Genomic DNA, 56,656 nt, shown 5'->3' on the forward strand with positions numbered 1-56,656 from the left:
CGGCTGACCCACCTTGACCTTCTGCCCGGACTCGAATTGCACCGCCTTGACGGTACCGGCCACTTCCAGGCTGAGGTCGACCCCCTGCAGCGCCTTGAGGCTGCCCACCGCTGGCAGGCGGACCTGCCAGTCGCGTTGTTCCGCCGTGACCGCGGCCACGCTGATGGGTGGCTTCGGCACGGAGAATTGCTGGATTTGCTGGTAGATCGAGAAGGCTTTATAGCTCCCCAATACCAGCATAATCAGCAACACAACCCCTAACATGATCAACATGCGGCGGCGCAGCATATTCCAGTTCCTTGGAAAAAAGACGTTGAGAGCAGGCGCGCACATTATTCGCGCAAACGAAGTAACGCCAATGTGCAATATTGCGAAATATTACGCGTTTGCTGCCGTCTGAGAAGTCCGTTTCTCGACGTTTGCTTCAGATCAGGTGCAGGTGGTTGTCCCAGAGCCCTGCCGGCAATGGCAGCGGAGTACCCATGAGCTGCGCCTTGCGGCAGTCGTAAAAACGGCAGCGGCCTTGGCCTGAGGTCACCACAAAACCGTCCTTGACCGCGCCGACCCCGGCGCAGTCGGGGAGCGGTGCATCCAGGCGCACGGCTGCGGTATCCAGGTCCCAGATGAAAAAGCGATTGGCCCGTGGAGCGGTCAACGCCACCAGTCGCAATTCGCTGTGAATGGCGACGCTGGCGGTGTAATGCGCCATCGACTGCAGCTGCTCCTCACCCACCGCGAAGGCTTTGAACGGCTCGCCCGGGCGCTTGATCGCCAGCAGTTCCGCGGTTTCATGGGACGGGCCCATGAACTGCTGCCCGGCGACGATTGTGCCGTCGGCGGCGATGGCCAGGTGTCGCACGCTGTTCATCTGCTGGCTGAGCACTTCCTTGCTGAGCAAAGTGCCGTCGCGCTGCATCAGCACCAGGCTCGGCTCCATGGCGTCGAGGTTCATCTCTACGCGGCTTTCGGCTTCGGTGCGGATACCGCCGTTGGCCACCACCAGGGTCTCGCCGTCCGGCAGCCAGGACACCTGATGCGGGCCAATGCCGTGGGTCGGGATTTCGCCGCTGTAGACCAGCCGGTCCTGCTCGAAACGGTAAATGCCGAGTACGCCACGGCCGGGCTCGGTGGTGTCGTTTTCGGTGGCGTACAGCCAGTCACCGCTGCGGTGGATGACCGCATGACCGTAGAAGTGTCGGTTCGGCTGGGAGACCACGGTTTGCAGCAGCTTACCGTCGCGCAGGTCGACCAGGTAGCTTTCGGTACCGGGCCGGCGTGCCACGAACAGCGCAATCGGCAGTTCCGGGTGGTTGATGATGTCGTGGCAACGCTGGCCAACCTGGGTGGCGAACACCTGGCTGCCGTCCAGTCGATAGCCGACGGCATAGTGCTTGCCGTCGCTGTCGTCCCTTGCCGATAGCAACAGGGGTTGCTTGTCCTTTTGCTGGAACAGTTTCCAGCCACCCAGCGTCACAGCGCTGAGCAGCAGGCTACCGACCGCGAGGACCTGACGTCGCAACATGATCAGTCACCGTCGTTGGCATTGAAGCCGAGTTGGATGCCCAGTGCCTTGGCCAGCTCGCCTTCGTGCAGGCGGTGGACGGTATTGAGGCTGTCGTAGAGGCCGTTCAGTTGCTGGCGGCCAGCCTCGCTGTCGAGCAATTCGGTCAGGCTGCCCTTGATGTCGGCAAAGCGCTTGAGCGAATCGGCATAAGCGGCGTCGATCTTGTCGGCCAGGGCCTTTTGGTCATTGGGCAACAGGCCTCGCAGGCCTTTGTTATCGACCCCGAGCCAGACGGTCTGAGCAGCAGTCAGGCTGGCTTCCAGGCTCTTGATCGACGACTGGCTGCGCCAGGCTTCGGCCTGCAACGGCTGGGGGATACCTTTGCTCAGGCGGCCCATCGGGGTGCCCAGCTTTTTCTTCAGGGTGTCGAGGGCGGTGACCTGGGCGCGGAGCAGATCGGCGATGGCTTCGTGCGAATCGGCATAGCGCTGGTTGGGGAACTTGGTCATCTGCGCCAGCATGCCGTCATTGGTGTTCCAGCGTGCCAGAATCTCTTCGGCCAACACCTTCTGGCGCTCGCCAATGGCCACCAGCAGCGGGCAGTAGCGGGCTTTCTGAGCGGCATCGGCCACGTCCGGCTTGCTGTCGAAAAGGATGTATTCGTAAGCCGACAGGCCCTGGACCACAACACTGGACTTGGCCAGGGCGGCGGCGTCGGGCGGCGTTTCGGTGTTCACCATTTGTTCGACCTGACGGCCGACCAGGTTCTTTTTGTCTGGCCAGAACTGTACTTGCCAGGCGCGGTTGCCTTCAGCCAGTGGCCCGATCAGCAGGGGCTGCAGTTCAGCCCAGGCTTTTTGTGCGTGGAGGAAGTCGGCGCGGGCGGTCTCAAGGCTGGATTTACCTTCGCAATACGCCAGGGCACTGACGGCCAGCTGGCGGTCGGCTTCGACCCAGCGGCTGTAGGTCGGCAGGATCACCTGCTTGGCGATCGCGGCGGAGGTCACGGCCTGCGGGTCTTGCGGCGAGCAGGCGCCCAGGGCAAGGGCGGCGAGGCTGGTGAATAACAGCTTGGGGCGGAACATGTCCGGCTCCTTTCTCTAGAGTGAGTTCAAGAACGCCAGCAGCGCGCTGCGCTGCTCGGCATTGAAGGTCAAAACGTGTTGCCGGGCCGCCTCGGCTTCGCCGCCGTGCCAGAGCACCGCCTCCAAAAGATTGCGGGCTCGGCCGTCATGCAGGAAGCGGGTGTGGCCGCTGACCGTTTCGGTCAGCCCGATGCCCCACAACGGCGCGGTGCGCCAGTCGCGGCCACCGGCCTTGAATTCGGTGCGGTTGTCGGCCAGGCCCGGGCCCATGTCGTGCAGCAGCAGATCGCTGTACGGACGGATCAGCTGATTGGCCTGTTCCGGCTCGGCGGCAGTGGCCGAGCTGGTGAAAGAGGGGGTATGGCAGCCCTGGCAACCGGCCTGGAAGAACAGGGTCTTGCCGGCCAGTGCCTGAGCGGAGTCGACGTCGCGTCGAATCGGTACGGCGAGGTTACGGGTGTAAAACAGCACCAGCCGCTGGATGTTCTCGCTGACCTCCGGTTCACCGTTGGGGCCATTGCCGTTGGGCGCGGCCAGGCAATCGGTTTGTGCGGGGGTGCAATCATCGACGGGTCTGAGGTGGGTGGTCAGGCCCATATCACCTGAAAAGGCGTGAACATTTTGTTGATCCAGCGTGGGCTGACCGGCCTTCCAGCCGAAGCGCCCGAGTACGGTCTTGCCCAAGGCATCGTCCCAGACCCGATTGGGGCGGCCCTTGATGCCATCGCCGTTGCGGTCGTCGGGGTCGGCATTGGCGAGAATCGCTTCCTCCGGGATCGCTTCAAGCAGACCCAGGCCAATCATCGGCGGGGCAATGCGCGCCGAGAGGCGGGCGTCGGGGTGCATCGGGCCGTAGCCCAGCTGAGTGATATTCAGCGTCGGGCGCTGCAGTTCGACCTGGGTGCCGTCCTTGAAGGTGACGGCGACCGGGCTGTAGTCGACCCGCACCTTGCCTTCCGGGGCGACGCCCGGCACCGCCATGTCTTGCAACTGCCCGCCGTAGACCGGCTCGGGGACGATGCCCAATTGTTCGATTTCCCTGGCATAGGCCGGGGCATCGGGGATCGACAGGCGCACCAGCATCGACACCGCGTTGTGGTCATCGGGACCGGGCGGGTGACCGCGACCGTCCTTGATATGGCAGTTCTGGCAGGCGTTGGTATTGAACAACGGACCCAGGCCATCCCGTGCAGTGGTGGTCGACGGGGCGATCACCCAGGGGCTTTTGAAAAAACTGTTGCCGACACTGAAGTCCAGCCGCCGCATCGGCGTCAGGTTGGCCGACGGCATGGAAAAGGCATTCTGGTCACGCTTGTTGACCGTCGAACTGCCACCGGCCAGCGCCTCGCCAGGTTCTGCCTGGGTAAAGCGCGGGGCATCGTCACAGCTGGCCAGCGTCACGGCCAGCAGCAGGATGGGCAGACGGGAAAGCGACAAGGACATCAATAATCCTGGGCAAGCGGGTTAAAAACGGGCGTGCAAGCTTAGCAGGCTAAGGGGATTTGAATAAGAGGGATTTGCGTTTGCTTAGCGTTGGCGGATGAAGATTAATTCACCGCCAGGTAAACGTTCCAAGGAGCGGCTAACAAAAAAGGCGACCCGAAGGCCGCCTCTCTTGAACCGCAGTGCCAATCAGAACTCGTGATCAGCGCTGTCCGGGTTCAGGTCGTTGATGCCCAGCTTGCCGGCAGCCTGTTCGATCGAACCGGTCTGCTTGACCAGGGACGCGATGGCGTCGCGGACGATCTGGTTGCCAGCGGTGTTACCCGCGGCGATCAGTTGGTCGTAGTGCTCGCCCTTGTTGGCGTGGTCAACCATGACCTGGATCTTGGCTTCGGTCGCTTGCAGGTCCGCTTTCAGGGTGGCGTCAGCGGCCGGGTCGATTTTGGCCACCAGCGACGACAGGCTGGCGCCGGTCAGCTTGGTGCCATCAACACGGGTGTACTCGCCCAGGTAGACGTTGCGGATGCCCTTGGCGTCATAGAAGTGCGAGTTGTGGGTGTTGTCGCTGAAGCAATCCTGCTCGTCTTCCGGCGAGTTGGCTTCCAGCGAGACTTTCATCCGCTCGCCCGCCAGTTCGCCCAGCGACAGGCTGCCCATGCCAAACAGCATTTTGCGCAGGCCGCTTTCAGCCGGCTCTGCCTGCAAGGTGGCGCGGTAGTTGCCGGCAACGTTCGGTTTCCAGTTGCCGACCATTTCTTCCAGGTCGTTGACCAGCAGTTGAGTCACGGCCTTCAGGTAGGCACGACGACGCTCGTTGTGGCCGCCGGTTGCGCCGGCACCTTGGAGGAAGTCGCTGGCAGGACGTGCGCCGGCGCCCGGGCCGGTGCCGTTCAGGTCCTGGCCCCAGAGCAGGAATTCAATGGCGTGGTAACCAGTGGCGACGTTCGCCTCGGAACCGCCCAGCTCGTTGAGGCTGGCCAGTTTCTCAGGGGTGATGTCTTTCACGTCGACCTTGTCTTCGCCGACCTGGACCTTGGTGTTGGCGATGATGTTGGCGGTGGCACCCGGGTTGCCCAGCGCGTGCTCGTAGCGCTTGTCGACGTAGTCGATCAGGCCTTCGTCCAGCGGCCAGGCGTTCAGCTGACCTTCCCAGTCGTCGATGATGGTGTTGCCGAAGCGGAACACTTCGCTCTGCAGGTACGGTACGCGCGCCGCGACCCAGGCAGCCTTGGCGGCCTTCAAGGTTTCATCGTTGGGCTTGGCCAGGAAGGCGTCGACAGCGGTTTGCAGGGTTTTCGCGGTGGATTCTGCGTCGCTGTAAACGGCGAAGACCATTTCAGCGTAGTGCGCGACGACAGCCTTGGCGGCTGCTTCGTCGATCGCGCCGGTCGCAGCGGTAGTAGCGGTGCTGGCAGCAGGGGTTGGCGCTTGTGGAGCGGCAGCCTTGTTGTCCTTGCTGTCGCCGCAGCCGGCGAGAGAAATGGCAATGGCCAGCAAACTGGCGGTGGCCAGAGGCATACGAATCATGGCGAAATCCTGCGTCGAGAGGTTGAACAGGTGTGCATGCGCACGAAAATCTGCGACATAATGCGAAAGATTTGCATTTTATGTAAAGAGGTCAGGGCGTATTTCTTCTGGGATTTACCAAGTATTGATGGGCCTTGAGGCCCGTAGCAGGGGTAAGCAGAGGGATCTGGCTCAGAGCACCGACGCGTGATTGCGTTGTGCCTGCTTGAGAAAGGCGGTCAGTTCACGGGCTGGCATCGGCTTGCTATAGAGGTAGCCCTGACCTTCGTGGCAGCCCTCGGCAATGATATAGGCCTCTTGCGCCACGCTTTCCACGCCTTCGGCGATCACCTGCATGTTCAGGCTCTTGCCCAACTGAATGATGGCGCGAACGATGGTGGCATCGTCGTCATCGTCGAGCACATCCTGAACAAAGCTCTTGTCGATCTTGATCTTGTCCAGTGGCAAGGACTTCAAGTAGCTCAGCGATGAGTAGCCCGTGCCGAAGTCATCGATCGCGATCAGTGCCCCGGAGCGACGCAGGCTCAGCAAGTGTTGGGCCGCCGTGCTGATGTCTTCCATCAGGCCGGTTTCGGTGACTTCCAGTTCCAGGCTGCGGGGTGGCAGGCGGTAGATCTGCAGCAGGTTATTGACCACCCGCGGCAGCTCATTGTGGTGCAGTTGCACGGTCGACAGGTTGACCGCCATGCGCAGTTGGGTGAAGCCCTGGTCATGCCATTCGCGCAGTTGGCGGCAGGCCTGGTCCAGCACCCATTCCCCCAGGGTGATGATGTAGCCGTTCTGCTCGGCCAGGGGAATGAACTGGTCCGGCGGCACCAGCCCCAGCTGTGGATGCTGCCAGCGCAGCAGGGCTTCGACGCCGACCACGCTGTGGTCCACGTAACTGACCTGGGGTTGATAGACCAGATACAGCTGATCGCGCTGCAGGGCTTCGCGCAGGTCCTTTTCCATTTCCCGGCGGCGGCGCATCTCGCTGTCGACGCTGGCGATATAGAACTGGTAGCGGTTGCGTGATCGGGCCTTGGCCAGGGTCATGGTCTGTTCGGCCTTTTGCAGCAGCTTTTCAGTGCTGGCGCCGTCTTCCGGGAACAGGGTGATGCCGATGGTGGCGCGCAGGCGGATTTCCTGGTGGTCGAGGGCGAAGGGGGCCTCCAGGTCATCCAGGATGCTCTGGGCCAGTTCGGCCGCTTCATAGGGCTGCTCGATGTCGGCCTGGACCAGCGCGAACTGGTCGCCACCCAGCCGTGCCAGCGCACCCAGGCGGCCACTGTGGGCGCGCAGGCGGTCGGCCAGGGCCAGCAGCAGCTGGTCACCCGTCTGGTAGCTGAATTGCTCGTTGATGCCCTTGAAGTCATCCAGGCCCACGCACAGCACGGCGACCCGGCGCTGCAGGCGGCCGGCATCGATCAGAATCTTGTCCAGTTGCTGTTGCAACTGCTGGCGGTTGGGCAGGCCGGTCAAAAAGTCATATTGGGCCATGCGCAGCAGGCTGTTTTCGGCCTCGTGGCGCAGGTGAGTATTGCGTTCGATCGAGGCCAGCAGCTGATTGGCGGTATTGATCCAGATGCCCAGTTCGTTTTTTTCGTGGCCCTTGAGCAGCGGCAGCTTGTGCTCGCTGGGGCGGTCCGGGTTGATCTGTGTGAGGTTCTCGAGGATTTTCGATAGCGGCTTGGTCAGCAGCCAGTGGTAAACCAGGTACAGCACCAGGCTCATCGCCAGTGCACGCAGCACCCCGGAAATGAAAATGATCACCGAGCTGATAATGAAATCCGTGCCGTAGGTGGCGGTGTCGAGGGTGATGCGCAGGTCGCCATAGTATTCGCTGTAGGGGCCGCGCCCCACCAGGGGTATGGTGAAATCACGCTGCTGGCCGAGAATGAGGTCGGTTAACCAGCGGTTGGGGGAGGCCTGCAGGTCGCGGGTTTTTTCAGCCAGCATGGTTTCGTTGGGGTGGCCGATGGACGCTTTGCGCACGGCCTTGTCCTGAAACAGGCCTTCGATGACCTGCATGGCCATCTCTCGGTCCAGGCTGTAGACGGCCTGGGTGGAGGGGTCGCGAAACATATCGAGGATACGCTGGGCGTCGTTGGCAACGGCCTGACGGGTCTTGTAGGTATCGAACACAATCTGTGCGCAGCTGAGTACCACGCCCACAATCAATGCCGAAAGCAGCACGACCCTGAGCAACTTCACCGACAAGCTGTTTTTGAGCTCCAGCTTCAAAGGGCTATTCCTTTATCCATTCCCACAGTGTCAAGTTGCCAAGTGTTGTTGGCTTTCCTTGTTTACCCGCCCAGGCAGACGACTTTCTGGCGCTGGAACACGGTTTGACTCCCATCCTGTATCGGCCGCGACAGGCTTGAGCTTGAATGCGACGCGGTTCTTTTTCCAGAGTATTGATGTTAGCGCGCTCTGGCTATGCGGCAAGAGGGGGAGTGCGGCCCAGAAACGAAAAAACCCGGCAAATGCCGGGTTTTTTGTGCTCAAGAAGACTTAAGCGGTGAAGGTCTTGCCTTCGAACTGCTCGGCAACGAACTTCCAGTTGACCAGGTTCCAGAACGCCTCGACGTACTTGGGACGCAGGTTACGGTAGTCGATGTAGTAAGCGTGTTCCCAGACGTCGCAAGTCAGCAGCGGGGTGTCGCCGTTGGTCAGCGGGTTACCGGCGCCGATGGTGCTGGCCAGGGCCAGGGAACCGTCAGCCTTTTTCACCAACCAGCCCCAGCCGGAACCGAAGGTGCCAACGGAGGTCTTGGTGAACTCTTCCTTGAACTTGTCGAAAGAGCCGAATGCAGCGTTGATGGCTTCAGCCAGCGAACCGGTTGGTTGACCGCCAGCGTTTGGCGCCAGGCAGTTCCAGTAGAAAGTGTGGTTCCAGACCTGAGCGGCGTTGTTGAAGATACCGCCCGAAGAAGTCTTGACGATTTCTTCCAGGGTCTTGCCTTCGAACTCGGTGCCTGGCACCAGGTTGTTCAGGTTCACGACATAGGTGTTGTGGTGCTTGTCGTGGTGATACTCCAGAGTTTCCTTGGAGATGTGCGGCTGCAGGGCATCGTGAGCGTAAGGCAGCGGCGGCAATTCAAAAGCCATGGTTATTCTCCTAATCAGGTCTGTTGCGGTAGGCGCAAGGCCGATCACGGGCGGCCAGACAATGCGCCGGCGAGTTTGTACTCAATTTCGGCGCAGGGGCTGGATCATAGCACCGGGGCGGGGCCTTAACCACGCAACAACTGTGTGGGAAAGAGGTTCCAGAGCCTTTGCCCGGGCGGACCGGCGGCAGCTCAGCTGAACATGAGTTGCGCCGCGACACCGAACATCATCGCGGCCACCATCAGATCAAGCAGCCGCCAGGTGCTCGGGCGTGCCAGCCAAGGAGCGAGCCAGGCCGCGCCGAGGGCCAGGGTGAAAAACCACATCAACGAGGCGCTGGCGGCACCGGCAACATAGGCGCCGGGTACGGTCTGCTGGGCACCGAGCGAGCCGATCAGCAACACGGTGTCCAGATACACGTGGGGGTTGAGCAGAGTGACCGCCAGGGCACTGAGCAGCACCGCCTTGCGTGAGCGCAAGCCCTGGCCTTCGCCGTATTCCAGGCTCTGTTTCGAGAAGGCTCGGCGCAGCGCCTTGCTGCCGTACCAGATCAGGAACACTGCACCGCCCCAGCGCGCCACGGCGAGTAATGTCGGGTTCTGGGCCAGTACTGTGGCCAGGCCGAAGACCCCGAGCGCGACCAGGATTGCATCACACAATACGCACAGAGCTGCCACTGGCAGGTGATGTTCACGACGCAGGCTTTGCGCCAGGACAAAGGCGTTCTGGGTGCCGATGGCCATAATCAGGCCAAAGGCGACCAACAAACCGTTCAAATAGCTTTGCCACATGGAAATGACTCCGGTTGATAGAACCGAGGCGGCGAAAGCGGCAGCGGTTGTGTAAAGGTATGGGGGCATTTTCCGGAGTTTGGCTGTATAAGAAAAACCAATATTGCTGATCGCTCATTAGGGAAATTTATGTTCGATTACAAATTGCTTTCTGCCTTGGCCGCCGTGGTAGAGCAGGCCGGGTTCGAGCGTGCAGCTCAGGTGCTGGGGTTATCCCAGTCGGCTGTTTCGCAGCGGATCAAGTTGCTTGAGGCGCGGGTCGGCCAACCGGTGCTGGTACGCGCCACGCCGCCCAGCCCCACCGAAATCGGTCGGCGCCTGCTCAACCATGTCCAGCAGGTGCGGCTGCTTGAGCGTGATTTGCAGGGCCAGGTGCCGGCGCTGGACGAAGAGGGCTTGCCCGAGCGTCTGCGGGTGGCGTTGAACGCCGACAGCCTGGCGACCTGGTGGGCAGTGGCGGTCAGTGACTTCTGCGCCGAGCAGCATTTATTGCTCGACCATGTGGTGGAGGATCAGGAGGTCGGCCTCAAGCGCATGCGCGCCGGCGAAGTGGCCGCCTGCCTGTGTGCCAGCGAGCGCCCGGTGGCCGGTGCGCGCAGCGTGGCGCTGGGCGCCATGCGCTACCGGGCGCTGGCCAGCCCGGCTTTTCTGGCGCGGCACTTTCCGGACGGCTTCGAGGCGGCGCGGCTGGCGCGGGTGCCGGCGCTGGTGTTCGGCCCGGACGATTTTCTGCAGCACCGCTATCTGGCATCGCTGGGTATCGAAGGCGGTTTTCTGCACCACTTGTGCCCTTCGTCCGAAGGTTTTATCCGTCTGACCGAAGCAGGTCTGGGTTGGGGGCTGGTGCCGGAACTGCAAGTGCGCGAGCAGTTGGCGGCCGGGACGCTGGTTGAGATATTGGCCGATAGACCGATTGATGTGCCTTTGTACTGGCATCATTGGCGCAATGGTGGACAATTGCTCGCCCGCTTCACCGAGCACCTGAGCCGCACGGCGAGCCAATGGCTGGTGCCCTTGGCGGGATGAAAAGCGTCAAGCCTTTATAGATAGATTGGAGCGGTACATGAAGATTCTGGTCACTGGCGCAAGCGGCTTCATTGGCGGGCGCTTTGCGCGCTTTGCCCTGGAGCAGGGCCTTGATGTCCGGGTCAATGGACGCCGCGCCGAGGGTGTCGAGCATCTGGTTCGGCGCGGGGCGCAGTTTGTCCAGGGTGACCTCACCGACCCCGATCTGGTCCGGCGCCTGTGCCAGAGCGTCGATGCGGTGGTGCATTGTGCCGGCGCGGTCGGCAACTGGGGCCGCTACCAGGATTTTTATCAGGGCAATGTGGGGGTGACCGAGAATGTGGTCGAAGCCTGCCTGAAAACCGGGGTACGGCGCCTGGTGCACCTGTCGTCCCCGTCGATTTACTTCGACGGCCGTTCAAGGCTCAATATCCGCGAAGAGCAGGTGCCCAAACGCTTCCATGACGCTTATGCGAGCACCAAGCACCAGGCCGAGCAGAAGGTCTTTGGCGCGGCGGAGTTCGGCCTTGAAGTGATTGCCTTGCGGCCGCGCTTCGTGACCGGAGCCGGTGATGTCAGCATTTTCCCGCGCTTGCTGAAGATGCAGGAAAAGAACCGCCTGGCGATCATCGGCAATGGCCTCAACAAGGTTGATTTCACCAGCGTGCACAACCTTAATGACGCCTTGCTCAGCGCCTTGCAGGCGGGTGAATCGGCGCTGGGTCGGGCGTATAACATCAGTAACGGAAACCCGGTGCCATTGTGGGATGTGGTCAATTACGTGATGCGACAGATGCACCTGCCCCAAGTGACCCGGTATCGCTCTTTTGGCCTGGCCTACAGTGTCGCGGCGCTGAACGAAGGCTGTTGCCTGCTCTGGCCGGGCCGGCCGCAGCCGACCTTGTCGCGCCTGGGTATGCAGGTCATGAACAAGGACTTCACCCTCGACATCAGTCGCGCCCGGCAATGGCTGGATTATCAGCCCAAAGTCAGCCTGTGGTCGGCACTGGATGAATTCTGCGGCTGGTGGCAGGCGCAGAGGCCGATTCGGCGCTGAACAAGGAACCGGGTTTACACTGTGTGGTCGATTCTGGCGCGATTTTCGCTGTTGAGTTTGGGTATTATTTTGCCACTACGGCAGTTCACGAAGGTTTCCCATGCGTAAAGACGATGAGTTTGACTTGCCCAGCTTGAGCGCCGGTAACCGCGATGATGACGACGACTTCTCCGGCACTGCCGCTGCCCGGGAGCGCACCACGGTCTATTCGCGTACCACGCCAGTGGTCAAGGTAAAGGCCCCGAGCACAGGTCCCTTGTGGGCGATCATTGGTGCGCTGCTGATCGCCGTGGTCGGCCTGGGCTGGTGGAGCTTCCAGCAGATCTCGTTGATGGAGCAGCAACTGGTTGCCACCCAGGAGAGCTTTGCCCGTATCAGCGAGGAAGCGGCGGGGCGCCTGCAAGCGATTACTGGCAAAGTGGTGGCCACCGAGTCCACCGCCACCAGCGGTAGCGAAGCTTTGAAGCTGGAAATTCGCCAGCTGCAAAACAAACTGCTGGAGCAAAGCAAGCAGCAGCAAGGCGTGGTCGGGCAGCAAAGTGGCCTGGACAAGCGTCTGAGTGATGCATTGGCCCAGGTTGGCGAGCAAAAGGCGGTCAACGATCAGTTGCAGGCCCAGCTCAGGAGCCTGAGCGGCGAACTGGCGGCACTTAAATCCGCGCAGCCTGATCAGAGCAAGGTCGATGCCGAACTCAAAAGGCTGGCTGGCGACATCGCCGCCCTGAAAAAGCAGGGTAACCAGAGCGCCGCCATCGACCGTCTGGAACAGGATGTGCTGGTCCTCAAGAGCCAGCAGGACAACCGCCCGGCAGCCAGCCAGGGCGGTGGCGCCAGCACGGCCGAGTTCGACGCCTTCCGTGGCCAGACCACGCGCAGCATCAATACTCTGCAGAGCCAGATCCAGAACCTGCAGCAACAAATCAACGCCCGTCCTTGAACCGCAGCAGCGGCGTCGGTCTCGACGCCGCTGTGAACGCCCTGAAACCGGCGCCCGACCGGCTATCGGCAGGCAAGAATTTCTTTTTAAAACCCCCTTCTCAAGCGCTTGGCGAAGCATAGAATGGCGGCGCTGTTCAGCGCCCCATAACGACAACATTTCGACTTTCCCTCATCATGTCCGAACCGAACCCTTGCTTGAGTTGCGGCGCTTGCTGCGCGCATTTCCGTGTGTCTTTCTATTGGGGGGAATGTGCCTCGGCGGGCGGCCCGGTGCCCGATGAGCTGGTGGTCCAGGTGGCGCCCAACCGGGTCGCCATGATCGGCACCGAAAGCAAGCCTTGCCGCTGCGTGGGCCTGCAAGGCGAGGTGGGCAAGGCGGTGAGCTGCGGCATGTATGAGCAACGCTCCAGTACCTGCCGCGAGTTTGATGCGTCCTGGTACGACGGCCAGCACAATGGTCATTGCGACACCGCGCGAGCAGCCTATGGTTTGCCACCGTTGGTGCCGGCGTCGGGGTTGATTGCGGCGGTGCAAATCGAGTCTGTGAGTGCCATCGCGTAACGAAGTTACAAGGCCAAACCCATGAAACCGTTGTTCACCTTTCTCTCCGTGCTCGCGATTGCAACGAGCCTTTGCGGTTGTATCGGGCCGCCGATGGCCTTGACGCCACAGACTGCGCAACAGTTGCAGGCGCAGCCGCCGATCCGTTTCCTGCTGACCTTTGACGACGGCCCCAGTGCTTCCGGATTCTACAATCCGACCCTTTCGGTGCTCGATGACCTGGCCCAAAACCCGGTGCAGCCGGGTATCAAGGCGGTCTTTTTCGTACAGACTCGTGCACCCAGGGCCGGGGGGAGCGAGTTGGGACGGAAAATCATGCGCCGTGAGCATGACGAAGGCCACATCCTGGGCTTCCACACGGCCACGCCGTGGCACACCAATCACCGTTCTCTGAGCGCGCAGGAGCTGGAACAGTCACTCACCGACGGACGCGCCGACATCGCCGCCATCACCGCGGCGCCACCGGTCCTGCTGCGTCCGCCGTTCTGGAACTACGACAAACGTACCTTTGCCGCCTATCAACGGCATGGCCTGCATGTGTTGTTGACCGATCTGAGTGCCAATGACGGCAAGGTCTGGGGTATCACCGCCAGCCCACAAAGGCGGGCCAACCTGCTCAAGCATCTCGCCGAGGTGCGCGAGCGAATCGCTGCTGGAGAACAGCCAGTGGTCGATGGGGTTATTCCGGTGGTGGTGACCTTTCACGATCTTAATCGCTACACCGCCCGGCATATGCAGGAGTACCTGCAGATCCTGATGGACAGCGCGCGCGAGACCGGGGTGAGAACGGCGGACAAGCCGTTCTACGACGATCGATCAGCCTTGCTGCGAGCGGCCATGGCCCGCACGGTGCGTGACAGCTCCCAAGCCGTCCAGTTGCCGGGGTTCTGGAACTGGTGGTGGGGGGGCAATGCGCGTTAGGTCGGAGCGGGGCACAAACCTCCTGTAGGAGCGGACCTGGCCGCGATGGGCTGCGAAGCGGCCCCGGCGATTCTGAAACCACCTGCACTTAAGCTGAGTCGCAGATGTCACTGGCCTAAGGGGCCGCTGCGCGGCCCATCGCGGCCAGGTCCGCTCCTACACCGAGCGCACGCCAACTCATCAACGATCAGTAAACCATCGGTACCCGTCGGAGGCCTTGTCGGCTGGGCTATCTCCGTCCGGGTAGAATCCCTCTGGCTCAGTACCGAGCAGAATCTCAGACACAAAAAAACCGGCTCATCTGGCCGGTCTCTTTGATTCTGCAAGCCGGTAGGGACTCACAGCTACTGCTGTTTGGTGCCCCCGGGGGGACCAGAAAGGTCTATATAAAACGGGGCTTATAGCTGAAATATTTGATTAGGGATACACGTAGGGATACAGATTTTTATGGCCTGATGTAAAGAACGAGCCTCGTGAGATCCCTACGTCTGAATTCCGCTGAAAAAGTCTAAACCCTCAGTCTTCTGGTCGGTTGGCGCCGGCAGGTAGGGGGGCTCGGGTTTCATAACCGATGTCCCTACGATGTACCGGATCAATGCTTGGAGCGTTTGAGCAGCTCCTGGGGCATCTGCCAAACTGCTAGTCATTGCGGCGACGATCATAAGAGAACCTATGATGTTTTGCCACTTTGGAGCCTTCGACTGCGCTTCGGCTTTTATTTCTGCTAAATATTCATTGATCAAGACTCTTGTTTCATAATTCAGTGAGCGTGAGTTTTCAACCTGTTGCGCTGCGCTGTCTATCATTTCAATGACAACGCTTTCTTTTACTCGTGAAGGTTTAAACACATCGTTATCAAGTGTCGCTTTATGACGAACTATTTCTTCGGCTATTTTTAGTGTGGAAATTAATTTGTCGCAGTTAACGATAGTTCGCTCAATTGAAATGCTTTCCTCGCCGAATAAACGTTTTGTTTCGATGGTGGAGAAGATCCGAACGTACATGACTGATTTTGCGAGCCCTTTTAGGAATGATGTCGGTGTAGGCGGCCGAGACATCTGCAGTTTTAAATTGATCAATGAAATTTGCTCAATTAATAGTGCGTCTTTTTCTAAGTGCTCTAGTGTGAGATAAGTTTCTTTATCAATGTGTGCAATGTTTCGTTTGATAGAGCTAAATGTCTCAGGAAATGCGTCCATCACCTCTATGGCATTTTCAAACGATTCAAGTTTTCTAGTGATATATAAACCGGTAAAAGAAATGTCAGTTTCCATCGAGGCAATGTCAATCAGGAACTTTCTAATCAGTCTTGTGCTGTTGCCCAGGCTGTAGATATCCAACCAGTCCATGTGTTTTTACCTTGGTTCCATTGGGGTTGTTGTTCGATAAAAAATATGTTCAAGGCATGGCTCAAGCTCGTGCACGTGCATCGAAAAGCAGAAGCTACCCGCGTAATCTACCGATGTCCATGGCCGGCCGCTCGCGAAATTAGCGGGGGCCCCTGGAGAATGCGCAGTCTTACGGGGTCGGAAACCCGCGGGATCTCGTTAGCCGCAAACGCCCCTGCTTACTGAAATTTCAGCGTTGAAATTGGAAGGATCTTGAAGAAAAAAGGGCATCGTTACCATCTCGGTAAAGGTGGCCAGGGATTAGCCGTTTCGTAGGGCAAATGCACGGGTGAACCAGCAGTTCACCCGGTTCACCTGTTCACTAAGCTGGGAGTGCTCCCACTAACAAGGTCCGGCGGGTTTCCGACCCCGTACCCACCGAACATCCCCAGGGTCCCAGGCGAGTCGGTGTCCCGGTCGATGCATCTCCCTGTTCCTTGTTGGCAGACGGCACCTCAAGCGTCCTGGCGTTCGGTGACCCAGCGCTCGAATTCTCCATTAGTCGATACCAAGCCAGTATTGCTTTCGCTGGCGGAGCTATCACTGATGGGGTGTGGGGCTCGAAAAGACGTGTTACAGGTGTTGCGGGTGTTACAAGCTATTCTAACTAATTGAATTTATTAGACTTTATTAGTGTTACACACCATGCATCTTTCGCGTGCATTGGGTGTTACAAACCAAATAGGTGTTACAGCAGCGTTTACAAATTTGGGTAAATCGTAGGCCGCAATCGGCCCAGGCTGTGTAAAAACTCCAGCTGAAATTCAACGTGCGCGTTGCTACGCGAAATCCTTAGAATCTGGCCGGGCTGGAATGCTCAGAATTCATTCGGAGACGCCGAAATTGATCATCAAACGATCAGTGCTCGGGGCTCAAAACGTTTTTACACAGCCTCGGCCATAAGCGGACTTTCGAATGAGTCTAGGAAATTAGGTGATTCACACAGGCGGTGGTCTGGCACAGCAGCCACCACTCATCTAGCGGTACTGAGACGCTACTCCAGAAAATACTCCATACCGGCTCCCACAGACCCGCCATTGCAATCCCTCTCGTCCACGCCGCGATGCATCGTGGTAAATAGCCAGCGATCATAGCGACGCCCATGGACTAGGCTTTGTACGAAAAGTGCCTGCGCGCGATCATGCCGCGTTGAAAACAGGTTCGGAATGCCCATTGGCAACCAGTCAACTCCGCTTCTGCGTCTGTTTTCGCCTTGCCTGATCGCCGCTCGGCGACTTTTCGTACAAGCCCTAGCAATTGAGGGTTGATCCTGATGGGCCTTGAACAGCCCCTTGTGCTTTAGACCGCCGGGCCTCCAAGAATTTTTTGGCACGGGTCTTCATCTTTGTAATTTGCACTTGAAACCTTTTGTCGGCGTGTTTGAGGTCTCGTTTGTTGGTCTTTTCCATGGCTTCCCTGAAGGCTCTATCTACAACTTCCAAACGCATCAGATCCGTGGGCTCGATTACTGGAGTTATGCCCTTCGGTTTACCGATGAACATCACTACTTGCGTTTCACGAACGTCAGCAGGCATAAACCCGAACCGCTCGTAGATCTGCACCATTGACGGGTCGCAGGACAGGGCAAGAGTAGGTGATATTTCCATTACGGAGCTCATCATCTGAGTCATCGCGCCCCTACGACGGAACCGCCTATGCACGGCGGTGTAGTAGATATTGCACTCAAGGACGTCAGTCATAACCAGTCCGAAAAGCAAAAAACCTATTACTTGGCCATCCACTGTCGCTGCCGTGAGTACCTTAATATGAGGGAAGTCGTGACGAGTAATATATGTTCGAATTTCCTCGACAATAAGCGCTCTATAATCGTCGTAGAGTGGGTGCTCTAGCGGGGGGGCGGGTCATGCTCAAAGAGGTGGCGTTGTCGCTCACTAACTCAAGGATCGTTTGGCATACCGCTGGTGCAACAGGTGTGGAGTAGCGAGCAATCGTTAACATAAGAACCCTTACAGAATGACTGTTGCAATTAAATATCTAGAGAGCTATCACATCAGCCACTACCAACTAGTCACTTCGTAACCGCACACCCTAAGCTTCTTTGACGATTTCTCGCTGCCAAGCCCCTGTGGGTCTAGATTTACATAGACTACGCCATTGATGTTGTTAGGTGTTTCGATGTTCCCCTTCACCAAGGCACAAACATTTTCCCGCCCGAGCTTCGCCATCAAATAGCCGTGCTCGAATACAACATTCTGTCGTGCTCTGTCTCTTGGGCCAACCACTTGTTTTTCATGATGCCCCCGGCCTTGATCACACGGCGTATAGAGCACAATGGCAAAGTCAGCCTCGCCAGAGTAGTGCTCAATTTTTTCAATAATGGTTCATCCACCACTCGCCTGTTCGTGAAGAATAATCGACTTCAGCCCGATGCTTTCAACGAAACGGCTGACTTCTTGTTTAACCTCGTTATCCCGCCCGTGTACGATGAACACATTCCGTTTGTTCCTTGCAATCGTGGTACTACCAGAGGCGTCGTAAACTGGAATAGGAAAAACATTTATATTTTGGGGCAACGGCAGGGCATTGAATGCAGCAGATTGCTGGTTTGGTGCCGTCACAGCGCCGAACTCAAGTTCGTTAAGCAACTCAGTAAATTGTTGCGACAGGTAAGTCCTTCGTTCGGCATATGTGCTGAATTTCGGCTGGATAAAGCCCCAGAACGATTCAAGGTCTCTGTGGTGCTTTAGCCATGCAGGGAGCCGACTGGCGATATCGTTGTCATTAAGCAGCTCGTGGCGGAGTTGCTGATATTCACCCGAGTCAGCAGGTTTTCCTGTAGCGTGAGCGATCAGCAAATTTTGTAAATAGCTGACCTTGTCGAATCGCGTTTCTAAGTAATTCAAGCTCATCAAACGAATTCCATTCTCGGTGATGCCAGTGGGCAGCAAAGTGCACGGCAACCTCAGCCGCAGCACAGACCCGCGCAAGTCGGAAACGCTACAGTTTTGCCACTACTCTGTCCATCATGTGCATATAAGTGGCCGAAAGACGGCCCATATAGCTCATCCCACATGCGATGGCGTAGGTCTGTAGAATTTTGTTCAACTCCCGGTGCCGCTGTGGAACGCGGCCAAGCTAGCCACTGTACGAAACCCTGTGAAACCCAACCGACGCTTCTTGTGAGGCCAGATATTGCACCTCAAGCTCAACGATCAGGGCGCGCTCCATTGTGACCCAGTGGCGGGATTACCCTGGGTTCCTTATAGTTCAGTACCTCGCGGTCATCCGGCGTCTTCACGGTACAACTGCACTCCGTCGACGTGGCGAAGCCGAACCCAGAGATGCCGGAGATCCCAGTGGATTTTACCCCGCTGGTGGAGCGCGCGCAGGCCTTATGTCGTCGCTGAATTGTTGTGCAACCTCTGGACCTCTCATCCATTGGTCTAGTCTGGCGAGAAACGGTAAGCCGGTCGTTATGTTCCTTTGCTCACTGCCATGAAAGGAGTATGCAGATGGGGTGCGAGGTTACTGTAGCGGTTCAAAAGCTGGAGAAAGACGAAGAGGTTCCCGAGTTTGAAAGCTTGACACCGGTGGAGTGGAGGGTCATCCAGTATCACCGTGGCCTGAACAAGCTGGATCAGGAATGGATGTTACGGCTGGTGTCGACGCTGGTGGAGTAAACGGTACGTGAGTGATTAATAACGGCTGGCTGGTGCTGGCCACAAAGCCCCGCCAAGTGGCGGGGTCTTGGTCCTAAGCCTGATCTACAGGTGCTCTAAATAAGGGCGAGACCAAGGAAGGTAGACTAATAAGTAAAAAGGCTGGGGCACAATTGAATACCATTTCGCCATACACAATTCGCTGTTTTAACCCTCTAATGAAGGGTAAGAAAGTTGAGGACTCCTATTCGCCTCTCGGGACGATTGGTCAGTTCGATATGTATGAGGTTTTTAAGTCGTACATCACCGGTAAAGGCAATGGGTATCACATAGTTCAAGCCACTGAGCAAATCTATGCTTTGGCCAGTTTCAAGTTTGATGACGCTAAGCGAGAGATTCGAGGGGTTGTAAGGGCTGGAAGCTACGGATCTAGAACCGATATAGTAAATATCAAGACCGGAAAAATTGATTTTAAGCGTCTAGAGGAAAATGCTGAAGTTTTAAATCGTTATGTCAGGTTTTTTGTTCCGGCAGAGCTTAATGAGGGTGTAGTTCTTCTGCATAACCAGAAGAATGCAGGGGTCAAGACATTGGTTTATGAGCTTCTGCGAGAAGAGTTTGCGCGGGTGACTGGTCGAGTCTTGCAAATGAATCCCCTCTCTTATGAAAAAGCTTTTGAAGAATGGAAGAAGGCTACCACCAAAGAGATAAAGTTAGTTCGCTTTAGCGGCATGAATACCATCGAAGATCAAATTAAGAAACTTGGCCACGATGAAGCCGAACATACCTATATTATCAAAGCGTCTCGAAGCAAAAGCCTCGGCACATTTGTTGATTATCTGACGCCTGGCACTGAGCAGAACGCGACAGTAGAAATTCTCGCGCCGCTTTGCGCCGAGGTGAAGACGGTTGTAGAAATGCATGGCAGGAAACGAACCTTTCGACTCGGGGGTAGTCAGAATAGTCAAGTTTGTGAGATTGATGTCGATGAGAAAAAAGTTACAATTACCGCTGGTAATCCTGATATGAGAGAATTTGATGCATGGTGTAAGATGCTCCTTAATGAGTTTCTTTTCACTATGTATCCTGGGATGGGTATAAAAGTATGAGCAGCAAAGTAAATATTAAAGACATTGTGTATGGCCACCTTGGCACGTTGTCGAAGGTTGATGGCGGTTGGTCATGGTTCGATTTTTTAACATTTTGTTTTGTTCCTATTGCTTTTAGCACTGCCAGCGTCATTATTGGATTTTCCTTAAATAAGGATGTTTCGTCACTCTTGGTAAACTTCGGGGCCATTTTTACCGCGCTTTTGCTTTCTGTTCTGGTTCTGGTCTATGACCAAGAGAGTAAGCTTGATGACAAGCATCAGCGCGATTTCGAGCTAAAACGTCCTGTCGACGCATTCTATGCTGCTAAGAAAAAGCTTCTCGACGAGCTTTATTACAATATAAGTTTTTCAATTCTTTCTTCGTTGGTTCTTATTGCTACATGTTTTGCTTTTTCGATGGCGGATAGTTTCGTTGACCCTAAGGCAGCCTCAGTATCTGTATCGCTGATTTTGTCTAAGCTAGTGTTCACTCCAATTACTGTTTTTGTTACGGTGAATTTGTTATTAACCATTGTCATGATCGTCAAGCGTCTCCATTCTTTGCTTCGACCGAAGTGATAGATGAGACAAAGAAGGCCCCATCACGGGGCCTTTTGTTTTTCCTGCATCCGCTTCCACTCTCGATCAAGGGCGCGCTTGGCAGCTGTCTTGCTCTGGCAGAGGTGGGTGAGGCGCCGGGGCTTGGCTTGGTCGCCCTCGGTGAGTTTGTGCTGCTGGCCGGTCTTCTCATCGCGGAACCAGGCGAGAAGGCCGGTAAAGCGCAGAGATATTCTGCATCCGGCGTGAGCATGCTCCGGGCTTGCGCCCGAATTATGTTGCGAGATCTCGATACACCTTTGATTTGTTATAGGGCTCGCCGGCGGCGCCCTTCGCCGCCATAAAGCTATAAGCCTCTACTGATGCCGCGAGTTCTGCGTCAGTCCAATTGTTCGACATGGTTGCGCCTTGGTAGTGGTTAGAGCTCCATGGAGGCGGAGGCTATTGACTGACAGAGGGACTGTCCAGCGACCGCTTCTGGCCGATTCTGTTGAAAAAGTCCGTCCGGCCAAACTGCTCGAAGATTGATCGGTGAAAACGCCTTTTTTGCACGTTGCTACGTGAAATCTGGGTCTATAAGACTCTGCACAAAGCAAAGATTTCAATCTCAGGCGCGTATTTTTCTGCCGTGGAAACCAAGGCCGACTTTTTCAACAGAATCGGCCGATCTCTGTCTCTCCCCGCGAACGTCCGTTGTGGGTCGACTGCGGTCTGTTGCGGCCGGCAGAAGTCGACCCAGGCTGTGTAAAAACGCGCTCCCAGTGTTGATGCATGCGCTACTACGCGAAATCTACTGACGATCGGCTGCTCAGCAGACTTGAAATTTGCGTAGGACCGCGATTTTTCGAGTGGCTCCGGTCAGCCGCACTGATCGAAAACGTTTTTACACAGCCTCGACCCATTGCAGACGGTCAGAACCGACAGAAATCGGCCAGAGCTGACAATCGAACCGGAGCCGTTTCCGGCGCAAACGGGTCAGGTGCAGGGTGACCACCAACCAATGGGCGATCCAAACTGTTCGCATCTGGAAAACTAGCTACTCTTTGGGAATCTGTGGGGCAGTAAATTTTTTGTAGTTCTCGCAGGGGCTTCTTTAGAATTCGTTGGTCAGCACAAATTTAGTTTCATGGCATAGGAGGCCAAAACTATACTATATAGGTACTTTGGATCCGAAAGCTCTTTGAGGCTAATCCAGGCTGCAAGATGCCCTCAGGTGTGGCGAACTCATTGCCTGAATTAGAAAGGTTTTCTAGCTTTTCAACTTATGAGATTGAACCTATGCTCGAAAGTATTCTGACGTCAGCCTTTGTTTCAACACTTTTGCTAGGGGCGGTTGGGTGGCTTGGGAAAATCTGGATAAACCGGGTCAGAGAAATCGATAGAGTTAAGTATGAAAGTGAAATAATTTCAATGAAACAGAAAGTCGATTTTTCTTTTCATACAAATAAGTCAGTTTTCGAAAAAGAGCTGATCGCATGCACGGAGACATGGAGTGCATTACTAAAGCTGACGTCCGAAGTGCTTTACATTAAAAGGGATTTTGATGGTGGCGAGGATGTTGAGGCGCAAATAATTATTTGCTATCAGCAGCACCTGAAGACCCATGACTTGATATATAATAACGCGCCTTTTATTCCAAAGAACATAAGGGACGGATTTATACAGTCCGCGATTGCGCTGCAGGACATCTATAAGAAATCACAGAAAATATCTAGAGAATTAGATTCTTACGAGTTGCCTTTCTCGTTTTTTGATGCTCAGTACAAAGATGCAGCGGATAAAATAGTTGAGCTTGAGGAGCTAATTAGGAGTCGCTACGTCATAAATTTGTGACTGTGTGTGGATATGTATTGCCCCCGAATTTTCAAATAAATGCCGCGGGCTGCTTCTCGGTCCTATCTACCTGATGCAATAATAAGTTTGACACGGCTGAATGAAAACTTTTAGTTGGGTTTGTGCCAGTCGCGACTGACCGGAAATGGCCGTTTTCTGCCCGTCATGAGAGGCAGAAAGCGACCCAGCGCGGATACTCATGTTGGAAATCAGCTGCGCCTAACCCAAGGGCCTGGCATCGCGCAGCTCTTTATAATCCGTCTATCGGAGGAAAAGCAGTGAAGGGCATTGTTAGACGGCTAACCACATACCCATGTGCCATTGGGTTTTTTTGAGCTCCTGAATAGGCGCCGCCACAGACCCATGTGCCATTAGGATTTTGCTGGGCTCCGGTGTATGCCCCGCCGCATACCCAGGTCCCATTCGGGTTCTTCTGCGCACCGGTATCGAGCGCTATCGTCTTCAGGGTGAAAACTACTGAACCAGGATTTGCCACGATCGGTCCAGCTTTCATAGGTTGATGTCAGTTGGTCATCCCTTACCTTCGAGTAAACGGAAGCTGTAGGTAAACAATCGTCCCTTGTTGTGGGAGTTCGTCTATGCTGGACACGTAGCGTTCAGTTTTTTTGAGGGTGTTGTCTTTATAGGTATCTCTTCTGTGTAATAACCAAAATGGGGTCGTATATGGGATTGATTATAAGGTCAACTATTTTTGTGCTGGTGTTATGGGTTGTATCTTATGTCGGGCTTCAAGTGCTAGGTGTTTATCTTCCCGAAAACAAGAATGAAATACTTGTTGCAACGACCATGTTGGTTGCGCTTGGTAGCGGCGTAGGTAGTTTTTTTGGTCCCGTTGTTCAACTTGCCTTCGTGGTTACAATACTATTGTACGCTGCCGAGAAAGCCGGACTACTCCAGCGCGATGCATCAGGCAGTCTGTTTTCGCGCATAGCCAGTGCGAGTAATATTCAAGCATTTATTGCTATTGTTATAATTGTGTCTTTGGCGATTGCGGCACTGAGTGGGATTGGAGATATTTCTGTACTTAAGGATTTAGCTCTAGTAGTAGTGGGCTTTTATTTCGGTACAAAACGTCAAAGCGATGCGGACGAATTACTTAAGCCAGAATCCGCCCAAGATCTGATGCAAAACAAGGATAAGCAGAGTTGAAATTTCTTACGTCGCAGACTCCCGACCAAGGTTTGCGCGCATACAGCTATAGCTCGAGTCGCAGTACCACCCGGTATCAATCATGCGTGCCGGTGCCAATGCCCCAACCACGACCCAAGGGGGCTCAGACATCGATGACTAGGTAGCGACTTCAAGTCAATACAAAGATTAAGTTGTCTCAAATCCCGTTCACGAACCAACCGGCCTGTTCGGGTTGAAAGCATCCTCTGGTCAGAGCGTCTGCTTTTGGCTGCAACCTGCCTGCCGAATTTGACGGAAGCTTTTACTAGCTTCCGCTTATCCTCATCCCTGTTTTTTCAGCTTTTGCTCAATGAACCCCATTTCTGCTTTGATCGCAGTGATGGTGAGCGTTTGCATTGTGCTTTTTCCGGTTCCGGTATCCACGAGCTTGAGTACAGCAATCAGGTGGGCTTTTCTCGCTTTAAGATCTTCAAAAATTTGTGAGCTATTTTGTGTCGTTGTGTTCATGGCTTCGATCCATACGTGGCTTAAACAGCCCGCAACGCAGGCTGTTTCAGGGTAGTCATCTGTTACATCGAGAGCAGGTCCCGCAGGCGATATTGGTTCCCACGCTCTGTTAGGTCCTGCCACTTCCAACTGCCAAAGTTTTCACCTTGCTCAGGTATTTCGAGTTTCAACAGGGAGGTTGGGTCCCTGCCGATCAGTCCGGCAGCGGCGTAAAGCTTGCCTCCAACATCAAGCAGCACCTGGGCGGCTTCATTCCACTTTTCCTCCAGGGCGTCGTGGGCAAGCCGTAAGGCTTTTTTCTCAATTTTTCCGTGTTCCTCCTGCGCCTCGGTGATGTGTTTTTCAACGATGGCCAGCTCCTGCTCCAGGGCGGTAATGATCAATTGCTGTCGACGATGTTGTTCGGTCGCGGCAGTGAGGTTTTTCGCCGCTTTCTGTGCGTCGTTGTTGGCAGTTTTTTCCCCTTCTACATCGCCCCAGGCCACGGCTTGCGCGTAGGCGGTGGCCGCCTGAGTCTCCGCCTGTCGTGCATTCACCATCTCTGCCTCACCCTGCTTGCGAATGTCCTCCAAGCGAGTGCTGAGGCATTCACGTTTTATGTTGAGTTCCTGCTCATCTGCTTTCCAGTTCGCCATGTCTTCAATGTGCGTGGCCATCAGACTTTCTCGGTTGGCAAATGCCTCGCGACGACTGAGTTTCTGATCCAGCTGGAAAAGCTGAAGGTCGATCGAGTCGATCTTTATTTTTCGACTGCTGATTTCATGCCTGACGTCGCTCTCGCGGCCTTGGCTAATGATTTCCGCGCTTTGCAACGCAGCTTCAAAATGCGGAAGTTCCGCTTTGATGGCTTCCATTTGAATGACAAGTTGGGCGCGTGTGTCTTTCAGATGCTGAATACCGTTCATGTGTTTTGTCCTGTCTAATTTGGTTGGGTTAGGAGTGGCTGGCGAGGCCGGTTCGGGCCGGCTTTACCTCGATCAGTAGGCTGGCCGTTAAGCGGCCTGTGCCTCGCTCTCATCCCTTCCCGGTACCGTCTTCACCACATAACAACGCTGTATGCCCAGGCCTGGTAAGCGGACGGCGCAGGAGGCTTTGCCGTCGGGCCCCGGCTCAAGGACGCCACGGCGAATCAGTTCCTTGTTCACGGCATTGATGTTCATGCCCTTGAACACTTCCGAACGCCATGCTTCCGGCAACACGTAGTAGGTGTTGGTGGTGTGCAGCGCGTCACCCAGGCCCTGCTCCAACGACTTGCGAAAACCCAAGCGGTCGATGGTCCGAGGGCCATGCTCATCGATTTTCGCGGCAGCCGATTCCCAGCGGGTGAAGCGACTTTCTCCGAAGCGTTCGATGACTTGGCGCAGCCGTGCCAGAATCGCGTCACCTTCGAGGTTTCCAGCACCACCACGCTCATTCATCCATGCGTTCAGACATACTCGGGCCGCAGTGGTAGCGGTGCCGTCTGGCCAGCCGGTAATCCCCATCGCGGTCGCCAGCTCGCCAGCTGCCGCAGCCAAACCAAAGCGAGCGGCTGCTCGATACGCCTGACCGCTGGCCGAGGCAGGCAGCGCTTTGGTGATGAACCCTTCCAAGGTGTGACGCAAGATAGTCGACCAGCCATGCCGTTTGCCGGGCTCACATAGAGCCGACAGGAACGCGGTGAGCGGTGTGCCGTAGTACTTGGCCACCCGTGCCTTGAGCGCATCGGAGAGGGTGGCGGCGTCTTCAAAACCGTTCAACACGTCGAACATGCCGAGGCCCTTGCTGGCATCCGCTGGCACCGCGAGCATGCGTATTTCCATGCCGGCTTTCAGCTCCTTGTTGGCTTCGGCCATGTGCTGCGCCAAGGTCTTCTCGCCGGTTGAGAGAAACAGCAAACGCCACTCCTGCACCTGTCGGCCAGCTTGGCCTCGATCATTGGCGCGAGCCTTACCGGTGCCGTTGCCGAGCATGTACACCGTCTCGCCAATGATGCGGGGGTCGCACATGCCGATTTCATCCAGTACCAAGAGCCCGTCCGAGTGCGCGGCGGCGATGGATTCCAAGGCGTTATCCGTCGAGCGCCAGGAACGCACCAGACGCGGCCCGCCGTAGATCGAGGCGGCCACCTGCAAATGGGTGGTCTTGCCGCCCGAGCTGTCGCCGTACAGGTGAAAACCGCCCGACTCATGGCCAAGCAGGTGCAACAGTGGACCGGCAAACGCCACGCTGGCCACAAACGCCAAGCGGTGATTACCGATGCACAAGGCGCCGATTTGCTCCTGCCACTGCTCCAGGGTGCCGGCTTCGCTGATCGGCGGCAGCTGCGCGCCGGCCTCATAGAAGTGCAGGTGTTCGGCGTGCGAGCCGACCTGTTGTTCGGGCAGCAGGAAGGCGCTGTCGTGCCAACCCAAACGGGTGACCAGTCGAGCCCGCTGGGCGCTGTCGAATCCGCCGAGATAACTTTGCAGGTCATTCCGCGCATTGCGTCCGGAGCGACTGCCGGCCAGACGCAGGCCCATATCCACCAGGGGGCCGAGTACGTCCTTGCCGAAGTCGCCGGTCATGGTCCGCGCCGGGATGTTCCAACGTTTTTTCGCTCCGTCCGGATCGTCAAACTCAACCAACAATCCCCAGTTATGACCCTGCACATCGCGAGTGCGCGCCAGGATCTCCAGCGGCGAGCACACCGGGCGTGCTTCGCCGTCGTCACCCGAATAAAACACGCCTTCTGGTGTCAGGCGAAAGCCGCTTGGGAGTAAATCGTTTTTCGGTTTCGCGGCACGCTTGGTCGTTGGCTTGGCTTTGCCTTCGGGTGGTTCGGTTGGTGCTTTCTCCGGCTCAAGACCGAACAGTTCACCGCTACGCTCCAGCTCCGCGAAATGCGCCGCCGTCCAACCTTTGGCCTGCGCGTCAGCCGCGTCGTCGCCGTCGTCCCATTGACCACCCTTGGCGAAGGTCGGTTGGTCATTCTTGAGGGCGGGCTTATGATTGAAGATGTCCAGGGCGATCACGCTCACTGACGCGGCGCCGATCTGGTGCAGTTGTTCGGCGACGGCAGCCATGCAGCCTTTACCGCTGACATCATTGTCTGGCCACAGCACCACGGACCGACCTGTGAGCGGTGTCAGGTCGGCTTTATGCCAAGAGTTCGAGCCGTTCGGCCAGCAGGTGGCCACGTAACCGGGCAGCAGCTCCGCCGCGGCGTCGGCGGCCTTTTCGCCTTCGCACAGAATGACCGGAGCATCTGCGCGTTGCGCCAGTTCATCCAGGCGCAGCAGGGGACGCGGATCCGGCAAACCCTGCCAACGCCATTGCTGCGTTTGACCGTCGGCACGTTGGCACCAAGTCAAAGGGGCAAACACCTTGCGCGGTTTGCCGTCTTCGTCCTGCCCCAAGTCGAAGCGGTAGAGCGCCATGACTGGCTGGCCTTGAGCGTCGCGATACATCCAGACCTTGGACGGCACGCCGTGTTGCCGGTGTTTGGCCGGACATTTGCCCGTGGCCTCGGCCGGGATCGGCTGAATGGCGAGCCATTCCGGTGTTTTGCTTTTGCTAGGGCTCGGTTTTGATTGAGCCACCCCAGCGACAACGTGCAGCAGATCCGCCAGCTTATTGCAGGCTTCGACGTCGGTGCCGCCATCCAGATAACGCACCAGATCGATCAGGTCGCCACCTTTATCGCCAGTGGCAAAATCCGCCCAGGTGCCTTTGCTCAAGTTGACCTTGAGGGATCCGGCGCGCTTGTCGGCGCGGGTTGGATTGGGAGCGGTGTATTCCTTACCGCCGTCCACGCGCTTGCCGTTGGGCAGCCAATGAGTCAGGACACGATCGATGTTCTGTAACGCAGCGGCTTTGACTTGAGCGAATGTAGGGCGACGGGCATGAGCTGTAGCTGCATTCATACGCCACCGCCTTGGGCCCGTTGCAACCCACTGGTAACGTCATCAATGATTGCCTTCGCCATCTCGCTCAAATAGTGCGAAGCCCAGACCATCGCGTCATTGTCATTCTCCATGCCGCTTCGGAAAGTCAGCTTGTTCACACAGTCCATGAGTAGGGACGCTTGTTCGAGCGCCTCTTCGCAGGAAATGCCTGCATCGATACGGAACAGTGGTTGGTTTTGAGCGTTGCACTTGGCAAAGGTGGCGCCGCCAACGGTATTAATCAAAATGGAAGGGCTCATTGGGCGCCTCCATTGATGGCTTGTCGGGTGGAGGTGTCCGCGTGCAAGGCGAGGGTGCGGATCAATCCCAGCGTCCCTCGAACATCCCACAGGGCAGCGGCGATAACGTGGTTGGCTAGACGTGGTCCGTCGCACTCGAACTGATCTTCAAGAAGCAGGAGCACCGAGCTGGCTCGCTCCACTGCACAGGTGATGGCATCAATCGGTACACCGGCTCCGGCGCCTTTGTCGACGCACAGCAGATCTTCGGGCAGGGAGAAGCTCAGGGCTTGGTTCATTGGACACCGCCTGCGGCTTCGAGAGCGCGGGCTTTGGCCATGTGGACGTTGTAACGGGCAAGACGTGTAGCGAGGCTGGAGTTGGCGTGTAAAGCGGCGAGAGCCATTGCCCGATGAGCAGCGGCGCGAATTTTGGACGGATTGAGGGCGTGCATGGGTGGAGCTCCTTCTTAAGTAGGAACTGCCACGGTTCGTCGCCAAACGAATTGGGGTGGCAGCTGTGCGCAGGTTGGCGAACCGGGTAAGAAGGAACCCGGCAGACCCGAGGGTCTCCCACGCACAGCCGCCATAATGCAAGAATGCGGGCACAAAAAAAGCGCCTGCAATCGTAATGGGGGCGCCTGTGCGCCTTCTTAAACTCGGGTCGCCAAACCCGGTCGCTGAATTTGCAGCGACGGCCAAAGAGTAACGTCCCGATTTCAAAAGTGCAACCGTGTGACGATCTTGCGCATTTTTTCGAAGCGGCATAGATTGTGCGGGCATGTAGATTTACCTCAACGCCTCCGGATCGCTCCCGGGGGCGTTTTCGTTAGTGCTGGGTAGTGACGGGGCGGGCGAGGGTGAGCCATTGCAAGTGGTTCCCTTGGCGGGCGCGTTGTTGCATCTGCTGTAGCGCTTCGGGATTGCGTAGCAGGTTCGGTATCAGCTCGCGAGCGTCATCAATTACCACGTCTGCTGGCGGCTGAACTGCTAATAGCGTCCACTCCAGGTTCTGCCACAGCACGATCAGCACCTGCGCACCGGCCGAGATCGCTTGATCGCGGAGGGCCAGCAATCGCTGGCGACCTTTGATCGCTGCGGTAGAAGGCAGAGACGCTTCGATTGCACCAACGAGATCCAGTGCTTGGTGGGGAAGAAAGGTCGGTGTCATGCTGCCTCCTGCATGTTGTTGAACAGCGGTGACAGGGTTTCGCCCTTGAGCCAAGCCAGGATTTTGCTGTCCTCATCGCACTGTCGACGGTGTTCTTCCGCGAGCAGATCTCGGCGCTGTGCCAGACACTCATCCACATAGCCGGTCACATCCGAGGTCAACCGCATTTCAAGGTGAAGGCGTTCGCTGGCGGTCTTTTCCTCCGCAAGATCCTGTTCAACGATGTCTTGCCACACCCCTGGATCGTTCGCGTAGCCGGTCGACTGGTCGACCAGCCAGTAAGTGACCCAGTCGGTCAAACCCAGCGATTTCAGTGCGGCGCGACGACCTTGTTTCATCGCGAAATGGCCAGAACCGTGGATGGTGGAAAACTCTCTGCGTACCGCGTTTTTGCTGATCAGTTCAGGTAATTCCCACGGATTGGATTTAAGCGGAAGGACCAGACCATCGGGGTTGAAAAAGAAGGCTTCTTGTTCTTCCCCATTCCAGCTCACACCCGCGATGGTGCGGTGCCGCCAGTTAATGGCATCCGGTCGATAAAGACGGAATCCGACGCTGTAGGAATCGAGAAAAGGGCCCGCGATGCTTGAGGGGCGGTTGTTCATGCAGCCACCTTCGTACGGGTCGCAATACGTGCACGGGTCCATGCCTGCACCTCACCGAGCACCCATGCGACGGGCGCTCCTCGGGCGTTGCTGTTGCTCAGTTTCACAGGAAGCGGAAAGCCGCTGTCTTGCTGTTGCATCAGCTTGTAGATAGTGGGGCGAGCAAGGCCGACCATCGCCATGACTTCGCTGATTCGAATGAGGGTGGTTGCGGGGTCGCGAACTGGGGATTTGGTATTGATTGCTTGGATGGAAGATGTCATAGCCGTGCCTATATGGTGAGAGACAGGCACAGACTAGAGAGGGGAAAAAAAGCAAACACGGTTTGCTTTTGATTGAAATTTATCGAGGTAAGTATCCACCCAGGATCAGGTATTTTTTGACGGTAGGCTCAGATGCTATGCGCTCTTTTTTCACCAAGGCTTTTTTCAGGTCTAGCTCTGAAATAGTAGGATTGGCCAGAATGTGACGATCAGCCGCCTTGCGAACGCGCTCGAAGAGATTCGCGACATCCTGTTGCTTTACCGACTCCGGATTCCTGTTGGCCTTACCCGCAGCTGCGCCTCTTTGCGAGGCCTTGGCGGAAAACGCTCTACCCAGCGCCTCGCTTAGAAAGCTGGCAACATTGAAATTACCCTTCGATACGTCCATGTCCTCAACTTGTCTGTAGAGGCTCGCTAGCATGAGCGCCTTGTCAGCGTCGCCCATGAATGCGCGGAAGGATTCACGAGCGTCAATTTCCCCGCCTGGATCCTTCTGTCGCTCCTTTTCGGCCAGTGCGCAATATTTCTTGGGGTCTGTTGTTTGCATTTGGGCTATGAGGTCTGCATCCAGGTCGAAGACGTAGAGTTCCGTTTCAAAGAGCCAGTTGGCGAGAACTTGAACAGCTTGAATGCTCTGCACCAGCGCATAAGTCGCCACGAGTTGCGAGTCCGCAGCGTCGCGATCAATGCTAATGAACCGGCGTGCGACACTCGGCAATGAACCTGCATCGGCGTAGCTGGCATGTTCCTCGATCTCGTCGCGGAGTCGAAACATCGTAGCGACCACGGACCCTGCTCGATCAGGATAACGGCCATCCTCAAGCCAGAATGAGGTGGCATAATTGGCCAGCTCCAGCGCCTCTTTGAAATGCTCGCGAAACGGCGAATACAACGCTAACTCACGCACAGCCAGTTCGATGTCGTCTTGTTCCCACAGCAAATTACTGACATCGAGGCCAGCAATCTCCAGGCAGCCAATCGGCAGATTCTCATCGTCCATTCACCGCCCCTTGGCCCCGCTTGGCGTCATAAATGCAGCGTTTCACGACATAGGCCTTCTCTACCAACAGTGAGGTGGCCGGGTAAATGCTGTTACACGGTTCGACCACGTTACACGTCGGGTAGCGCTGACGATTACTTCGTGTAACGTGAGATAAGTTGTTTATATTCAATGAGTTGAGGGGTTGCGTTACACCAGTAACACGCGTAACACGGTTTTTGGAGGGGGGGTGGGAGAGCAAATTCATACCGCCTTTCCAAACTGGCCCTGCACTACTTTGCCAACTGCTAGATCATCAAGATGGTCGGCATACCACTGCATCATCGTTACTCGTTTTTCAAGGTATTGAGCTTTGTTGTACACCCCTGAGATGCCTTCCTCTTTGTGCGCAAGCTGTGCCTCAACGTGTTCCTTCGGCCAGCCATGTTCTCGGAGCAGTGTGCTCGCTGTGTGTCGAGTACCGTGTCCAACTAGGCGACCTTTGTAGCCAATTGTGGCAAAGACCTTATTGATCGTATTTTCACTAATGGTCGGATTTTTGGCTCCGACCCCGGGGAAGAGCCAACGACTGCGGCCGGTTAAGCAGTGCAGCTCTTTCAGTGCTGCAACAGCTTGGTGGGGGAGGGGGCATACAAAATCCCGACGCATCTTCATTTTGGCGGCAGGCGTGATCCAAATGGCTTTCTCAAGGTCGAACTCCTTCCATTCGGCCAAGCGGACCATCCCAGGCCGTGATGCCGTCCATACACAAAGCCATGCCGCAGTGCGAGCCGTCAGCCTGCTCGGGGTGTTTTTGAGTGCCTGGAGGAATTCAGCCAGTTCGGGCTCCAGCAAATGTGGATGCTGTTGAGTCTTAGGGGCTTGGGCCGCAATATCGCGAAGGCGGCTGCCCGGATCGTTTTCAGTCAGGCCTAGGCCGATGGCTCGCCCGAAGATCTGATTTATCCAGGTGCGACACTTTTCCGCTACGTTGTGTGCGTCTCGGGCTTCGATGGATGCCTGAAGTTCTGCGCAATCGGTACGGGTGATTTCGTCTAGAGGCTTGTCTCCCAGTGCCGGAAGTATGTCCTTGTCGAGGTAGGTGCGGATTTTGTTCAGGGTGGAGGATGCGAGACCCTTTTCCTCTTTCGCCTTCAGCCAGGCATCAGCAGCAGCTCGAAAGGTTCGGGTTTTGGCCGCATCGATAGCAGCTTTCGCGGATCGCTTTTGCTCAAGGGGGTCGGCACCGCTACTCACTACTTTGCGTAGATCGGCAGCTTTGTCTCGTGCCAGCGCTCCACTTACTTCCGGGTAACCCCCCAGCCCCATCCATGCCCAATTGCCCGCCGGACGTTTGTAGCGGAGCTGCCAAGATTTACCACCATCGGGTTTGACCCTGAAGTAGAGGCCGTTTCCGTCTAGCTCTCGGTATTCCTTTGATTCCGGCTCCAATCCCGCAAGTGTCGTGTCAGCGAGAGGGCGGCGCTTGATGTCTGCGCGCTTCATCCTTGTATCCCAAAGTTCGGTATTTTTCTCAGGATACAAGCAGGGATACAGGGATACAACGGATAAGGGGATACAGGGATAGACAGACAGGCACAAAAAAACCGGCCAAGTGGCCGGTTTATCTGGGTCTAAGAGGCTGGTAGAGACTCTCAGATACTGCTATGTGGTGCCCCCGGGGAGACTCGAACTCCCACTCCTTTCGAAAACGGATTTTGAATCCGCCGCGTCTACCGATTCCGCCACAGGGGCTTGCTGGGCGCGAAGTATAGAGAGGCATCTACCGTTGGTCAATCAGCTTTCATGGTCAATTTCACATGTTTCCGCTAAACTTTGCCGCCCTGTCATACCGAACTCCATCATGCGCGTCGCCGATTTTGCCTTCGAGCTCCCAGATTCCCTTATTGCTCGCCACCCGCTGGCAGAGCGTCATAGCAGCCGCCTGCTGACCCTGGACGGGCCGAGCGGGGCGCTGGCTCATCGTCAATTCACCGATTTGCTGGAGTATCTGCGCCCCGGCGATTTGATGGTGTTCAACAATACGCGGGTGATTCCGGCGCGTTTGTTTGGCCAGAAGGCATCCGGCGGCAAGCTGGAAATCCTGGTCGAGCGCGTGCTTGATAGCCATCGGGTGCTGGCCCATGTGCGCTCGAGCAAGTCGCCCAGGCCCGGTTCGCAGATTTTGCTGGACGGTGGTGGCGAGGCCGAAATGGTTGCTCGCCACGATGCGCTGTTTGAATTGCACTTCAGCGAAGAGGTGCTGCCGCTGCTTGACCGAATCGGTCATATGCCGCTGCCTCCTTATATCGACCGTCCGGACGAAGGCGCCGACCGCGAGCGCTATCAAACCGTCTACGCTGAACGCGCAGGCGCGGTGGCTGCACCCACCGCGGGGCTGCATTTCGATGAAGGCCTGCTGGCACAGATCGCGGCCAAGGGTGTCGACACTGCGTTTGTCACCTTGCACGTTGGCGCGGGCACCTTCCAGCCGGTGCGGGTGGAGCGCATCGAAGATCACCACATGCATAAAGAGTGGCTGGAAGTCAGCCAGGATGTGGTGGATGCGGTAGCCGCCTGCAAGGCGCGCGGTGGTCGGGTGGTGGCGGTGGGCACCACCAGCGTGCGTTCGCTGGAAAGCGCGGCGCGCGATGGCGTGCTCAAGCCGTTCAGCGGTGACACCGATATCTTTATTTTCCCGGGCCGGCCGTTCCATGTGGTCGATGCCCTGGTGACCAATTTTCACTTGCCTGAATCCACGCTGTTGATGCTGGTTTCGGCCTTCGCCGGTTACCCGGAAACCATGGCGGCCTATGCGGCGGCAGTGGAAAACGGTTACCGCTTCTTCAGTTATGGTGATGCGATGTTCATCACCCGCAATCCGGCGCCGCGTGGCCCCGAGGATCAAGCATGAGTCGCACCTGTCGTATGTCCTTTGAGTTGTTGGCCACCGATGGCAAGGCGCGTCGTGGCCGCTTGACCTTCCCGCGTGGCGTGGTCGAAACCCCGGCGTTCATGCCGGTGGGTACCTATGGCACGGTCAAGGGCATGTTGCCGCGTGACATCGAGGCCATCGGCGCGCAGATGATCCTGGGTAACACCTTCCACCTGTGGCTGCGCCCGGGCATGGAGGTGATCAAGGCTCACGGTGATCTGCATGACTTCATGCAGTGGAAAGGCCCGATCCTCACCGACTCCGGTGGTTTCCAGGTGTTCAGCCTGGGCGCCATGCGCAAGATCAAGGAGGAGGGCGTGACCTTCGCCTCGCCGGTCGACGGTTCCAAGGTGTTCATGGGGCCGGAAGAATCGATGCAGGTCCAGCGCGACCTGGGCTCCGACGTGGTGATGATTTTCGACGAATGCACCCCGTACCCGGCCGACGAAGACGTGGCTCGAGTGTCCATGGAGCTTTCGCTGCGCTGGGCTCAGCGTTCGAAGAATGCCCATGGCGACAACACCGCGGCGCTGTTCGGCATTGTCCAGGGTGGTATGCACCAGAATCTGCGCATGCGCTCGCTCGAAGGCCTGGAGAAGATCGGCTTCGACGGCCTGGCCATTGGCGGTCTGTCGGTGGGCGAGCCCAAGCATGAAATGATCAAGGTGCTGGACTACCTGCCGGGGCAAATGCCGGCTGACAAACCTCGTTACCTTATGGGGGTGGGCAAACCTGAAGATCTCGTTGAGGGTGTGCGCCGCGGAGTCGACATGTTCGACTGCGTGATGCCTACGCGCAACGCGCGCAACGGGCATCTGTTCATCGACACGGGCGTGCTGAAGATCCGTAACGCGTTCCATCGCCATGATGATTCGCCGCTGGACCCGACCTGTGATTGCTACACCTGCCAGAATTTCTCCCGCGCTTATCTGCACCACCTGGATAAATGCGGCGAAATGCTGGGTAGCATGTTGAATACCGTGCATAACTTGCGGCATTACCAGCGCTTGATGGCTGGTTTGCGCGAGGCAATTCAACAAGGTACATTGGCCGCCTTTGTCGATGCCTTCTATGCCAAGCGCGGGTTGCCTGTGCCGCCTTTGGACTAAACTATTCCGAACTTTTCCGAGTCCCTTCTGCAACTGGAGTGCTAAATGAGCTTTCTGATTCCTGCCGCTTACGCGGATGCCGCCGCCCCTGCTGCCGCTGCTAGCCCGGCCGGTACCGGCTTCGAGTGGATTTTCCTGGTGGGTTTCCTGGTCATCTTCTACCTGATGATCTGGCGTCCACAGGCCAAACGTGCCAAAGAGCAGAAAAACCTGCTGGGCAACCTGCAAAAAGGCGACGAAGTGGTCACCACCGGTGGTATCGCCGGCAAAATCACCAAAGTGGCCGATGATTTCGTGGTAATCGAAGTTTCCGATACCGTGGAGCTCAAGTTCCAGAAGGGCGCGGTAGCCGCCACTCTGCCGAAAGGCACGCTAAAAGCGATCTGAGTTTTAAGAATTTTACCCATCGACGGGGCGCGCAAGGCGCCCCGCGTCTTGAACGGGCGGCGTGATGCTGAACAAATACCCTCTGTGGAAATACGTACTGATCCTGGCGGTGCTGGCGATCGGTTTAATTTATTCCGCTCCCAATCTCTATCCAGACGATCCGGCCATTCAGGTCAGCGGTGCAAGCACTGCGCTGCAGGTAACGGAATCGGATCTGGAGCGTGTCAGCAAGGCTCTGGCCGATGCTGGCATTCAGGTCAAGGCAGCGACCCTGGCCGAGAAAGGCAAGGGCGGTTTGGTGCGGCTGGTCAAGAAAGACGATCAACTGCCGGCCAAGGATGTGGTGCGCAAGGCCCTGGGCGACGACTATGTCGTAGCGCTCAACCTGGCCCCAACCACGCCTGACTGGCTGCGCAACATCGCGGCTCACCCGATGAAGCTGGGTCTGGACTTGTCCGGTGGTGTGCACTTCCTGCTCGAAGTGGACATGGACAAAGCCATGGATGCCCGCCTGAAGGTGTACGAAGGCGAAGTCAAAAGCTTGCTGCGTAAAGAGCGCGTGCGTTATCGCAGCCTGCCGCAACAAGACGGTGGCATTCAGCTGGGCTTCAGCGACGATGCAACCCGCGAACAGGCCCGTGCCCTGATCCGCAAGAATTTCAACGATTTCGAATTGATCCCCAGCCAGCGTAACGAGCTGCAGGTGCTGAAACTGGCACTGACGCCAGCCAAGATCGCGGAAATCCGGGAATACTCGATCAAGCAGAACCTGACTACGGTACGTAACCGCGTCAACGAGCTGGGTGTTGCCGAACCGCTGGTACAGCGCCAGGGTGCCAACCGCATCGTGGTCGAGCTGCCAGGTGTGCAAGACACCGCCGAAGCCAAGCGTATTCTCGGCAAGACGGCCAACCTGGAGTTCCGCCTGGGTGCCGAGCCAGGTGCGTCCAAGGCGACCACCGAGTCGTTCGAGTTCCGTGAGGGCGGTCGTCCGCCTGCCGCGGTCGAGCGTGGCCTGATCATCACCGGTGACCAGGTCACCGACGCCCAGGCCAGCTTCGACGAGCAAGGCCGTCCGCAAGTGAACATCCGCCTGGATGGTCATGGTGGCGAGCTGATGAGCCGTGCCACGCGCAGCAACGTCGGTCGCAGCATGGCGGTGATCTTCATCGAGCAGAAGCCGGTGACCCGCTACGAGAAGAAAGTGGTCGACGGCGTCGAGAAAGACGTTGCCGTCCAGACCTTCAGCGAAGAAAAACGCATCATCAGCCTGGCGACCATCCAGTCGCCGCTGGGTAGCCAGTTCCGTATCACCGGCCTGACCGGCCAGGGCGAGTCTTCCGAGCTTGCGCTGCTGCTGCGTGCCGGTGGCCTGGCCGCACCGATGTACTTCGCTGAAGAACGTACCATCGGCCCAAGCCTGGGTGCGGACAACATCACCAAGGGTATCGATGCGTCCCTGTGGGGCATGCTCTTCGTGTCGCTGTTCATCATGGCCATCTATCGCTTCTTTGGCTTGATCGCCACGGTCGCACTGACCGTCAACATGGTCCTGCTGCTGGCGCTGATGTCGCTGCTGGGGGCAACCCTGACCCTTCCGGGTATTGCCGGTATCGTCTTGACCATGGGTATGGCGGTGGACGCCAACGTGCTGATCTTCTCGCGGATTCGCGAGGAAATTGCCGCGGGCATGTCCGTGCAGCGGGCTATTCATGAAGGTTTCGATCGCGCCTACACGGCGATTCTCGACGCCAACCTGACCACCCTGCTCGTGGGCGGCATTCTCTTCGCGATGGGCACCGGCCCCGTCAAGGGCTTCGCCGTCACCATGTCCCTCGGGATCTTTACCTCGATGTTCACGGCCATCATGGTGACCCGCGCGATGGTCAACCTGATCTTCGGCGGTCGTGACTTCAAGAAGTTGTGGATTTAAGGGGCTGCCATGTTACGTACCATCAACTTCATGGGTGTTCGCAACGTTGCGTTCGCCGTTACCGTGCTCCTGACCTTGCTGGCATTGTTCAGCTGGTTCCAGAAAGGGCTCAACTTCGGCCTGGACTTCACCGGCGGTACGCTCATCGAGCTGGCCTACGAGCGTCCGGCAGACCTTGGCAAGGTGCGTGAGCAGCTGGTCGAGGCGGGCTACAAGGACGCTGTGGTGCAGAACTTCGGCGCCACCACGGATATCGTGGTGCGCATGCCGGGCGATGACCCGCAACTGGGTAACGAAGTCGCCGATGCCTTGCGCAAGTCCGGCAGCGACAACCCGGCCGTGGTCAAGCGCGTCGAGTTCGTCGGCCCGCAGGTCGGCGAAGAGCTGCGCGACCAGGGCGGCCTCGGCATGCTGCTGGCGCTGGGCGGCATCATGATTTACCTGGCGTTCCGCTTTCAGTGGAAATTCGCGGTCGGTGCAATCGTCTCGCTGATCCACGACGTCGTGGTGACCTTGGGTATCCTGTCGTTCTTCCAGATCACCTTCGACCTGACGGTGCTGGCGGCGGTACTGGCGATCATCGGTTACTCGCTCAACGACACCATCGTCGTGTTCGACCGGGTGCGTGAAAACTTCCGCGTACTGCGCAAGGCCTCGCTGATCGAGAACATCAACATCTCGACCACCCAGACCCTGCTGCGGACCGTGGCGACTTCGGTGTCGACCTTGCTGGCTATCGGCGCGCTGCTGGTCTTCGGTGGCGATAACCTGTTCGGTTTCTCTGTCGCGCTGTTGGTCGGTGTATTGGCGGGTACCTACTCCTCGATCTACATCGCCAACGTGATGCTGATCTGGCTGAACCTGAGCAGCGAAGACCTGATTCCGCCGGTCAAGGCCGAAGGCGTGGACGACCGTCCTTGAGCTGAAACCCTGCTACTCCTACAATAGATGTTCCGGCATTGAGCAGGATCCGGGTTTAGCAAACCAGAAAGGCGCGAGTTTTTGAACTCGCGCCTTTTTTCATGCTCCAAGGCTGGGAGAAGCGCGGGCTTTGATCCGTCAGTATGGTCAGGAGGTTCACGTGAACAAGTCGATGCTAGTGGGTGCGGTGCTGGGTGCTGTCGGCGTGACTGCCGGTGGTGCTGTGGCAACCTACAGCTTGATCAAAAGCGGCCCTGAATACGCCGATGTGATGGCGGTCGAGCCGATCAAGCAAACCATCAAGACCCCACGCGAAGTATGCAAGGACGTCACTGTGACGCGGCAAAAGCCGGTCAAGGACCAGCATCAGATCGTTGGCAGTGTGCTGGGTGCCGTCGCGGGTGGTCTGCTCGGCAACCAGGTCGGTGGCGGTAGCGGCAAGAAGATCGCCACGGTGGCCGGTGCCGTCGGTGGTGGCTACGCCGGTAACAAGGTCCAGGAAAACATGCAGTCCAGCGATACCTACACCACCACCGAGACCCGCTGTAATACCGTCACTGATCTCAGTGACAAGGTTGTGGGCTATAACGTGAAGTATCAGCTGGACGGCAAGGTCGGTCAGGTGCGCATGAATCACGATCCAGGCTCGCAGATCCCGGTCGACAAACAGGGCAAGCTGGTCCTGAGTCAGAACGAACCTGAGCGGTAAAATGCACCAGGCATAAAAAAAGCACCCCGAGGGGTGCTTTTTTGTCGGCGTCTCAAGCGTTTAGCGCTTGAGCGAAGCCGGCAGGTGCGGCTGGATGGCCGTCAGTACTGCCTTGAAGCACTTGGTGTTGCCGGCAACGATATGGCCTTTTTCAAGGAATTCGTGGCCACCGGTGAAGTCACTGACCAGGCCGCCTGCTTCCTGGATCAGCAGGGCGCCTGCTGCCATGTCCCACTCCGACAGGCCCGATTCCCAGAACGCATCGAAACGACCGGCGGCCACATAGGCCAGGTCGAGGCTGGCAGCGCCAGCGCGGCGGATGCCGGCAGTCTGGCCAACCAGGGCGCGGAACATGCCCAGGTAGTTGTCCAGGTTGTCCATCTGGTTGTCGCGGAACGGGAAGCCGGTACCCAGCAGGGCGCCTTCCAGGCTCTTGCGTGGGCTGACGCGTAGACGGCGACCGTTCAGTGCGGCGCCACGGCCACGGCTGGCGGTGAACTCTTCCTGGCGAACCGGATCCAGAACCACGGCGTGCTCGAGGCGGCCGCGGTATTTGCAGGCGATGCTGACCGCGAAGTGCGGAACGCCACGCAGGAAGTTGGTGGTGCCATCGAGCGGGTCGATGATCCACAGGTAATCTTCGCCTTCACCGCTGCCTGCATGCAGGCCGGTTTCTTCGCCGTAGATGCCGTGGTTCGGGTAGGCCTTGCGCAGCGCCTTGATGATGCACTCTTCGGCTGCACGATCAACTTCGGAGACGTAATCCTTCGCGTCTTTTTCGTCAACCTTGATGCTATCCAGGCGCTCGATGGAGCGGAAAATCAATTCACTGGCGCTGCGGGCGGCGCGCAGCGCGATATTCAGCATGGGCTGCATGGACGTTTCACCTGGGTCGTTAAAGAAAGCCGAACATTCTATCAGAAAACTTTGAGACAAGAAGGGCGACATTCGCTTTCGTAGCGTAAAGCGGGTCTGTTCTGTAAGATTTCCTCCCCAAACTCCTGTCTGAGAGCGCTGGTAGTGCTGCAAAATATTCGTGTTGTCCTGGTCAATACCAGCCACCCCGGTAATATCGGCGGAGCTGCGCGTGCCATGAAAAACATGGGGTTGTCGCGGCTGGTGCTGGTTGACCCGCTGTCCTTTCCCCACCATGAAGCCAGTGCTCGCGCCTCCGGTGCCGACGATGTGCTGGCGGGCGCCCAAGTGGTCGCCACCCTCGAAGAAGCGCTGGTGGGCTGCAGTGTCGTGCTCGGCACCAGTGCCCGCGACCGGCGCATTCCCTGGCCGCTGCTCGATCCGCGCGAATGCGGTACCAGGGTCGTCGAGCAGGTCGGCGAGGGTGCCGAGGTGGCGCTGGTGTTCGGTCGTGAGCATTCAGGGTTGACCAACGACGAGCTGCAGCGATGTCATTTTCACGTGCATATACCGTCGAATCCCGACTTCAGTTCGCTGAACCTTGGGGCTGCCGTGCAGGTGCTGGCGTACGAAGTGCGCATGGCCTGGCTGGCGGCACAAGGGCAGCCGACCAAGGTCGAGAAGGTTGAAGTGGCGTCGGTTCGCAGTGAAGAACTGGCGACGATGGACGAGTTGGAGCGGTTCTACGAGCATCTGGAAAAGACCCTGGTCGATATCCGTTTTCTCGACCCGGAGAATCCTCGGCACTTGATGTCGCGCCTGCGGCGTCTGTTTGCGCGTAGTTCGGTCAATCGTTCGGAAATGAATATTTTGCGCGGCATCCTTACCGAGACCCAGAAAATGGCCCGGGGCGAGCCGCATAAGCGCAAGGATCAGTGATGTTCGAACGTCTTCGTGAAGATATCCAGAGTGTGTTCCACCGTGACCCGGCTGCTCGCAATACCTTCGAGGTGTTGACCTGCTACCCCGGCATGCACGCCATCTGGCTGCATCGCGGATCGCATGCCTTGTGGCAGATGGGCTGGAAATGGCCGGCGCGGGTGATCTCCAATTTCGGTCGCTGGCTGACCGGTATCGAGATTCACCCGGGGGCCAAGGTCGGGCGGCGCTTCTTTATCGACCATGGCATGGGCATAGTCATCGGCGAAACCGCCGAAATCGGTGATGACGTCACGCTGTACCAGGGCGTGACCCTGGGCGGTACCAGTTGGAATAAAGGCAAGCGTCACCCGACGCTGGAAGACGGCGTGGTCGTCGGCGCCGGTGCTAAAGTGCTGGGTCCGTTCACGGTCGGCGCGGGCGCCAAGATCGGCTCCAACGCGGTGGTCACCAAAGCGGTACCCGCGGGTGCAACGGCGGTGGGGATTCCTGGTCGCATCATCATGAAGGCAGATGACGAACAGGAGGCCAAGCGCAAGGCCATGGCCGAGAAGATTGGTTTTGATGCCTACGGCGTCAGCGGCGACATGCCTGACCCGGTTGCACGCGCCATTGGCCAGCTGCTGGACCACTTGCATGCCGTCGATGGTCGTCTGGAAGACATGTGCGGCGCGCTGACCAGGATGGGCAGTGACTACTGCGCCAAAGAGCTGCCGGCCCTGCGTGATGAAGACTTCGCTGAGGTCAAGGGTGAGGGCTGCGACGATCGTCGAGCCGGTTGACAAAATCGGGGCGTGTGCTTATGCATCGTCTTTGCTATGATGCCGCCGCTCTTTTTGCGCCTAATTCCCGAGTGATTTGCTAGGTCTTAAAGTTGACTTAAATACTCGGGAATAGCATACTCGCCCCATTCCGAAACTCCGTGGTACTAGCCATGCGACTGACTACAAAAGGCCGATACGCCGTGACTGCCATGCTTGACCTGGCGTTGCACGCGCAGCATGGGCCGGTGTCTCTGGCCGACATTTCCGAGCGCCAAGGCATTTCCCTGTCCTACCTTGAACAGCTCTTCGCCAAGCTGCGTCGCGGCAACCTGGTTTCCAGTGTCCGTGGGCCCGGTGGTGGCTATCAGCTGTCGCGCAAGATGGACGGCATTCAGGTCGCTCAGGTGATCGACGCCGTCAACGAGTCGGTTGATGCCACTCGTTGCCAGGGATTGGGTGACTGCCATCAAGGCGACACTTGCCTGACCCACCACTTGTGGTGCGATCTCAGCCAGCAAATCCACGAATTTCTGAGCGGTATCAGCCTGGCTGATCTTGTAACCCGCCGTGAGGTGCAAGAAGTCGCCCAGCGCCAAGACCTGCGCCGCAGTTCTGGCAGGACGCCGCATCTTGAAAAGATTGAAACGTCCGCCGTCGAATGACCGCCACAGAGCGCACGACGCGCCAGCCTGATAGGAGATATTCATGAAGTTGCCGATTTACCTCGATTACTCCGCGACCACCCCGGTTGACCCGCGTGTCGCGCAAAAGATGAGCGAATGCCTGCTGGTTGACGGGAACTTCGGTAACCCGGCGTCGCGCTCTCACGTGTTCGGCTGGAAAGCCGAAGAGTCGGTCGAGAATGCCCGCCGCCAAGTCGCCGACCTGGTCAATGCCGACCCGCGCGAAATCGTCTGGACCTCCGGTGCCACCGAGTCCGACAACCTGGCCATCAAGGGCGTTGCGCACTTCTATGGCACCAAGGGCAAGCACCTGATCACCTCCAAGATCGAGCACAAGGCGGTCCTGGATACCACGCGCCAACTGGAGCGTGAAGGTTTCGAAGTCACCTACATCGAGCCAGGTTCAGATGGCCTGATCACTCCGGCCATGGTCGAAGCGGCACTGCGTGATGACACCATCCTGGTCTCGGTCATGCATGTGAACAACGAAATCGGCACCATCAACGACATCGCTGCCATCGGCGAACTGACCCGCTCGCGCGGCATCCTGTTCCACGTCGATGCCGCTCAGTCCACTGGCAAGGTCGAGATCGACCTGCAGAAACTGAAAGTCGACCTGATGTCCTTCTCTGCCCACAAAACCTACGGCCCTAAAGGCATCGGCGCGCTGTACGTCAGCCGCAAGCCTCGCGTGCGCCTGGAAGCGACCATGCACGGTGGCGGTCACGAGCGCGGCATGCGTTCGGGCACCCTGGCAACGCACCAGATCGTCGGCATGGGTGAAGCCTTCGCCATTGCCAAGGAAGAAATGGCCAGCGAAAACGCGCGCATCAAGGCCCTGGGCGACCGCTTCTTCAAGCAGGTCCAAGGCCTGGAAGAGCTGTACGTCAACGGCAGCATGACCTCGCGCGTTCCGCACAACCTGAACCTGAGCTTCAACTACGTTGAAGGCGAGTCGCTGATCATGGCTCTCAAGGACCTGGCGGTTTCGTCCGGTTCGGCCTGTACCTCCGCTTCGCTGGAGCCGTCCTATGTCCTGCGCGCCCTGGGCCGCAACGACGAGTTGGCGCACAGCTCGATTCGCTTTACCTTCGGCCGCTTCAGCACCGAAGAAGAAATTGACTACGCCGCACAGAAAGTCTGTGAGGCAGTGACCAAGCTGCGCGAGTTGTCGCCGCTGTGGGATATGTTCAAAGACGGCGTCGACATCTCCAAGATCGAGTGGGCTGCGCACTAAGTAGCTGCCGGTAAGAGCGGCTCTCTGATGAGGAAGGAATTGCACCATGGCATACAGTGAAAAGGTCATCGACCACTACGAAAATCCGCGTAACGTCGGCAAGTTGAATGCCGAAGACCCGGATGTTGGCACCGGCATGGTCGGCGCCCCGGCTTGCGGCGACGTCATGCGCCTGCAGATCAAGGTCAACGAGCAGGGCGTTATCGAAGACGCCAAGTTCAAGACCTATGGCTGCGGTTCGGCTATCGCTTCCAGCTCCCTGGCAACCGAATGGATGAAGGGCAAGACGCTGGACGAAGCAGAAACCATCAAGAACACCCAGCTGGCCGAAGAATTGGCCCTGCCGCCGGTGAAAATCCACTGCTCGGTTCTCGCCGAAGACGCCATCAAGGCCGCCGTTCGCGATTACAAGCAGAAGAAAGGTTTGCTTTAAGTCGCTTGCTTGCAAGTAAGGAGTCTCAATGGCTATCAGCATGACAGAAGCCGCCGCCAGGCACGTGCAGCGCTCCCTGGAGGGGCGTGGCAAGGGTCTCGGTATCCGCTTGGGTGTACGCACCACTGGCTGCTCCGGGCTCGCTTATGTGCTGGAGTTCGTCGATGAGGCGCAAGCCGAAGACCAGGTGTACGAGAATCACGGCGTCAAAGTGATCATCGACCCCAAGAGCCTGGTGTACCTCGATGGCACCGAACTGGATTTCGTCAAGGAAGGGTTGAACGAAGGCTTCAAGTTCAACAACCCCAACATGCGCGGTGAATGTGGCTGCGGCGAAAGCTTCAACGTCTGAGGCGGCTTGTGGGAACTCCTTGTCATTTTGCTTTGTTTGATCTGCAGCCAGGCTTTCGCCTGGATCTGGAGCAGTTGGCCACGCGCTACCGTGAACTGGCGCGCGAGGTCCACCCTGATCGATTCGCTGATGCGTCAGAGCGCGAACAGCGCGTTGCGCTGGAGCGTTCGGCTGGCCTGAACGAGGCCTACCAGACGCTCAAGAGCCCGCCCAAGCGGGCGCGATATCTGCTGTCGATCAGCGGGCATGAAGTGCCCCGGGAAGTCACCGTTCACGATCCCGAGTTTCTTTTGCAGCAGATGCAATGGCGCGAAGAACTCGAGGATCTGCAGGACGCTGGCGATCTGGACGGCATTGCTCCGTTCAAGCGGCGCCTGAAGACGGCGCAGGACGATCTGAACGAAAGCTTCGCAGCTTGCTGGAATAATGCAACGCAACGCGAGCAGGCCGAGCGCCTGATGCGGCGCATGCAGTTTCTTGACAAGCTCTCCTACGAAGTGCGCCAGTTAGAAGAGCGCCTCGACGATTAACCCAGTGCCGCCGCGCGCGGCACGCCGGATACCCTGATAAGCAATGGCCCTACTGCAGATCGCCGAACCCGGCCAAAGTCCCCAGCCTCACCAGCGCCGTCTGGCGGTCGGGATCGACTTGGGTACAACCAATTCGCTGGTCGCTGCCCTGCGCAGCGGCATCAGTGAGCCTCTTGCCGATGCCGATGGGCAGGTCATCCTGCCGTCGGCCGTGCGCTATCACGCGGACCGTATCGATGTTGGCCAGTCGGCCAAGGCGACGGCTTCCACCGACCCGTTCAACACCGTACTTTCGGTCAAGCGCCTGATGGGTCGTGGCCTGGAGGACGTCAAGCAATTGGGCGAACAGCTGCCCTATCGCTTCGTCGACGGTGAATCGCACATGCCGTTCATCGACACAGTGCAGGGGGCGAAAAGCCCGGTCGAAGTCTCGGCTGACATTCTCAAGGTGTTGCGTCAGCGTGCCGAGGCCACTTTGGGTGGCGAGTTGGTGGGGGCGGTCATCACGGTGCCGGCCTATTTCGATGACGCTCAGCGCCAGGCCACCAAGGACGCTGCGCGCCTGGCAGGCTTGAACGTGCTGCGCCTTCTGAACGAGCCGACCGCTGCGGCAGTGGCCTACGGTCTGGATCAGAACGCCGAGGGCCTGGTTGCCATCTACGACCTGGGCGGTGGCACCTTCGATATTTCCATTCTGCGCCTGACCGGCGGTGTCTTCGAGGTATTGGCCACTGGCGGCGACAGCGCCCTGGGCGGCGATGACTTTGACCACGCGATCGCGACCTGGATTGTCGAGCAGGCGGGCCTGTCCTCCGATCTCGACCCGGGCACCCAGCGCGAGCTGCTGCAAACCGCCTGCGCGGCCAAGGAAGCACTGACCGCCGCAGAGGTTGTGGAAGTGGTTCACGGCGCCTGGCGCGCCGAACTGACCCGTGAGGCCTTCAATGCGCTGATCGCACCGATGGTTTCCCGCAGTCTCAAGGCCTGCCGTCGCGCCGTGCGTGATGGTGGCATCGAGATCGACGAAATCGGTGCGGTGGTCATGGTCGGTGGTTCGACCCGCGTACCGCGGGTTCGCGATGCGGTCGCCGAGCTGTTTGGTCGCCAGCCGTTGACCGAGATCGACCCGGATCAAGTCGTCGCCATTGGTGCTGCCATTCAGGCTGATACCCTGGCCGGCAACAAGCGTGACGGTGACGAGCTGTTGCTGCTGGACGTGATTCCCCTGTCCCTGGGCCTGGAAACCATGGGTGGCCTGATGGAGAAGGTGATCCCGCGCAATACCACGATCCCGGTGGCGCGCGCTCAGGAATTCACCACCTATAAAGACGGCCAGTCGGCCATGATGATTCACGTGTTGCAGGGCGAGCGCGAGCTGATCAGCGACTGCCGCTCCCTGGCGCGTTTCGAATTGCGTGGTATTCCGGCCATGGTTGCCGGTGCGGCGAAAATCCGCGTGACTTTCCAGGTCGACGCCGATGGCCTGCTCAGCGTGTCCGCCCGCGAGCTGGGTTCGGGCGTCGAATCGAGCATTCAGGTCAAGCCGTCCTACGGCCTGACCGACGGTGAGATTACCCGGATGCTCAAGGACTCCTTCGAATATGCAGGCCGCGACAAGGTGGCGCGCCAATTGCGCGAGCACCAGGTCGATGCCGAGCGCCTGCTCGAAGCGGTGCAGGGCGCCCTGGAAGCCGACGGCGAGCGCTTGCTCGATGTCGACGAGCGTCTGGCGATCGAGCACCAAATGCAAGAATTGCGTGATTTGATCAGCGGTACCGATGGCGCGGCCATCGAACAGCAGACCCGGCGTCTGTCGCAAGTGACCGATGCCTTTGCCGCCCGCCGCCTTGATTCGACGGTGAAAGCCGCACTGGCCGGGCGCAACCTGAATGAGATTGAGGAATAACGATGCCGCAGGTGATTTTTCTGCCTCACGAGAGGTTTTGCCCGGAGGGTATGGTTGTGGAGGCTGAGGCCGGTATCTCCATTCTCGAGCTGGCCCATGAACACCATATCGAGATGGAAAGTGCCTGCGGTGGCGTCTGTGCGTGCACCACGTGTCATTGCATCATTCGTGAAGGCTTTGGCTCGCTGGAAGAAGCCGATGAGCTGGAAGAGGACTATCTCGACAAGGCCTGGGGCCTTGAGGCGCAATCGCGCCTGGCCTGCCAGGCCAAGGTCGGCACGGAAGACCTGACCGTCGAAATTCCGAAATACTCGCTCAACCATGCCGCCGAAGCGCCGCACTGATCCAAGGGAGCTGTCATGAGTCTGAAGTGGACTGATGTACTGGAAATCGCGATCCAGCTGGCTGAATCCAAGCCGGATGTTGATCCAATGTCGGTCAATTTCGTCGATCTGCGTAAGTGGGTCATGGAATTGCCCGAGTTTGACGATAAGCCTGATCACTGCGGCGAAAAGATTCTGGAGGCCATTCAGGCCCACTGGATCGAAGAGCGCGACTGACGCACGCCGCAGGTTAGGCAATACCCAAGAACCCGCGTATAATTCGCGGGTTTAATTTTTCGCTTCACTTACTGTTTCTGGAGTTACACCATGGCTGTTCAACGTACTTTCTCGATCATCAAGCCTGACGCCGTTGCCAAGAACGTGATCGGCAAGATCACCACTCGTTTCGAAGAAGCTGGCCTGAAAATCGTTGCTTCGAAAATCAAGCAACTGTCCAAAGCCGAAGCCGAAGGCTTCTACGCTGAGCACAGCGCTCGTGGCTTCTTCGGCGACCTGGTTGCCTTCATGACTTCCGGTCCAGTCGTTGTCCAGGTTCTGGAAGGCGAGAACGCTATCGCTCTGAACCGTGAGCTGATGGGCGCTACCAACCCTAAAGAAGCTGCTGCCGGCACCATCCGTGCTGACTTCGCCGAGTCCATCGACGCCAACGCCGTTCACGGTTCGGACTCCGAAGCCGCTGCTGCTCGCGAAATCGCTTACTTCTTCGCAGCTACCGAGGTAACCACTCGCTAAGCGAAAGCTTGTGAGTGAGGGTGAATCCATGACGACATCGACTGGCAAAATCAACCTGTTGGGGCTTACCCAGCCGGAAATGGAACAATTCTTCGACTCAATCGGGGAGAAGCGCTTCCGTGCCGGTCAGGTAATGAAATGGATTCACCACTTTGGCGTCGATGATTTCGACGCCATGACGAACGTCGGCAAGGCCCTGCGCGAAAAGCTCAAGGCTGTTGCCGAGGTCCGTGGTCCTGAAGTGGTCAGCGAGGACATCTCCACCGACGGCACCCGTAAATGGGTGGTGCGTGTGGCGTCCGGCAGCTGCGTCGAGACCGTGTACATTCCCCAGGGCAAACGTGGCACCTTGTGCGTTTCGTCCCAGGCAGGCTGTGCCCTGGACTGCAGTTTCTGCTCCACCGGCAAGCAAGGATTCAACAGCAACCTCACCGCCGCCGAAGTCATCGGCCAGGTGTGGATTGCCAACAAGTCGTTCGGCAGCGTACCGGCCACCATCGACCGTGCCATCACCAACGTGGTGATGATGGGCATGGGCGAGCCACTGCTGAACTTCGACAACGTCATCGCCGCCATGCGGCTGATGATGGACGACCTGGGCTATGGCATCTCCAAACGCCGGGTCACCCTGTCGACCTCCGGCGTCGTGCCGATGATCGACGTGCTCGCCGATCATATCGACGTCTCCCTGGCCCTGTCGCTGCATGCACCCAACGATGCATTGCGTAACCAGCTGGTGCCGATCAACAAGAAATATCCACTCAAGATGTTGCTGGAGTCGTGCCAGCGCTACATGTCCCAACTGGGCGAGAAGCGCGTGCTGACCATCGAGTACACCTTGCTCAAGGACGTCAACGACAAGCTCGAACACGCGGTGGAGATGGTCGAACTGCTCAAGAACGTGCCTTGCAAGATCAACCTGATCCCCTTCAACCCGTTCCCGCATTCGGGTTACGAGCGGCCGAGCAACAATGCCATTCGTCGCTTCCAGGATCACTTGCATCATGCAGGCTTCAATGTCACGGTGCGTACCACCCGCGGTGAAGACATCGACGCCGCCTGTGGTCAATTGGTAGGGCAGGTGATGGACCGCACCCGCCGCAGCGAGCGTTACATTGCCGTTCGTCAGCTCAATGCTGATGGCGATGTGGCGCAGAGCGCTACGGACCGTAGCTAAAGAGAGGATCTCCATGACCCTGCGCGCAGCGCTGCTGATGGTGTTGGTTTCCACGCTTGCAGGTTGTGTTTCCACCGGGAATGTAAACCCGATGGAGACCGGCAAGGGCCGCGACGAAGCGCGCCAGGCTTATGTGCAGCTGGGGCTTGGGTATCTGCAGCAGGGTCTGACCGAACGCGCCAAGATACCCTTGAAAAAAGCGCTCGAGCTGGACAGCGGCGACGCCGATGCCAACGCGGCATTGGCGTTGGTGTTTCAGACCGAACTGGAACCGGAACTGGCCACCGAGCATTATCGCAAGGCACTGGCTGCACGGCCGAACGATGCGCGTATCCTGAACAATTACGGCAGCTTCCTGTACAAGCAAAAACAGTACAAAGAGGCCGCTGCCCTGTTTCAAAAGGCCGCTGCGGACAACCTCTACCCCGAGCGTTCGCGTGTGTTTGAAAACCTGGGGGTGACGGCGTTGATGCTGGGCGAGCGTGAAGAGGCCCGGCAACAGCTGGAAAAGGCCCTGCGCCTGAACCGTCAGCAACCCCGGGCGTTGCTGGCACTGGCGCAGTTGTCATATGAAGACAAGCACTACGTGCCGGCCCGCGACCTGTACACCCGTTATAAACAGTTGAGTGAACAGAACGCCCGTAGCCTGCTCTTGGGTATACGCCTGGCAAATGTGTTCGATGACCGGAACAAGGCCGCCAGTTACGGCCTGCAACTAAAAAGACTCTATCCCGGTACGCCGGAATATCAGCAATACCTGTCGGAGCAATGATGAAAGCGGCGCATCCCGAAGTTGTAGCAGCGACTCGCATGAACCCCGGTGAGACCCTGCGCCAGGCCCGCGAGAGCATGAATTGGTCGCTGGCGCAAGTCGCGGTGAAACTCAACCTCACCCAGGCGTCCTTGAGCAATCTTGAAGCAGGCGCCTTCGACAAACTGCCTGGGCATACCTTCGCGCGCGGATACATCCGTGCCTACGCCAAATTGCTCGGCATGGATCAAGCCGTTCTGGTTCAGGCCTTCGACCAATACACCGGTACCGACGCCCATGGCAGCAATGTCCACAGCCTGGGCCGGATCGAAGAGCCGGTGCGTCTCTCGCACAATATTCTGCGGATCGTCAGTTTGGTGATGCTGGTGATCGTGGTCGGCGGTGGCTTCCTCTGGTGGCAAGACCAGTCCACCCTGCGTGGCAAGGACCTGGCCAACCTGGCCATGGAGCACGTTGAAGTCGAAAGCGCCGACGGCACCACCCAGATTCACCCGCTCGACGAGCCTGAAGACCAGGCCGTTGAAGCCTCGCAGCAGGGCGAAACCACCACCCTGAGCCTGGGGTCGGCGCAAGCGCCGGCCGACTCGGTTGCGGCTCCCGCTACCCCGTACGCACCTCAGGTTGCGCCGGTCGCCCCTGGAGCGCCGCAGACCACCGTTGGCACGTTGGCCCCTGCAGCAGTGCCTGCTCCGGTTGTGCCGGCCGCGGTGCCTGCGACCCCGGCCGCACCTGCCACGGCCGCAGCAACCCCGGCCCCGACCGCACCGGTTGCGGGCACCGGCCAGCTGACGCTGAAATTTGTCGCCGATTGCTGGACCCAGGTGACCGACGGCAACGGCAAGGTTCTGTTCAGTGGTCTCAAGCGCAAGGGTCAGACCGCCGAACTCAGTGGCAAACCACCATTCTCGCTGCGTCTGGGCTATGCCCGCGGTGCGCAGGTGACCTACAACGGTCAGCCTGTGGACGTGGCACCGTTCACCAATGGCGGGACCGCTCGCCTGAAGTTGGGGCAATAAGTCATGCACGGTGAATCTCCAATCAAGCGTCGTGAGTCGCGGAAAATCTGGGTAGGCAATGTTCCGGTTGGTGGCGATGCGCCCATCGCGGTCCAGAGCATGACCAATACCGACACCAACGATGTCGCCGCGACCGTCGCACAGATCAATCGTCTGGTGGATGCCGGTGTCGACATTGTTCGGATCTCGGTACCGGACATGGACGCGGCAGAAGCTTTCGGCAAGATCAAGCAACTGGTGTCCGTCCCGCTGGTAGCCGACATTCACTTCGATTACCGCATCGCCCTGCGCGTTGCCGAATTGGGCGTGGATTGCCTGCGTATCAACCCGGGCAACATCGGTCGTGAAGACCGTGTGCGGGCCGTGGTCGATGCCGCCCGCGACCGCGGTATCCCGATCCGCATCGGTGTGAACGCCGGCTCCCTGGAAAAGGACCTGCAAAAGAAATACGGCGAGCCGACCCCGGCCGCGCTGGTCGAGTCGGCCCTGCGCCATGTCGAGCATCTTGATCGCCTGGATTTCCAGGACTTCAAGGTCAGCGTCAAGGCCTCCGACGTGTTCATGGCGGTCGAAGCCTACCGCCTGCTGGCCAAACAGATCATCCAGCCGCTGCACCTGGGCATCACTGAAGCCGGTGGCCTGCGTTCCGGCACGGTGAAATCCGCCGTCGGCCTCGGTATGCTGCTTGCCGACGGGATTGGCGATACTATTCGCATCTCGCTGGCGGCTGACCCGGTCGAGGAAGTGAAAGTTGGCTACGACATCCTCAAGTCCCTGCACCTGCGTTCGCGTGGCATCAACTTCATCGCCTGCCCGAGTTGCTCGCGGCAGAACTTCGATGTGGTCAAGACCATGAATGAGCTGGAAGGGCGCCTGGAAGACCTGCTGGTGCCACTGGATGTGGCGGTGATCGGATGCGTCGTGAACGGGCCGGGTGAAGCCAAGGAGGCCCATGTCGGCCTGACCGGTGGCACGCCCAACCTGATTTACATCGACGGCAAGCCAGCGCAAAAACTGACCAACGACAACCTGGTGGACGAGCTGGAAAAGCTCATCCGGCAGAAGGCGGCCGAAAAGGTCGAAGCCGACGCGGCGCTGATCGCCCGCGGCTAATGACCACGCTGTTATAAGAATCGCTAAGGATTTTCTGTGAGCAAATCTCTGCAAGCCATCCGGGGCATGAATGACATCCTGCCCGAGCAGACCCCGTTGTGGCGCTATTTCGAAAGCACCGTGGCTGGCCTGCTGGACAACTACGGCTACCGCCAGATCCGCATGCCGATCGTCGAATTCACCGAGCTGTTCAAGCGCTCGATCGGTGAAGTGACCGATATCGTCGAAAAAGAGATGTACACCTTCGCGGACCGCAACGGCGATTCGCTGACCCTGCGTCCTGAAGGGACGGCCGCCTGCGTGCGTGCCGTGCTGGAGCATGGCATCACCGGCGGTGGCCAGGTCCAGAAACTCTGGTACATCGGCCCGATGTTCCGCCATGAGCGTCCACAAAAAGGCCGTTACCGCCAGTTCCATCAGATCGGCGTGGAGGTGTTCAACCTCGACGGTCCCGACATCGACGCCGAGCTGATCGCGCTGACCTGGCGTCTCTGGGGCCAGCTGGGCATCCGTGACGCAGTCAAGCTGGAGCTCAACAGCCTGGGCACCAGCGAGGCCCGTGGTCGCTACCGCGATGCACTGGTCAGCTACCTCAACGAGCGTATCGAGCTGCTGGATGAAGACAGCAAGCGCCGCCTGACCAGCAACCCGCTGCGTATCCTCGACACCAAGGTCCAGCAAACCCAGGCATTGCTGATCGATGCGCCGAAACTGGCCGACTACCTCGACGAGGAATCGCGCCTGCACTTCGACGGCCTGAAGGCTCGCCTGGACGCCGCCGGCATTCCTTACGTGATCAACCCCAAACTGGTCCGGGGCCTGGATTACTACAGCAAAACCGTATTCGAGTGGGTCACCGACAAGTTGGGTGCCCAGGGCACCGTGTGTGCCGGCGGCCGTTATGACGGCCTGGTCGAACAGATGGGCGGCAAGCCGACCACGGGCGTTGGTTTCGCCATGGGTATCGAGCGCTTGATCCTGATGCTGGAAACCCTTGAGCAGATCCCTGAGTCGATTGCCCGCCAGGTGGACGTTTACCTGTGCGCCTTCGGCGAGCAGGCCGAACTCGCCGGGCTGACATTGACCGAGCGCCTGCGTGACGCACTGCCGAACCTGCGCCTGCAGGTCAATGCCGGTGCCGGCAGCTTCAAGAGCCAGTTCAAGAAGGCAGACAAGAGCGGTGCGCTCTACGCCTTGATCCTGGGGGACGACGAACTGGCGCAACAAGTGGTAGGTTTCAAACCCCTGCGTGGCCAGGGCGAACAACAAAACATTGCCTGGGATGCTCTGGCCGAGCACCTGGCGACCTGCGTCGTGCAGGGTTGAAGCTGGCTAACAGCCGATTAAGCGAATAGGAGTATTGGGGTGTCGAGTACCGAAGATGAACAGCTGGCGTCGTTGAAGGACTGGTGGCAGCGTAACGGCAAGCCCCTGGCGACCGGCGTCTTGCTCGCGGCAGTGGTCGTGCTTGGCTGGAATGCCTGGCACAAGTACCAGGGCAATCAATCCCAGGGCGCATCGAACCTTTATCAGGCCTTGCTGGAAACGACCCTGACCCCGACCGGCCAGCCCGACGCGGGCAAGGTCGCGGAACTGGCCGGCAAGCTCAAGAGCGAATACGGTGGCTCGGCATACGCGCAGTACGCCGGCCTGTTCGTGGCCAAGGTGGCCGTCGATACCGGCAAGCTGGCCGACGCCGCCGCAGAATTGAAGACCATCCTCGACAAGCCGGCCGACGCTACCCTGGGCGAGATTGCCCGTCAGCGCCTGGCCCGTGTCATGGCTGCGCAGAACAAGGCTGAAGAGGCCCTGAAACTGCTGGAAGGCGATGCCGACAAGGCGTTCCAGGCCAGCCGTGAAGAGCTCAAGGGCGACCTGCTGGTGCAACTGGGCCGCAGCGACGAAGCCTATGCGGCCTACAAGAACGCCAAGGCCGCACTGTCGGATGACGCCGCGGTAGGTAGCCTGCAACTCAAGCTCGACGACCTGGCCAAAGGGGACGCGTGACGTGATCGGTTGGAAACAAGCAGCAGTGCTGGCCCTGGCCGTTATGGCCGTGGGTTGCAGCAGTAACAGCAAAAAGGAACTGCCTCCTGCCGAACTGACCTCCTTCAACGAAGAAGTGGTGCTCAAGAAGCAATGGAGTCGCTCGATCGGTGACGGTCAGGGTGAAACCTTCAACATGCTGGTTCCGGCGGTCGAGAACGACCGTATCTACGCCGCAGATGTAACGGGCGTGGTCATGGCGCTGGATCGCATGAACGGTGACGTGGCCTGGAAGAAAGACCTCGAACTGCCGGTTTCTGGTGCAGTCGGCGTCGGCTACGGCATGGTCTTGCTCGGTACCCTCAAGGGCGAAGTGATTGCCCTGGATGCCAGCACCGGCGAGCAGAAGTGGAAGGCTCGGGTCACGAGTGAAGTATTGGCCCCGCCTGCCACCAACGGTGATGTGGTCGTGGTGCAAACCCAGGATGACCGTATCATCGGCCTGGACGCCGCTTCCGGCAGCCAGCGCTGGATCTACGAAAGCACGCCTGCGGTGCTGACCCTGCGCGGTACTGGCGCGCCGATCGTGACCAACCGTCTGGCCGTTGCTGGCCTGTCGACTGGCAAGGTCATCGCGCTGGACACCCAGAACGGCGTGCCGGTCTGGGAACAGCGGATTGCCATTCCGCAAGGCCGTTCGGAGCTTGATCGGGTCGTCGACATCGACGGTGGCTTGCTGCTGTCCGGGGGTGTCCTGTACGTTTCCACCTATCAGGGCCGCGTGGCGGGCCTGGAGCTGGAAAGCGGCCGGGTCCTGTGGCAGAAGGATGCTTCCAGCTACGTGGGCGTTGCCCAGGGGTTCGGTAGTGTTTACGTGAGTGCGGCATCGGGCACTGTCGAAGGGATCGACGAGCGCTCGTCCACCGCACTGTGGAGCAACGACTCGCTGGCTCGTCGCCAGCTGTCGGCACCGGAAGTGTTTTCCAGCTACGTCGCCGTCGGTGATCTGGAAGGCTACCTGCACCTGCTCAGCCAGGTGGACGGCCGCTTTGTCGGCCGTGAGCGCATCGACAGCGATGGCCTGCGCGCACGCCCGCTGGTGGTGGGCGACATGATTTATGTGTTTGGTAACAGCGGCAAGCTCGAAGCGCTGACCATTCGCTGAGTCTATGCTTGAGGCCAGTATTGGCCTTGGGCTGCGGCACCCTGGGGTGCCGCTTCGAACTCAGGCCGCTGCAGTGCAGCGGCTTTTGTATTTTCTGAAATAACGCAGTGGAGAGCCGCATGGTTCCCGTAATCGCCTTGGTGGGTCGACCGAACGTCGGCAAGTCCACCATGTTCAACCGCCTGACCAAGACCCGCGACGCCATCGTCGGGGACCTGTCTGGTCTGACCCGTGATCGCCAATACGGTGAGGCGCGCTGGCAAGGGCGTTCCTACATTCTGGTCGACACCGGCGGCATTTCCGGTGACGAGCACGGCATGGACGAAAAAATGGCCGAGCAGTCGCTGCTGGCCATTGAAGAAGCCGATGTGGTGCTGTTCCTGGTCGATGCCCGTGCCGGTTTCACCGCCGCCGACCAGATGATTGCCGAGCACCTTCGCAAGCGCAACAAACGCTCGTTGCTGGTGGCCAACAAGATCGACAACATCGATCCGGAAATGGCCCGCGCCGAGTTCGCGCCATTGGGCATGGGCCACGCCATTGGTGTTGCCGGTGCGCAAGGCCGTGGCGTCAACGCCCTGCTGGAAGCCGCCCTGAGCGAGTTCCCGCGTGACGTCGAGGAAGAAGACCTCGGCGCCAACGTTGCCGAAGGTGAAGAACAGGTCCGCATTCCTGGCCCGAGTGAAAAAGATGGCATCAAGATCGCCATCATCGGCCGCCCGAACGTCGGCAAGTCGACCCTGGTCAACCGCATGCTCGGTGAAGATCGGGTAATCGTTTATGACCAGCCTGGCACCACCCGCGACAGTATCTACATTCCCTTCGAGCGTAACGAAGAGAAGTACACCCTGATCGACACCGCCGGTGTGCGCAAGCGCGGCAAGATCCACGAGGAAGTTGAAAAGTTCTCGGTGGTCAAAACCCTGCAGGCGATCAAAGACGCCAACGTGGTGATCTTCGTCATGGACGCCCGGGAAGGGGTGGTCGATCACGACCTGAACCTGCTGGGCTTCGCCCTGGAAGCCGGTCGCGCCATCGTCATCGCCCTGAACAAATGGGACGGCATGCAGCCAGGCGAGCGCGACTACGTAAAGACCGAGCTTGAACGCCGGTTGTTCTTCGTCGACTTCGCTGACATCCACTTCATCTCGGCGCTGCACGGCACGGGTGTGGGCAACCTGTATCAATCGGTGCAGGCATCGTTCAAGTCGGCGATCACTCGCTGGCCGACCAGCCGCCTGACCCAGATCCTCGAAGACGCCGTCGGCGAGCACCAGCCGCCGATGGTCAACAGTCGCCGGATCAAGCTGCGTTACGCTCACTTGGGTGGCGCCAACCCGCCGCTGATCGTGATCCACGGCAACCAGGTCGAGAAAGTACCAAAGTCGTATGTCCGTTACCTTGAAAACACCTATCGCCGGGTGTT

At 58.2% G+C, this 56,656-nt stretch carries 57 protein-coding genes, 1 tRNA gene and 1 pseudogene (2 of these 59 only partly in view); 35 read left to right on the top strand and 24 right to left on the bottom strand.

Annotated features, from left to right (window positions below):
- From GUY40_RS11845 to GUY40_RS11880, 8 genes are all read right to left on the bottom strand, one after another.
- Positions 1-288 carry the 5' portion of an efflux RND transporter periplasmic adaptor subunit gene (locus tag GUY40_RS11845; protein ID WP_166569134.1) on the bottom strand. Its footprint begins 864 nt before the window's first position, so the window shows 288 of its 1,152 coding nt (coding positions 1-288); it begins with the start codon at positions 286-288; the stop codon falls past the left edge of the window.
- Between the two features lie 136 nt (positions 289-424).
- On the bottom strand, positions 425-1,522 hold the full coding sequence (locus GUY40_RS11850) for a DUF1513 domain-containing protein (RefSeq protein ID WP_166569135.1): 1,098 nt from the start codon (positions 1,520-1,522) through the stop codon (positions 425-427).
- Positions 1,523-1,524: 2 nt separating this feature from the next.
- A complete protein-coding gene (locus GUY40_RS11855) occupies positions 1,525-2,589 on the bottom strand; it encodes an imelysin family protein (RefSeq protein WP_166569136.1) in 1,065 nt (354 codons plus the stop codon).
- Positions 2,590-2,604: 15 nt separating this feature from the next.
- Positions 2,605-4,032: a di-heme oxidoredictase family protein gene (locus tag GUY40_RS11860; protein WP_166569137.1), complete on the bottom strand. Its 1,428-nt coding sequence runs from the start codon at positions 4,030-4,032 to the stop codon at positions 2,605-2,607.
- A 189-nt stretch (positions 4,033-4,221) separates the two neighbouring features.
- Positions 4,222-5,559: an imelysin family protein gene (locus GUY40_RS11865; RefSeq protein WP_166569138.1), complete on the bottom strand. Its 1,338-nt coding sequence runs from the start codon at positions 5,557-5,559 to the stop codon at positions 4,222-4,224.
- A gap of 171 nt (positions 5,560-5,730) precedes the next feature.
- Positions 5,731-7,782 (bottom strand): bifunctional diguanylate cyclase/phosphodiesterase, encoded by a 2,052-nt coding sequence (locus GUY40_RS11870; RefSeq protein ID WP_166569139.1) that lies wholly within the window; start codon positions 7,780-7,782, stop codon positions 5,731-5,733.
- Positions 7,783-8,052: 270 nt separating this feature from the next.
- Positions 8,053-8,649: a superoxide dismutase gene (locus tag GUY40_RS11875; protein ID WP_166569140.1), complete on the bottom strand. Its 597-nt coding sequence runs from the start codon at positions 8,647-8,649 to the stop codon at positions 8,053-8,055.
- Between the two features lie 191 nt (positions 8,650-8,840).
- Positions 8,841-9,440 carry a LysE/ArgO family amino acid transporter gene (locus GUY40_RS11880; protein WP_166569141.1) on the bottom strand — a complete coding sequence of 200 codons (600 nt, stop codon included), beginning with the start codon at positions 9,438-9,440 and terminating at the stop codon, positions 8,841-8,843.
- Between the two features lie 129 nt (positions 9,441-9,569).
- On the opposite strand from GUY40_RS11880, the gene GUY40_RS11885 reads away from it, so the two are divergent.
- From GUY40_RS11885 to GUY40_RS11905, 5 genes are all read left to right on the top strand, one after another.
- Entirely contained in the window at positions 9,570-10,466 is an 897-nt protein-coding gene (locus tag GUY40_RS11885) for a LysR family transcriptional regulator ArgP (RefSeq protein ID WP_166569142.1), read from the top strand.
- 37 nt (positions 10,467-10,503) lie between these two features.
- Complete coding sequence (locus GUY40_RS11890) at positions 10,504-11,502, top strand: NAD(P)-dependent oxidoreductase (RefSeq protein WP_166569143.1); 999 nt, start codon at positions 10,504-10,506, stop codon at positions 11,500-11,502.
- A 100-nt stretch (positions 11,503-11,602) separates the two neighbouring features.
- On the top strand, positions 11,603-12,439 hold the full coding sequence (locus tag GUY40_RS11895) for an ATPase (protein ID WP_166569144.1): 837 nt from the start codon (positions 11,603-11,605) through the stop codon (positions 12,437-12,439).
- 176 nt (positions 12,440-12,615) lie between these two features.
- Entirely contained in the window at positions 12,616-13,002 is a 387-nt protein-coding gene (locus GUY40_RS11900) for a YkgJ family cysteine cluster protein (RefSeq protein ID WP_166569145.1), read from the top strand.
- A gap of 21 nt (positions 13,003-13,023) precedes the next feature.
- Positions 13,024-13,923, top strand: a complete 900-nt coding sequence (locus tag GUY40_RS11905) for a polysaccharide deacetylase family protein (protein WP_166569146.1) — start codon at positions 13,024-13,026, stop codon at positions 13,921-13,923.
- A 482-nt stretch (positions 13,924-14,405) separates the two neighbouring features.
- Here GUY40_RS11905 and GUY40_RS11910 read toward each other — a convergent pair whose 3' ends face one another.
- From GUY40_RS11910 to GUY40_RS11920, 3 genes and pseudogenes are all read right to left on the bottom strand, one after another.
- Complete coding sequence (locus GUY40_RS11910) at positions 14,406-15,272, bottom strand: hypothetical protein (protein WP_166569147.1); 867 nt, start codon at positions 15,270-15,272, stop codon at positions 14,406-14,408.
- 1,289 nt (positions 15,273-16,561) lie between these two features.
- Positions 16,562-17,125 carry a GNAT family N-acetyltransferase gene (locus GUY40_RS11915; RefSeq protein ID WP_166569190.1) on the bottom strand — a complete coding sequence of 188 codons (564 nt, stop codon included), beginning with the start codon at positions 17,123-17,125 and terminating at the stop codon, positions 16,562-16,564.
- A gap of 204 nt (positions 17,126-17,329) precedes the next feature.
- Positions 17,330-18,181, bottom strand: a pseudogene (locus GUY40_RS11920) (TIR domain-containing protein).
- A 603-nt stretch (positions 18,182-18,784) separates the two neighbouring features.
- Here GUY40_RS11920 and GUY40_RS11925 point away from each other — a divergent pair.
- From GUY40_RS11925 to GUY40_RS11945, 5 genes are all read left to right on the top strand, one after another.
- A complete protein-coding gene (locus GUY40_RS11925) occupies positions 18,785-18,952 on the top strand; it encodes a hypothetical protein (RefSeq protein WP_166569148.1) in 168 nt (55 codons plus the stop codon).
- A 152-nt stretch (positions 18,953-19,104) separates the two neighbouring features.
- Positions 19,105-20,040, top strand: a complete 936-nt coding sequence (locus GUY40_RS11930) for a hypothetical protein (RefSeq protein WP_166569149.1) — start codon at positions 19,105-19,107, stop codon at positions 20,038-20,040.
- Entirely contained in the window at positions 20,037-20,600 is a 564-nt protein-coding gene (locus GUY40_RS11935; protein ID WP_166569150.1) for a hypothetical protein, read from the top strand. The genes GUY40_RS11930 and GUY40_RS11935 overlap by 4 nt, the downstream gene beginning before the upstream one ends.
- Before the next feature lie 1,257 nt (positions 20,601-21,857).
- A complete protein-coding gene (locus GUY40_RS11940) occupies positions 21,858-22,412 on the top strand; it encodes a hypothetical protein (RefSeq protein ID WP_166569151.1) in 555 nt (184 codons plus the stop codon).
- 684 nt (positions 22,413-23,096) lie between these two features.
- On the top strand, positions 23,097-23,582 hold the full coding sequence (locus GUY40_RS11945) for a hypothetical protein (protein ID WP_166569152.1): 486 nt from the start codon (positions 23,097-23,099) through the stop codon (positions 23,580-23,582).
- Positions 23,583-23,885: 303 nt separating this feature from the next.
- Here GUY40_RS11945 and GUY40_RS11950 read toward each other — a convergent pair whose 3' ends face one another.
- The 12 genes from GUY40_RS11950 to GUY40_RS12005 all read right to left on the bottom strand — a co-directional run bounded on the left by GUY40_RS11950 (position 23,886) and on the right by GUY40_RS12005 (position 32,987).
- Positions 23,886-24,071 (bottom strand): hypothetical protein, encoded by a 186-nt coding sequence (locus GUY40_RS11950; RefSeq protein ID WP_166569153.1) that lies wholly within the window; start codon positions 24,069-24,071, stop codon positions 23,886-23,888.
- Positions 24,072-24,133: 62 nt separating this feature from the next.
- The gene (locus GUY40_RS11955) at positions 24,134-24,976 is read right to left on the bottom strand and encodes a chromosome segregation protein SMC (RefSeq protein ID WP_166569154.1); all 843 of its coding nucleotides are present in this window, start codon (positions 24,974-24,976) and stop codon (positions 24,134-24,136) included.
- Positions 24,977-25,063: 87 nt separating this feature from the next.
- On the bottom strand, positions 25,064-27,955 hold the full coding sequence (locus tag GUY40_RS11960) for a DUF927 domain-containing protein (RefSeq protein ID WP_166569155.1): 2,892 nt from the start codon (positions 27,953-27,955) through the stop codon (positions 25,064-25,066).
- Positions 27,952-28,236, bottom strand: coding sequence for a DUF3077 domain-containing protein (locus tag GUY40_RS11965; protein ID WP_166569156.1), 285 nt, complete (start codon positions 28,234-28,236; stop codon positions 27,952-27,954). Before GUY40_RS11965 ends, GUY40_RS11960 begins: the two co-directional genes overlap by 4 nt.
- Positions 28,233-28,514, bottom strand: a complete 282-nt coding sequence (locus tag GUY40_RS11970; protein WP_166569157.1) for a hypothetical protein — start codon at positions 28,512-28,514, stop codon at positions 28,233-28,235. Before GUY40_RS11970 ends, GUY40_RS11965 begins: the two co-directional genes overlap by 4 nt.
- Entirely contained in the window at positions 28,511-28,669 is a 159-nt protein-coding gene (locus GUY40_RS11975) for a hypothetical protein (RefSeq protein ID WP_166569158.1), read from the bottom strand. The genes GUY40_RS11970 and GUY40_RS11975 overlap by 4 nt, the downstream gene beginning before the upstream one ends.
- A gap of 374 nt (positions 28,670-29,043) precedes the next feature.
- The gene (locus tag GUY40_RS11980; protein WP_166569159.1) at positions 29,044-29,385 is read right to left on the bottom strand and encodes a hypothetical protein; all 342 of its coding nucleotides are present in this window, start codon (positions 29,383-29,385) and stop codon (positions 29,044-29,046) included.
- Positions 29,382-29,990: a hypothetical protein gene (locus tag GUY40_RS11985; protein ID WP_166569160.1), complete on the bottom strand. Its 609-nt coding sequence runs from the start codon at positions 29,988-29,990 to the stop codon at positions 29,382-29,384. The genes GUY40_RS11980 and GUY40_RS11985 overlap by 4 nt, the downstream gene beginning before the upstream one ends.
- Positions 29,987-30,253, bottom strand: coding sequence for an AlpA family transcriptional regulator (locus GUY40_RS11990; protein WP_166569161.1), 267 nt, complete (start codon positions 30,251-30,253; stop codon positions 29,987-29,989). The genes GUY40_RS11985 and GUY40_RS11990 overlap by 4 nt, the downstream gene beginning before the upstream one ends.
- Positions 30,254-30,332: 79 nt before the next feature.
- Positions 30,333-31,253, bottom strand: coding sequence for a hypothetical protein (locus GUY40_RS11995; protein ID WP_166569162.1), 921 nt, complete (start codon positions 31,251-31,253; stop codon positions 30,333-30,335).
- Positions 31,254-31,496: 243 nt separating this feature from the next.
- Positions 31,497-32,738, bottom strand: coding sequence for a tyrosine-type recombinase/integrase (locus tag GUY40_RS12000; protein WP_166569163.1), 1,242 nt, complete (start codon positions 32,736-32,738; stop codon positions 31,497-31,499).
- Between the two features lie 164 nt (positions 32,739-32,902).
- Positions 32,903-32,987 (bottom strand) — tRNA-Leu (locus tag GUY40_RS12005).
- A 109-nt stretch (positions 32,988-33,096) separates the two neighbouring features.
- Here GUY40_RS12005 and queA point away from each other — a divergent pair.
- From queA to GUY40_RS12035, 6 genes are all read left to right on the top strand, one after another.
- Positions 33,097-34,146 carry a tRNA preQ1(34) S-adenosylmethionine ribosyltransferase-isomerase QueA gene (gene queA / locus GUY40_RS12010; RefSeq protein ID WP_166569164.1) on the top strand — a complete coding sequence of 350 codons (1,050 nt, stop codon included), beginning with the start codon at positions 33,097-33,099 and terminating at the stop codon, positions 34,144-34,146.
- A 14-nt stretch (positions 34,147-34,160) separates the two neighbouring features.
- A complete protein-coding gene (gene tgt / locus GUY40_RS12015) occupies positions 34,161-35,276 on the top strand; it encodes a tRNA guanosine(34) transglycosylase Tgt (RefSeq protein WP_166569191.1) in 1,116 nt (371 codons plus the stop codon).
- A gap of 45 nt (positions 35,277-35,321) precedes the next feature.
- Positions 35,322-35,663 carry a preprotein translocase subunit YajC gene (yajC, locus tag GUY40_RS12020; RefSeq protein ID WP_166569165.1) on the top strand — a complete coding sequence of 114 codons (342 nt, stop codon included), beginning with the start codon at positions 35,322-35,324 and terminating at the stop codon, positions 35,661-35,663.
- 64 nt (positions 35,664-35,727) lie between these two features.
- On the top strand, positions 35,728-37,596 hold the full coding sequence (gene secD, locus GUY40_RS12025) for a protein translocase subunit SecD (protein WP_166569166.1): 1,869 nt from the start codon (positions 35,728-35,730) through the stop codon (positions 37,594-37,596).
- 9 nt (positions 37,597-37,605) lie between these two features.
- Complete coding sequence (gene secF / locus GUY40_RS12030; protein ID WP_166569167.1) at positions 37,606-38,517, top strand: protein translocase subunit SecF; 912 nt, start codon at positions 37,606-37,608, stop codon at positions 38,515-38,517.
- Positions 38,518-38,677: 160 nt separating this feature from the next.
- Positions 38,678-39,226, top strand: coding sequence for a glycine zipper 2TM domain-containing protein (locus GUY40_RS12035; protein ID WP_166569168.1), 549 nt, complete (start codon positions 38,678-38,680; stop codon positions 39,224-39,226).
- A 60-nt stretch (positions 39,227-39,286) separates the two neighbouring features.
- Here GUY40_RS12035 and suhB read toward each other — a convergent pair whose 3' ends face one another.
- The gene (gene suhB, locus GUY40_RS12040) at positions 39,287-40,102 is read right to left on the bottom strand and encodes an inositol-phosphate phosphatase (RefSeq protein WP_166569169.1); all 816 of its coding nucleotides are present in this window, start codon (positions 40,100-40,102) and stop codon (positions 39,287-39,289) included.
- A 144-nt stretch (positions 40,103-40,246) separates the two neighbouring features.
- Here suhB and trmJ point away from each other — a divergent pair, with 144 nt between their 5' ends.
- The 19 genes from trmJ to der form a co-directional block, all read left to right on the top strand.
- Positions 40,247-41,020: a tRNA (cytosine(32)/uridine(32)-2'-O)-methyltransferase TrmJ gene (gene trmJ, locus GUY40_RS12045; RefSeq protein ID WP_166569170.1), complete on the top strand. Its 774-nt coding sequence runs from the start codon at positions 40,247-40,249 to the stop codon at positions 41,018-41,020.
- Entirely contained in the window at positions 41,020-41,802 is a 783-nt protein-coding gene (gene cysE, locus GUY40_RS12050; protein ID WP_166569171.1) for a serine O-acetyltransferase, read from the top strand. The genes trmJ and cysE overlap by 1 nt, the downstream gene beginning before the upstream one ends.
- Before the next feature lie 152 nt (positions 41,803-41,954).
- Positions 41,955-42,446, top strand: coding sequence for a Fe-S cluster assembly transcriptional regulator IscR (gene iscR / locus GUY40_RS12055; RefSeq protein ID WP_166569172.1), 492 nt, complete (start codon positions 41,955-41,957; stop codon positions 42,444-42,446).
- Between the two features lie 43 nt (positions 42,447-42,489).
- Positions 42,490-43,704, top strand: a complete 1,215-nt coding sequence (locus GUY40_RS12060; protein ID WP_166569173.1) for an IscS subfamily cysteine desulfurase — start codon at positions 42,490-42,492, stop codon at positions 43,702-43,704.
- 46 nt (positions 43,705-43,750) lie between these two features.
- A complete protein-coding gene (iscU, locus tag GUY40_RS12065; protein ID WP_166569174.1) occupies positions 43,751-44,137 on the top strand; it encodes a Fe-S cluster assembly scaffold IscU in 387 nt (128 codons plus the stop codon).
- Between the two features lie 28 nt (positions 44,138-44,165).
- Entirely contained in the window at positions 44,166-44,489 is a 324-nt protein-coding gene (iscA, locus tag GUY40_RS12070; protein ID WP_166569175.1) for an iron-sulfur cluster assembly protein IscA, read from the top strand.
- Positions 44,490-44,497: 8 nt separating this feature from the next.
- Positions 44,498-45,019, top strand: coding sequence for a co-chaperone HscB (gene hscB / locus GUY40_RS12075; RefSeq protein ID WP_166569192.1), 522 nt, complete (start codon positions 44,498-44,500; stop codon positions 45,017-45,019).
- Between the two features lie 43 nt (positions 45,020-45,062).
- Positions 45,063-46,925: a Fe-S protein assembly chaperone HscA gene (hscA, locus tag GUY40_RS12080; RefSeq protein ID WP_166569176.1), complete on the top strand. Its 1,863-nt coding sequence runs from the start codon at positions 45,063-45,065 to the stop codon at positions 46,923-46,925.
- 2 nt (positions 46,926-46,927) lie between these two features.
- Entirely contained in the window at positions 46,928-47,269 is a 342-nt protein-coding gene (gene fdx / locus GUY40_RS12085; protein WP_166569177.1) for an ISC system 2Fe-2S type ferredoxin, read from the top strand.
- Positions 47,270-47,284: 15 nt separating this feature from the next.
- Positions 47,285-47,485 (top strand): Fe-S cluster assembly protein IscX, encoded by a 201-nt coding sequence (iscX, locus tag GUY40_RS12090; RefSeq protein WP_166569178.1) that lies wholly within the window; start codon positions 47,285-47,287, stop codon positions 47,483-47,485.
- 90 nt (positions 47,486-47,575) lie between these two features.
- On the top strand, positions 47,576-48,001 hold the full coding sequence (gene ndk / locus GUY40_RS12095; protein WP_008092560.1) for a nucleoside-diphosphate kinase: 426 nt from the start codon (positions 47,576-47,578) through the stop codon (positions 47,999-48,001).
- Positions 48,002-48,029: 28 nt separating this feature from the next.
- Entirely contained in the window at positions 48,030-49,178 is a 1,149-nt protein-coding gene (gene rlmN, locus GUY40_RS12100) for a 23S rRNA (adenine(2503)-C(2))-methyltransferase RlmN (protein ID WP_166569179.1), read from the top strand.
- A 13-nt stretch (positions 49,179-49,191) separates the two neighbouring features.
- Positions 49,192-49,950, top strand: a complete 759-nt coding sequence (gene pilW / locus GUY40_RS12105; RefSeq protein WP_166569180.1) for a type IV pilus biogenesis/stability protein PilW — start codon at positions 49,192-49,194, stop codon at positions 49,948-49,950.
- The gene (locus tag GUY40_RS12110; protein ID WP_166569181.1) at positions 49,950-50,966 is read left to right on the top strand and encodes a RodZ family helix-turn-helix domain-containing protein; all 1,017 of its coding nucleotides are present in this window, start codon (positions 49,950-49,952) and stop codon (positions 50,964-50,966) included. The genes pilW and GUY40_RS12110 overlap by 1 nt, the downstream gene beginning before the upstream one ends.
- A 3-nt stretch (positions 50,967-50,969) precedes the next feature.
- Positions 50,970-52,079 (top strand): flavodoxin-dependent (E)-4-hydroxy-3-methylbut-2-enyl-diphosphate synthase, encoded by a 1,110-nt coding sequence (gene ispG, locus GUY40_RS12115; protein WP_166569182.1) that lies wholly within the window; start codon positions 50,970-50,972, stop codon positions 52,077-52,079.
- Positions 52,080-52,115: 36 nt separating this feature from the next.
- Positions 52,116-53,405: a histidine--tRNA ligase gene (gene hisS / locus GUY40_RS12120; protein ID WP_166569183.1), complete on the top strand. Its 1,290-nt coding sequence runs from the start codon at positions 52,116-52,118 to the stop codon at positions 53,403-53,405.
- A gap of 39 nt (positions 53,406-53,444) precedes the next feature.
- Entirely contained in the window at positions 53,445-54,086 is a 642-nt protein-coding gene (locus GUY40_RS12125) for a tetratricopeptide repeat protein (RefSeq protein ID WP_166569184.1), read from the top strand.
- 1 nt (position 54,087) lies between these two features.
- Positions 54,088-55,230, top strand: coding sequence for an outer membrane protein assembly factor BamB (gene bamB / locus GUY40_RS12130; protein WP_166569185.1), 1,143 nt, complete (start codon positions 54,088-54,090; stop codon positions 55,228-55,230).
- A gap of 119 nt (positions 55,231-55,349) precedes the next feature.
- Positions 55,350-56,656 carry the 5' portion of a ribosome biogenesis GTPase Der gene (gene der / locus GUY40_RS12135; RefSeq protein ID WP_166569186.1) on the top strand. It continues 157 nt past the right edge of the window, so 1,307 of the gene's 1,464 nt are visible here — the first part of the coding sequence; its start codon is at positions 55,350-55,352; its stop codon lies beyond the right edge, outside the window.

This window comes from Pseudomonas sp. R5(2019), assembly GCF_009905435.1.
GTDB lineage: Bacteria > Pseudomonadota > Gammaproteobacteria > Pseudomonadales > Pseudomonadaceae > Aquipseudomonas.

Bases quoted from the DNA above. Each gene is read 5' to 3' on its own strand.
- GUY40_RS11850 (WP_166569135.1), bottom strand. From the start codon at position 1,522: ATGTTGCGACGTCAGGTCCTCGCGGTCGGTAGCCTGCTGCTCAGCGCT.
- GUY40_RS11855 (WP_166569136.1), bottom strand. From the start codon at position 2,589: ATGTTCCGCCCCAAGCTGTTATTCACCAGCCTCGCCGCCCTTGCCCTG.
- GUY40_RS11860 (WP_166569137.1), bottom strand. From the start codon at position 4,032: ATGTCCTTGTCGCTTTCCCGTCTGCCCATCCTGCTGCTGGCCGTGACG.
- GUY40_RS11865 (WP_166569138.1), bottom strand. From the start codon at position 5,559: ATGATTCGTATGCCTCTGGCCACCGCCAGTTTGCTGGCCATTGCCATT.
- GUY40_RS11875 (WP_166569140.1), bottom strand. From the start codon at position 8,649: ATGGCTTTTGAATTGCCGCCGCTGCCTTACGCTCACGATGCCCTGCAG.
- GUY40_RS11880 (WP_166569141.1), bottom strand. From the start codon at position 9,440: ATGTGGCAAAGCTATTTGAACGGTTTGTTGGTCGCCTTTGGCCTGATT.
- GUY40_RS11885 (WP_166569142.1), top strand. From the start codon at position 9,570: ATGTTCGATTACAAATTGCTTTCTGCCTTGGCCGCCGTGGTAGAGCAG.
- GUY40_RS11890 (WP_166569143.1), top strand. From the start codon at position 10,504: ATGAAGATTCTGGTCACTGGCGCAAGCGGCTTCATTGGCGGGCGCTTT.
- GUY40_RS11895 (WP_166569144.1), top strand. From the start codon at position 11,603: ATGCGTAAAGACGATGAGTTTGACTTGCCCAGCTTGAGCGCCGGTAAC.
- GUY40_RS11900 (WP_166569145.1), top strand. From the start codon at position 12,616: ATGTCCGAACCGAACCCTTGCTTGAGTTGCGGCGCTTGCTGCGCGCAT.
- GUY40_RS11905 (WP_166569146.1), top strand. From the start codon at position 13,024: ATGAAACCGTTGTTCACCTTTCTCTCCGTGCTCGCGATTGCAACGAGC.
- GUY40_RS11910 (WP_166569147.1), bottom strand. From the start codon at position 15,272: ATGGACTGGTTGGATATCTACAGCCTGGGCAACAGCACAAGACTGATT.
- GUY40_RS11925 (WP_166569148.1), top strand. From the start codon at position 18,785: ATGGGGTGCGAGGTTACTGTAGCGGTTCAAAAGCTGGAGAAAGACGAA.
- GUY40_RS11935 (WP_166569150.1), top strand. From the start codon at position 20,037: ATGAGCAGCAAAGTAAATATTAAAGACATTGTGTATGGCCACCTTGGC.
- GUY40_RS11940 (WP_166569151.1), top strand. From the start codon at position 21,858: ATGCTCGAAAGTATTCTGACGTCAGCCTTTGTTTCAACACTTTTGCTA.
- GUY40_RS11945 (WP_166569152.1), top strand. From the start codon at position 23,097: ATGGGATTGATTATAAGGTCAACTATTTTTGTGCTGGTGTTATGGGTT.
- GUY40_RS11950 (WP_166569153.1), bottom strand. From the start codon at position 24,071: ATGAACACAACGACACAAAATAGCTCACAAATTTTTGAAGATCTTAAA.
- GUY40_RS11955 (WP_166569154.1), bottom strand. From the start codon at position 24,976: ATGAACGGTATTCAGCATCTGAAAGACACACGCGCCCAACTTGTCATT.
- GUY40_RS11960 (WP_166569155.1), bottom strand. From the start codon at position 27,955: ATGAATGCAGCTACAGCTCATGCCCGTCGCCCTACATTCGCTCAAGTC.
- GUY40_RS11965 (WP_166569156.1), bottom strand. From the start codon at position 28,236: ATGAGCCCTTCCATTTTGATTAATACCGTTGGCGGCGCCACCTTTGCC.
- GUY40_RS11970 (WP_166569157.1), bottom strand. From the start codon at position 28,514: ATGAACCAAGCCCTGAGCTTCTCCCTGCCCGAAGATCTGCTGTGCGTC.
- GUY40_RS11975 (WP_166569158.1), bottom strand. From the start codon at position 28,669: ATGCACGCCCTCAATCCGTCCAAAATTCGCGCCGCTGCTCATCGGGCA.
- GUY40_RS11980 (WP_166569159.1), bottom strand. From the start codon at position 29,385: ATGACACCGACCTTTCTTCCCCACCAAGCACTGGATCTCGTTGGTGCA.
- GUY40_RS11985 (WP_166569160.1), bottom strand. From the start codon at position 29,990: ATGAACAACCGCCCCTCAAGCATCGCGGGCCCTTTTCTCGATTCCTAC.
- GUY40_RS11990 (WP_166569161.1), bottom strand. From the start codon at position 30,253: ATGACATCTTCCATCCAAGCAATCAATACCAAATCCCCAGTTCGCGAC.
- GUY40_RS11995 (WP_166569162.1), bottom strand. From the start codon at position 31,253: ATGGACGATGAGAATCTGCCGATTGGCTGCCTGGAGATTGCTGGCCTC.
- GUY40_RS12000 (WP_166569163.1), bottom strand. From the start codon at position 32,738: ATGAAGCGCGCAGACATCAAGCGCCGCCCTCTCGCTGACACGACACTT.
- queA (WP_166569164.1), top strand. From the start codon at position 33,097: ATGCGCGTCGCCGATTTTGCCTTCGAGCTCCCAGATTCCCTTATTGCT.
- tgt (WP_166569191.1), top strand. From the start codon at position 34,161: ATGTCCTTTGAGTTGTTGGCCACCGATGGCAAGGCGCGTCGTGGCCGC.
- yajC (WP_166569165.1), top strand. From the start codon at position 35,322: ATGAGCTTTCTGATTCCTGCCGCTTACGCGGATGCCGCCGCCCCTGCT.
- secD (WP_166569166.1), top strand. From the start codon at position 35,728: ATGCTGAACAAATACCCTCTGTGGAAATACGTACTGATCCTGGCGGTG.
- secF (WP_166569167.1), top strand. From the start codon at position 37,606: ATGTTACGTACCATCAACTTCATGGGTGTTCGCAACGTTGCGTTCGCC.
- suhB (WP_166569169.1), bottom strand. From the start codon at position 40,102: ATGCAGCCCATGCTGAATATCGCGCTGCGCGCCGCCCGCAGCGCCAGT.
- cysE (WP_166569171.1), top strand. From the start codon at position 41,020: ATGTTCGAACGTCTTCGTGAAGATATCCAGAGTGTGTTCCACCGTGAC.
- iscR (WP_166569172.1), top strand. From the start codon at position 41,955: ATGCGACTGACTACAAAAGGCCGATACGCCGTGACTGCCATGCTTGAC.
- GUY40_RS12060 (WP_166569173.1), top strand. From the start codon at position 42,490: ATGAAGTTGCCGATTTACCTCGATTACTCCGCGACCACCCCGGTTGAC.
- iscU (WP_166569174.1), top strand. From the start codon at position 43,751: ATGGCATACAGTGAAAAGGTCATCGACCACTACGAAAATCCGCGTAAC.
- iscA (WP_166569175.1), top strand. From the start codon at position 44,166: ATGGCTATCAGCATGACAGAAGCCGCCGCCAGGCACGTGCAGCGCTCC.
- hscA (WP_166569176.1), top strand. From the start codon at position 45,063: ATGGCCCTACTGCAGATCGCCGAACCCGGCCAAAGTCCCCAGCCTCAC.
- fdx (WP_166569177.1), top strand. From the start codon at position 46,928: ATGCCGCAGGTGATTTTTCTGCCTCACGAGAGGTTTTGCCCGGAGGGT.
- iscX (WP_166569178.1), top strand. From the start codon at position 47,285: ATGAGTCTGAAGTGGACTGATGTACTGGAAATCGCGATCCAGCTGGCT.
- ndk (WP_008092560.1), top strand. From the start codon at position 47,576: ATGGCTGTTCAACGTACTTTCTCGATCATCAAGCCTGACGCCGTTGCC.
- rlmN (WP_166569179.1), top strand. From the start codon at position 48,030: ATGACGACATCGACTGGCAAAATCAACCTGTTGGGGCTTACCCAGCCG.
- pilW (WP_166569180.1), top strand. From the start codon at position 49,192: ATGACCCTGCGCGCAGCGCTGCTGATGGTGTTGGTTTCCACGCTTGCA.
- GUY40_RS12110 (WP_166569181.1), top strand. From the start codon at position 49,950: ATGAAAGCGGCGCATCCCGAAGTTGTAGCAGCGACTCGCATGAACCCC.
- ispG (WP_166569182.1), top strand. From the start codon at position 50,970: ATGCACGGTGAATCTCCAATCAAGCGTCGTGAGTCGCGGAAAATCTGG.